General features: G+C 56.4%; 38 protein-coding genes (1 of these 38 running past the window's edge). 22 read left to right on the top strand and 16 right to left on the bottom strand.

Going from position 1 to position 57,671, the window contains the following annotated elements; all coding sequences use genetic code 11:
* The 3 genes from NB063_RS27720 to NB063_RS27710 form a co-directional block, all read left to right on the top strand.
* Window positions 1-1,687, top strand: the 3' portion of a protein-coding gene (locus tag NB063_RS27720) for a transglutaminase family protein (RefSeq protein ID WP_250932314.1). 1,655 nt of this gene lie to the left of the window's left edge; only the last 1,687 of its 3,342 coding nucleotides appear in the window; the start codon falls outside the window, past its left edge; the stop codon is at window positions 1,685-1,687.
* A 947-nt stretch (window positions 1,688-2,634) separates the two neighbouring features.
* Complete coding sequence (locus tag NB063_RS27715; protein ID WP_250932313.1) at window positions 2,635-3,012, top strand: ParD-like family protein; 378 nt, start codon at window positions 2,635-2,637, stop codon at window positions 3,010-3,012.
* Window positions 3,009-3,557, top strand: a complete 549-nt coding sequence (locus tag NB063_RS27710; protein WP_250932312.1) for a zeta toxin family protein — start codon at window positions 3,009-3,011, stop codon at window positions 3,555-3,557. The genes NB063_RS27715 and NB063_RS27710 overlap by 4 nt, the downstream gene beginning before the upstream one ends.
* A gap of 115 nt (window positions 3,558-3,672) precedes the next feature.
* Here the strand turns inward: NB063_RS27710 and NB063_RS27705 are convergent, their stop codons facing one another.
* Window positions 3,673-4,629 carry a hypothetical protein gene (locus tag NB063_RS27705; RefSeq protein ID WP_250932311.1) on the bottom strand — a complete coding sequence of 319 codons (957 nt, stop codon included), beginning with the start codon at window positions 4,627-4,629 and terminating at the stop codon, window positions 3,673-3,675.
* 544 nt (window positions 4,630-5,173) lie between these two features.
* Window positions 5,174-6,016, bottom strand: a complete 843-nt coding sequence (locus tag NB063_RS27700; RefSeq protein WP_250932310.1) for a transglutaminase family protein — start codon at window positions 6,014-6,016, stop codon at window positions 5,174-5,176.
* 82 nt (window positions 6,017-6,098) lie between these two features.
* Here NB063_RS27700 and NB063_RS27695 point away from each other — a divergent pair, with 82 nt between their 5' ends.
* From NB063_RS27695 to NB063_RS27685, 3 genes are all read left to right on the top strand, one after another.
* Window positions 6,099-8,186 carry a transglutaminase family protein gene (locus tag NB063_RS27695; RefSeq protein WP_250932309.1) on the top strand — a complete coding sequence of 696 codons (2,088 nt, stop codon included), beginning with the start codon at window positions 6,099-6,101 and terminating at the stop codon, window positions 8,184-8,186.
* Window positions 8,187-8,742: 556 nt separating this feature from the next.
* Window positions 8,743-10,467, top strand: coding sequence for an ABC transporter substrate-binding protein (locus NB063_RS27690; protein ID WP_250932308.1), 1,725 nt, complete (start codon window positions 8,743-8,745; stop codon window positions 10,465-10,467).
* Window positions 10,464-12,491, top strand: coding sequence for a methyl-accepting chemotaxis protein (locus NB063_RS27685; protein WP_250932307.1), 2,028 nt, complete (start codon window positions 10,464-10,466; stop codon window positions 12,489-12,491). The genes NB063_RS27690 and NB063_RS27685 overlap by 4 nt, the downstream gene beginning before the upstream one ends.
* Before the next feature lie 968 nt (window positions 12,492-13,459).
* Here the strand turns inward: NB063_RS27685 and NB063_RS27680 are convergent.
* A complete protein-coding gene (locus NB063_RS27680; protein WP_250932306.1) occupies window positions 13,460-13,726 on the bottom strand; it encodes a BON domain-containing protein in 267 nt (88 codons plus the stop codon).
* Between the two features lie 751 nt (window positions 13,727-14,477).
* On the opposite strand from NB063_RS27680, the gene NB063_RS27675 reads away from it, so the two are divergent.
* The gene (locus NB063_RS27675) at window positions 14,478-14,951 is read left to right on the top strand and encodes a CBS domain-containing protein (RefSeq protein WP_250932305.1); all 474 of its coding nucleotides are present in this window, start codon (window positions 14,478-14,480) and stop codon (window positions 14,949-14,951) included.
* 240 nt (window positions 14,952-15,191) lie between these two features.
* Here the strand turns inward: NB063_RS27675 and NB063_RS27670 are convergent, their stop codons facing one another.
* Window positions 15,192-16,826, bottom strand: a complete 1,635-nt coding sequence (locus tag NB063_RS27670) for a glutaredoxin family protein (RefSeq protein WP_250932304.1) — start codon at window positions 16,824-16,826, stop codon at window positions 15,192-15,194.
* A gap of 320 nt (window positions 16,827-17,146) precedes the next feature.
* On the opposite strand from NB063_RS27670, the gene NB063_RS27665 reads away from it, so the two are divergent.
* The 3 genes from NB063_RS27665 (at window position 17,147) to NB063_RS27655 (ending at window position 22,699) form a co-directional block, all read left to right on the top strand.
* Entirely contained in the window at window positions 17,147-18,766 is a 1,620-nt protein-coding gene (locus NB063_RS27665; protein ID WP_250932303.1) for a cation:proton antiporter domain-containing protein, read from the top strand.
* 254 nt (window positions 18,767-19,020) lie between these two features.
* On the top strand, window positions 19,021-21,249 hold the full coding sequence (locus NB063_RS27660) for an outer membrane protein assembly factor BamB family protein (RefSeq protein ID WP_250932302.1): 2,229 nt from the start codon (window positions 19,021-19,023) through the stop codon (window positions 21,247-21,249).
* 100 nt (window positions 21,250-21,349) lie between these two features.
* Window positions 21,350-22,699 (top strand): MFS transporter, encoded by a 1,350-nt coding sequence (locus NB063_RS27655; RefSeq protein ID WP_407652736.1) that lies wholly within the window; start codon window positions 21,350-21,352, stop codon window positions 22,697-22,699.
* Window positions 22,700-22,989: 290 nt separating this feature from the next.
* Here NB063_RS27655 and NB063_RS27650 read toward each other — a convergent pair whose 3' ends face one another.
* From NB063_RS27650 to NB063_RS27640, 3 genes are all read right to left on the bottom strand, one after another.
* The gene (locus NB063_RS27650; RefSeq protein ID WP_250932300.1) at window positions 22,990-23,856 is read right to left on the bottom strand and encodes a hypothetical protein; all 867 of its coding nucleotides are present in this window, start codon (window positions 23,854-23,856) and stop codon (window positions 22,990-22,992) included.
* A gap of 2 nt (window positions 23,857-23,858) precedes the next feature.
* Complete coding sequence (locus tag NB063_RS27645; RefSeq protein WP_250932299.1) at window positions 23,859-27,608, bottom strand: secretin N-terminal domain-containing protein; 3,750 nt, start codon at window positions 27,606-27,608, stop codon at window positions 23,859-23,861.
* Between the two features lie 536 nt (window positions 27,609-28,144).
* On the bottom strand, window positions 28,145-30,580 hold the full coding sequence (locus NB063_RS27640; protein ID WP_250932298.1) for an ATP-binding protein: 2,436 nt from the start codon (window positions 30,578-30,580) through the stop codon (window positions 28,145-28,147).
* A gap of 126 nt (window positions 30,581-30,706) precedes the next feature.
* Here NB063_RS27640 and NB063_RS27635 point away from each other — a divergent pair, with 126 nt between their 5' ends.
* Window positions 30,707-31,534, top strand: a complete 828-nt coding sequence (locus NB063_RS27635) for a purine-nucleoside phosphorylase (protein WP_250932297.1) — start codon at window positions 30,707-30,709, stop codon at window positions 31,532-31,534.
* Between the two features lie 66 nt (window positions 31,535-31,600).
* Here NB063_RS27635 and NB063_RS27630 read toward each other — a convergent pair whose 3' ends face one another.
* The 3 genes from NB063_RS27630 to NB063_RS27620 all read right to left on the bottom strand — a co-directional run bounded on the left by NB063_RS27630 (window position 31,601) and on the right by NB063_RS27620 (window position 36,490).
* Window positions 31,601-31,861 (bottom strand): membrane or secreted protein, encoded by a 261-nt coding sequence (locus tag NB063_RS27630; RefSeq protein WP_250932296.1) that lies wholly within the window; start codon window positions 31,859-31,861, stop codon window positions 31,601-31,603.
* Between the two features lie 357 nt (window positions 31,862-32,218).
* Window positions 32,219-33,226: a hypothetical protein gene (locus tag NB063_RS27625; RefSeq protein ID WP_250932295.1), complete on the bottom strand. Its 1,008-nt coding sequence runs from the start codon at window positions 33,224-33,226 to the stop codon at window positions 32,219-32,221.
* Window positions 33,227-33,493: 267 nt separating this feature from the next.
* Entirely contained in the window at window positions 33,494-36,490 is a 2,997-nt protein-coding gene (locus tag NB063_RS27620) for an FAD-binding and (Fe-S)-binding domain-containing protein (RefSeq protein WP_250932294.1), read from the bottom strand.
* Window positions 36,491-36,768: 278 nt separating this feature from the next.
* On the opposite strand from NB063_RS27620, the gene NB063_RS27615 reads away from it, so the two are divergent.
* The 3 genes from NB063_RS27615 to NB063_RS27605 all read left to right on the top strand — a co-directional run bounded on the left by NB063_RS27615 (window position 36,769) and on the right by NB063_RS27605 (window position 39,652).
* Complete coding sequence (locus tag NB063_RS27615; RefSeq protein WP_250932293.1) at window positions 36,769-37,263, top strand: DUF4870 domain-containing protein; 495 nt, start codon at window positions 36,769-36,771, stop codon at window positions 37,261-37,263.
* A 149-nt stretch (window positions 37,264-37,412) separates the two neighbouring features.
* Window positions 37,413-38,465 carry an N-acetyl-gamma-glutamyl-phosphate reductase gene (gene argC / locus NB063_RS27610; RefSeq protein WP_250932316.1) on the top strand — a complete coding sequence of 351 codons (1,053 nt, stop codon included), beginning with the start codon at window positions 37,413-37,415 and terminating at the stop codon, window positions 38,463-38,465.
* Window positions 38,462-39,652 carry a DegT/DnrJ/EryC1/StrS family aminotransferase gene (locus NB063_RS27605; RefSeq protein WP_250932292.1) on the top strand — a complete coding sequence of 397 codons (1,191 nt, stop codon included), beginning with the start codon at window positions 38,462-38,464 and terminating at the stop codon, window positions 39,650-39,652. Before argC ends, NB063_RS27605 begins: the two co-directional genes overlap by 4 nt.
* A gap of 83 nt (window positions 39,653-39,735) precedes the next feature.
* On the opposite strand, the gene NB063_RS27600 is transcribed toward NB063_RS27605, so the two are convergent.
* Together NB063_RS27600 and NB063_RS27595 are read right to left on the bottom strand one after the other, a co-directional pair.
* Window positions 39,736-40,815 carry an L-threonylcarbamoyladenylate synthase gene (locus NB063_RS27600; RefSeq protein WP_250932291.1) on the bottom strand — a complete coding sequence of 360 codons (1,080 nt, stop codon included), beginning with the start codon at window positions 40,813-40,815 and terminating at the stop codon, window positions 39,736-39,738.
* Window positions 40,816-40,821: 6 nt separating this feature from the next.
* A complete protein-coding gene (locus NB063_RS27595) occupies window positions 40,822-42,213 on the bottom strand; it encodes a sensor histidine kinase (protein ID WP_250932290.1) in 1,392 nt (463 codons plus the stop codon).
* Window positions 42,214-42,343: 130 nt separating this feature from the next.
* Between NB063_RS27595 and NB063_RS27590 the strand changes: the two genes are divergently transcribed.
* Both NB063_RS27590 and NB063_RS27585 read left to right on the top strand, forming a co-directional pair.
* Complete coding sequence (locus tag NB063_RS27590) at window positions 42,344-42,700, top strand: hypothetical protein (RefSeq protein ID WP_250932289.1); 357 nt, start codon at window positions 42,344-42,346, stop codon at window positions 42,698-42,700.
* 435 nt (window positions 42,701-43,135) lie between these two features.
* Window positions 43,136-44,161 carry a site-2 protease family protein gene (locus NB063_RS27585; protein WP_250932288.1) on the top strand — a complete coding sequence of 342 codons (1,026 nt, stop codon included), beginning with the start codon at window positions 43,136-43,138 and terminating at the stop codon, window positions 44,159-44,161.
* A gap of 29 nt (window positions 44,162-44,190) precedes the next feature.
* Here the strand turns inward: NB063_RS27585 and NB063_RS27580 are convergent, their stop codons facing one another.
* Both NB063_RS27580 and NB063_RS27575 read right to left on the bottom strand, forming a co-directional pair.
* Window positions 44,191-45,594 carry a hypothetical protein gene (locus NB063_RS27580; protein WP_250932287.1) on the bottom strand — a complete coding sequence of 468 codons (1,404 nt, stop codon included), beginning with the start codon at window positions 45,592-45,594 and terminating at the stop codon, window positions 44,191-44,193.
* Between the two features lie 18 nt (window positions 45,595-45,612).
* Window positions 45,613-46,566 carry a DUF6263 family protein gene (locus tag NB063_RS27575; RefSeq protein ID WP_250932286.1) on the bottom strand — a complete coding sequence of 318 codons (954 nt, stop codon included), beginning with the start codon at window positions 46,564-46,566 and terminating at the stop codon, window positions 45,613-45,615.
* A 346-nt stretch (window positions 46,567-46,912) separates the two neighbouring features.
* Here NB063_RS27575 and NB063_RS27570 point away from each other — a divergent pair, with 346 nt between their 5' ends.
* Genes NB063_RS27570 through NB063_RS27560 form a run of 3 tightly spaced genes read left to right on the top strand, consistent with a single transcriptional unit; the run spans window position 46,913 to window position 49,912 of the window.
* The gene (locus NB063_RS27570) at window positions 46,913-48,160 is read left to right on the top strand and encodes a PQQ-binding-like beta-propeller repeat protein (RefSeq protein ID WP_250932285.1); all 1,248 of its coding nucleotides are present in this window, start codon (window positions 46,913-46,915) and stop codon (window positions 48,158-48,160) included.
* 5 nt (window positions 48,161-48,165) lie between these two features.
* A complete protein-coding gene (locus NB063_RS27565) occupies window positions 48,166-49,218 on the top strand; it encodes a hydantoinase/oxoprolinase family protein (RefSeq protein WP_250932284.1) in 1,053 nt (350 codons plus the stop codon).
* A 46-nt stretch (window positions 49,219-49,264) separates the two neighbouring features.
* Window positions 49,265-49,912, top strand: coding sequence for an amino acid kinase family protein (locus NB063_RS27560; protein WP_250932283.1), 648 nt, complete (start codon window positions 49,265-49,267; stop codon window positions 49,910-49,912).
* Between the two features lie 27 nt (window positions 49,913-49,939).
* On the opposite strand, the gene uvrA is transcribed toward NB063_RS27560, so the two are convergent.
* Window positions 49,940-52,942: an excinuclease ABC subunit UvrA gene (gene uvrA, locus NB063_RS27555; protein WP_250932282.1), complete on the bottom strand. Its 3,003-nt coding sequence runs from the start codon at window positions 52,940-52,942 to the stop codon at window positions 49,940-49,942.
* Window positions 52,943-53,062: 120 nt separating this feature from the next.
* Between uvrA and NB063_RS27550 the strand changes: the two genes are divergently transcribed.
* Window positions 53,063-54,433 (top strand): family 16 glycoside hydrolase, encoded by a 1,371-nt coding sequence (locus tag NB063_RS27550; RefSeq protein ID WP_250932281.1) that lies wholly within the window; start codon window positions 53,063-53,065, stop codon window positions 54,431-54,433.
* Window positions 54,434-54,453: 20 nt separating this feature from the next.
* On the opposite strand, the gene NB063_RS27545 is transcribed toward NB063_RS27550, so the two are convergent.
* On the bottom strand, window positions 54,454-55,116 hold the full coding sequence (locus NB063_RS27545; RefSeq protein WP_250932280.1) for a hypothetical protein: 663 nt from the start codon (window positions 55,114-55,116) through the stop codon (window positions 54,454-54,456).
* Window positions 55,117-55,419: 303 nt separating this feature from the next.
* Between NB063_RS27545 and NB063_RS27540 the strand changes: the two genes are divergently transcribed.
* Window positions 55,420-56,961 (top strand): hypothetical protein, encoded by a 1,542-nt coding sequence (locus tag NB063_RS27540; protein WP_250932279.1) that lies wholly within the window; start codon window positions 55,420-55,422, stop codon window positions 56,959-56,961.
* 105 nt (window positions 56,962-57,066) lie between these two features.
* Window positions 57,067-57,558, top strand: coding sequence for a DinB family protein (locus NB063_RS27535; RefSeq protein WP_250932278.1), 492 nt, complete (start codon window positions 57,067-57,069; stop codon window positions 57,556-57,558).
* Window positions 57,559-57,671: the final 113 nt, after the last annotated feature.

Genomic DNA, 57,671 nt, shown 5'->3' with positions numbered 1-57,671 from the left:
ATTTGAAGAGAAACCGTTGCTCCCCGAAGTGTACGGCGAAGTGGTTGCGAGGCAGATCGAAATCGAACATTCGCCTGACCCGATCGCTTGTGTCGACCGCAACGGTCACGGTCGAGCACCGCGCACCGCGACTTGTGTCGAACCTCGTGACGGCGTTCTGCATGTCTTTTTGCCGCCGATTCATGATGCCGAACATTATGTCAGTTTGATCGCAGCGATCGAATCAGCGGCCGACTCAATCGAGCTGCCGGTCGTGTTGGAAGGCTACGAACCCCCGCACGATCCGAGATTGAAACGTTTCGCCTTTGAGCCGGACAGCGGTTTACTGCGTCTATTCCTTCCGGCAGCGTCGAGCTGGCAAGAACAGTGCGAGCTATACGAAACCGCCTACGCCGAAGCCGATGGGGTGGGTCTCGATTGTGAACACGGGGGCCGTCGCGATGACACACGTCAGCGCCCCAACAGTTACACGACGCTGACGCTCAGCGGACCGACGCCGGCGGAAAGCCCGTTCTTGAACCGACCGCAAGTATTGCGATCCTTGATCGCTTACTGGCAGAACCACCCGAGTTTGTCCTACTTTTTTTCAGGCACCCTGATCGGGCCCAGCGGAACTGCGCCGCGTCCGGATGAAGGTCGCGACGATGCGATCTACGAACTTGGCATCGCACTGGAACGCTTTCCACATGATTCGTCCTTGCCTTGGGTGCCCGATCGATTGCTGCGGCATCTCTTAGCGGACGCCGCCGGGAACATGCATCGCGCCGAAATGCGTGTCGACCGACTCTACGCCCCGGAACGACAAAGTCGACGGCTGGGACAAATCATGTTACGCAGCTTTGATATGCCGTCGCATCCGCGACTCGCCTCGCTGCAAGCGTTGCTGGTCCGCGCGTTGATCTCCCACTTCAGTCACCAACCCTACACCCAACCCTTGGTGACTTGGGAGACCGCTTTGCATGATCGATTCATGTTGCCGCACGTGCTTTGGGAAGACTTCGAAACGGTGCTCGGCGAACTTGGTAAGAGCGGAATTCCGTTGCAGCAAGATTGGTTCACGCCGCTGCTAGAAATGAATTTTCCCAAATTGGGAAGCGTTCAAATCGGTGACATCACGCTGGAACTGCGCCGAGCCCACGAGCCATGGCCGTTGTTGGCGGAAGAAATCACCGGTGGCGGAATGGCCCGTTTCATCGACGTTGCCAATGAGCGCATCCAGGTTCGCTTGGTCGGCATGCCTCCTGATCGTTACGTGTTGGCCTGCAATCAAGAATTGGTGCCGTTGAATCCCGGAGCGATTCAAGGGGACTACGTCGCCGGCGTCCGGTACAAGGTGTGCCAGCCGCCATCGACTTCGCATCCCACCGTCGCCCCCGTCACCGCTCTCATGTTTGATTTGATCGATACGTGGACTGACCGCATTGTTGGCGGTTGCACCTATTATCCCGCGCCGCCGCACACTTGGACCTTTGGTACCACTGGCACACCTCCGATTCCCGAACTCCGAGGCCAACATCCGGCCGAACCGCCACCGCCGCCACCACCGGCAACGCTTGCCGCCGTTTCCGTGGCGGGACGATTTGCTGAGGGCGGGAGTGGTTTACCGGTCGATTTGACGAAGCAATATCACGATCCACGGTTCCCGTACTCGTTGGATTTGACGAAGGCAGTGGTTCGGACAAGGTAGTCAGAACGGTCGGACGAGGCCCAGACACCTCGGCGTCATTCGGCGTGGTGCACTCTGCCACGAACGTATGGCTCTCTTAGGCTGTGAATCTATTCGCCGGGGGACGTAGATTGTATTACTGAAGGATTTCAAATATAGCGGAACGGCGCGAGCCGTCCGGTGACTCGGAACCGAACGGCTTGCGCCGTACCGCTAACAAGAGCACTAAAACAATCAACGTCCCCCGCAAACGGAGGTTAATGGCGCGCTCGTTCGCGGGAGCGAACGGCCACGTGGATAAATTCACAGCCTAGGAGCGAACGGCCACTCTAATAAATTCACAGCCTCTCCGAGCATGACGCAGCAACAGCGTCAAACAATTGCACGAGTCTCGGAGCGACTCGGCTACGTGATTGGTCATGTTGAGGTGGCCTGGGTTTTGGCGGCCACCTCAGTACATCGTCTTCAGCGTCGAGGGATTGAATCAAAGTTGCATCGGTGTGTTGACCGATGTGAGAAGTGAGATGAAGCCGAGTCGAGGAGAGAGGGTCTCTCAAACTCTCGCCACCGGCAGATGTTGTCTCGGATATCGCGCGGCCTATGAACCGGAGTGTCACTATTAACCCAGAGAGTCAGAGAGAGTGCTCTGTCTCAATCGGGGTGCCGGAATTGAGAGATCGAACAGTTTGGCGCCATCGATGCGGAAAACGCCGGAAATCCGGGGCCCCGTAACGGACGACGCAAACGCAAATCCCAGTTATCAGAAGGACGTTAACCCAGGCCGGATTTTTCGCCTCCACGAACAAATCGCGTTCTGATTAACACGTTTTTGTTAATCAGCGAGTCTGTTCTAAGGAGGGACCGAGTCCCAATTCGAGAGAACCATGCATGTCGAGAACCACCGATCTGGAGATACAATTGACTGGACTCGCGGGTAGCAAAATGCTACCATGTTAGAGAGGTGAATTATGGGCCAGCCAGTCAAACTTTCGAATGAACTTGTCGATGACGCTCGGGCGGTCGTGCCGTTCACCCAGCGAAGCATCGCCGAGCAGATTGAATTCTGGGCAGGGCTAGGTAAATCGATCGAACCGCTTTTGCGTGGCGACCGCTCGATGTTGTTGCGGAGAACGGGTTCCGAGCGGCCACTTTCGCGAGCGATAGCCGAGGTCGACACCGCCAAGGGTCGTAGACGAGTTGAGGCCTATCTCAAGAAGCGTCCCTTTCCACATTACAAGCCAGTACTTGGTAATCCGGAATTACTCCGACGCATCGAAGCAGACGGTTCAGAGGTGATTGGCCGGTTTGTCGGTCGTGACTTTGTGGAAGTCGAAGGCGAACGTTGAGTTTGCCATTTGCGTTCTTGGACCAGCTGCCAATCGTCATCGCAATCGCCGGATCGAATGGCGCTGGAAAATCGACCTTCTTCGATACTTTTCTTTCCGACTGTGGTCTGCGTTTCATCAACGCAGATGTCATTGCGGAAGGATTGGAGATGCCTGCATACGAAGCGGCCGAAGTGGCATCGGCGATTCGATCTTCGCTAGTGAGCCAGCAAGAGAGTTTTATCTTTGAAACCGTGCTCTCCGATCCCGTTGGTGACAAGGTGGATACTCTCGCCAAGTACGCCGACTCGGGGTACACGGTGGTACTTATCTTCATCCGTGTGGATCGTGTCGAAGAATCGATTCGCCGTGTCGCGATGCGTGCCAGCCAAGGAGGGCATGACGTACCTGATGAAAAGCTGAAAGCCCGATTCGAGCGGACAAAAGCAAACTTGCAGAGAGCAATAGATCGTTTGCCAGATGTCATGATCTACGACAACAGCGACTTGGACCAGCCTTATCGGTTGGTTGAGGTCTACGAATACGGGCGACGAGTTGACAATTAAACGCGACTCGAGAAACAGTTGGAACAAATTCTCCCAATCGATCTGGTATACACGTTGGATCGATCGCTCTCTGTGTATGTAATCGACTGTCCAATTCGTATTTCCTTGGCCATCGCTATGCAACGAATTGATCGTCGGCCTCGTCGTCCCAGTAAGGTGCCATGCGGATCGAAACTCTTGTCTCGCCTTTGAAGTCGATTCGCGACAGAGTTGCTTGCAAAAACGCATAAAGTTGCTTGGAATTTTGGCACGGCAAAAGCAACCGAAGCCATCCGTCTGCAATTTCCTCGCCGGCCAGACCACCAAGATACTCGTCGTCAGGATCGTCAAGTACCAGAGCATTGGCGATCTTTTCGCGGACCCTTTCGGCCGCTGTGCGTTCCCGCTTCGTTTGTTCGGATCCCGATATTTTAAGGTGAATGACCAGCGTCTGCTTCAAACTCTTTTCAGACGGTTTGCTTTTCGCTACGACCGATCGCGGTCGTTTGCCCGGTTCGCTCGTCCAGACGGCGTCAAAGTGAAAGCCAAGCAATCGATTAGCTTGCACTCGCTCTACGAATTTCTCTGTCACGAATTCTGTGGAAGGATGCTCCGGTATCCGAAAAATCGACAGGGATTTGATCTTCGATTTGAAAAACGCATATTTTTGGATGTCAAAAAAGTTTGTTTTGCTTCCGTCGAGCAAAATCCCCCTCGTCTTCGCGCGATTCAATATTCCGTTTGCGAGCGTTCGTGTTTGGTAGGCAAAGTAGTCACCAAACTTGGATCTCACCGGCAACAACTCGCCATTGGCCTCCAGATAGTCCTTTAAAACTGATACCGCTCGACGACTGAAAACAGGCACGTGCAGGCAACATGGGAAATCGTTAAACGGATTCACATTTTCCTGGAACGTGAATTCGGGATAGTCCCATTTCCGACGGAGCGATGGAATTTTGAAATTGAGTGATGTCGGATAGAAGTGCGTGAAATCGTAGGTTCGCCCGTGTTCACTGGTTAACCCCTCCAGTTCCCAGCCGAAACCTTCGAAGCGAGGATCATCCAAGATGGGCTTCAATTTGTAAAACTGCATGATCAGTCGATCTCGTCAAGAATTGGCGTGTTCAATCTCTCGTAGAATACCTTGTCTAGCAGGTGGCCAATCGTAGGAAGCTGTTCCCACGATTTCCGGTCGGGATACGGACGCAATTGCGCCCGAGTATCGAGCGTGTCCACCTAACACCGTGGCCAAAGGCGTGTCAAAACCTGCGGGCATCAAGGGCAACCGATTTGGTAATGCACCACCCGCTACATGTTGTCAGTCGGTGGACTGGACATTGCTTCGAGACGATGTGGAAGTTCGATCTGCAAGTGACCGAAGAACACCGGAAAGCCGCGCTGAAGGTCAAACCCAAGTTGCCACCGAAGACGATCGAAAATCTTTGCGCCCAACCAATGGGCGAGCCGAAGCAGAATCCCAAGCAGTGAATGCGAGACACTGCAGGAAACGAGGCGCAAGAAAAGAGCCAAACCCGGTATTGGCGGCATTCGGCTTGGATGGTCTTGGGGTTTCTGCCTCATTGATAGCGGCAATAAAACTCGGCTACGTGATGGGGCGTTTGCCCGTTCCACTCGGTTTAGGATGGATCCAATCGCTTAACTTCCACCTCGACTTCCATCTTCGACTTCGACTGGCCGTGGTAGGTACCCGAGACTGGAGGAATCCATTCGGGATGGCGTGCGACGGCGACCGCGATGTGATCGCCATAGACGCGTTGGCCCGCGGTGGAATCAAACCCGCGCCAACCGGCGCCTGTCAGATACACTTCGCACCAAGCATGGGTCGCTCCTTCGCCGGGCGATAAGTTGGGTTCGTATCGATAGCCGCTGACAAAACGCGCCGCGAAGCCGAGGTGTCGGCAGGCTTCCATGAACAACGTCGCAAAGTCGCGACAAGAACCACCACCGCGGGCAAGCGTTTCGGCGGGCCGCTGCACACCGACGGCCTCGCGTTTGCCATATTGCATTTGCTCGGGAATTGCTTGATTCATTCGTTCGAGGAGATCGAAGGTAGGCAGGGTTTGGCCCGGCTTCCAGAATTTTTCGATCCAGTCTCTCAGGGTGTCGATGTTTTGCGTAAACAACGGCTGCATAAACGGCATTAAATCGGCACGTTCTCCAACGTCGTACTGGAACGGATACTGTGCCGCCCTTGCGTCGAGACTAAAGCCGAGTGGAGTGTCCTCATAGTGCTCGATGACGACTTCGCTGTTGAACTCCAGCAAGTCAGTCTCTTCCTCGAAGGTGACCACCGCCACCGAATTCCCGTGAACATCGCGGTGCCAGAGCGTCTTGTGGTCGGGATGAATCGTTAGCCGAGAAGACACAATGCGTATGTCGTGCCCCTCACGTGGGCGCAATAAGAGCTTGTGTGGGTAAAGCTTCACCGGACGGGGATACCGGTAACGGGTTGTGTGCATTATTTTGATTTGACGCATCTCCCAAGTTTATCGGGAGACGCTTGCTCCTTGAACTCCCCATTAAAGACGACGCGAATTCGCAATGACGGCAGTTGATGACGTGATGCGCGCCCTGGACGCGCATGATGAAAGCTTGGATCGATGCGGTTTATGCATTTGGGTGGGGGCGGAGCCGACTTACACCGATCGAATGTCGGAGCAGTCGGAATGGTTGTTCGACGCATTGGGTGATGATAAGCGTCACCGCGCCGACCGAATCCTCGCGAGATTGGCAGGTCACGAAGTCGGAGCGGCCGTGATACGCAGTGTGGGCCGGCAATACGGCGGCGAAGCGTGCCCGCGTTGGAGTCTTGGATTGTACGCGCGCCGCGACGGCAAGCCGGTCTGGAATGGCCCCCCAGATCCATCACTTACCGAGCCGGCTGACTCACCGCCGCCCAAGACACTGGCGAAAGCACTGACAGCGTGTCTCCGTTCGGCGGGTCTGTCTGCGAAAACCCTGGATTCCCCGCTGGATCATCGCGTTGTTTTTCGCGCCGACGGAGAGCCCCCGCTGACTTGTGTCAAAAAGGAACCGCTGCTCGCTCGACCGTCCGTTCACGACCAACGAGTCGAGGACGCGGAAGTCTTCGACGCTCTGGCCGCAGACGGTGCGTTTTTGATTTGTTGTGATGTCGAAGAGGGCGTGCTGCGAGTTGAACTTCCGGCGATCAAAGAAGTGCCGCTTTTTTTGAAGTTGCTCGGCGTGCTGTCCACCGCCGCGATATCGATCGATGCACCGGCACTCATCCTGGCAGGCTTTCCGCCGCCTGTCGACGAACACATTTCATGGATGACGGTGACCGCGGATCCGGCTGTGATCGAGATCAACATGGCTCCCGTTTCACGGACCGCTGAGCTACTAAAACAACTGCGTCAACTCGATTCGGTTACCGTCGCCGAAGGTCTCGCCTCCTATCGTCTGCAATACAATGGCGAGGAAAGCGATTCGGGCGGAGGAGGACAAATCACACTGGGTGGTGCTAGCGCCGAGGGTAGTCCGTTCTTGACGACGCCCCATCTATTGCCCGGACTGGTTCGCTATTTCAATCGACATCCGTCGCTGTCGTACTTGCACGCATTTGAGTCCGTTGGCCCAGCAAGCCAGGCACCCCGCGCCGACGAAGGGCCGCGAGGTGCGTTGTCGGAGTTATCGCTTGCGTTGGAGCTTCTCGGGCGAACAGAGAATCCGTCGCCCGAAATCATTTGGGACACTCTGACGCCGTTTCTCGCTGACCCGTCGGGCAACTCGCATCGATCCGAAATCAACATTGAAAAGCTGTGGAATCCGTTTCTAGGCGCACGTGGGCTGCAGGGATTGGTCGAGTTCCGCGCATTGCGGATGGGCCCCTCGGCGGAAACGACCGCATCACTGGCAGCATTGCTGCGTGCCGTGGCGGCGATGTTGGCGGAGCATCCCTGTCATGATCCGCTGATCGAATGGCGAGATGAGCTTTATCAACGGTTTTCCCTGCCATACTACTTGCATCGCGACATGGAAGAAGTTCTGGCAGACCTGGATAAGGTTGGACTCGGGCTTGGCCAACCACTGGTGAAGTACCTGCTTCGTGACCAGGATCTCGTGTTGACCAAGTGCAAGATCGGGGGAACTCAGTTAGAAGTACGCCGAGCGTTAGAGTTTTGGCCACTTGTCGGCGACGTCGCTACTCAAGAGCGTGGCGGTTCGCGACTGATCGACGCGAGTACCTCACGCGTCGAAATCCGCTTGCGGGCCAACAACGCTGACAGTGCATTAGGGGACTGGAAGCTTTCTGTTGATGACTGGGCGATTCCGCTAGGCGATGCAGAGGATGCGGCTGGGCGAGTACGCATCACCGGTCTGCGTTATCGCAGATTTGTGCCCCAACGTGGCCTGCATCCGACACTTGGTGCACAGACGCCGCTTTCGTTTTGTCTCTCACACCCAACCGACGGGGCGTGGCGGATGACCATCCATCTGTGGGACCCGACGGGGGCGGCCTATCCCGGTTTGCCCAAAACGATCGATGAAGCGCGTAGCCGTCGCCAAGCGCGCTGCGTCATCGAAAAACTCGACAAGCCACCCACGTCATTGATTGCTCCTCCCGACGAGGCGATCGGAACGCATGTCGTCGACCTGCGTTGGAAATAGTTGCCAAGAAATCGCTGATTGTCGGATCCAGGGATCACGGAAACGACCGATACACTGCTTCGTCTCGGCCCGAGTGAACCTCGTGATCTCAGTCGTGCAGGCTAAACCTATAAGCGGAGCGACACCGCTCTGGCAACCGGACAAATGAACGAGACCGGCGTTGGTGACCACCAATTCCAAAAGGAAGCTGCGTTTGCAGTTTTCCCTCGAGATCAGCGACACGGAAACCGGTATTTCAAGTCTTGCTTCGATTCTTAAGCAGGTACATAGAAGTNNGTGAATGCCGGAACTCGCAAAGCCTCGGTCCGGCCTACAGTTCGCGGCAGTTTCGCCAGATGATTCCTGCAGACCTGCTTAGTCGCGGTAGCGACGGCATGCGAGAGCTCCGGACGCCAGTCCGGGGCGTTTAGTCAACTGATTCTCCTTTTACCGGCGCACACCACGATTTTCGCGGTCGCTCGTGGTTGCAGTTAGAATGCAATGGACGGCCGAGATGCACTCGGCCGCCCGTTGGCCTCTTGTCCGGGGCAATTGGTTTGTTGCGGTGAAGATCAGAATGATACTCAGCCCTACCTCGCTGGCCTGCAAATTGAGCGTTTTTACCTTGCTCGGACTGTCAATTCCAGCGTCCGCTGTGGGCCAGAAGGCACCCCGGCTGGTGAGGCCGGTTGAACTTCGTCGCGATGACGCGTCGGTCCGCGCCTCACCCCATATTGTTCCCGGTTCCCACGTCAAGATTTACATCCCCAGCTTGCCGTACCTGTATACATCGCATGCGGTCAACGGCGCCCTGATCAAACCGTCCAACAACCCGGAGGGCTGGGAATACGACATGGCGGTCGAACATCGTCAGATTGACGAGACGACTTATGAATTCGACCTTCGGCAAGACGTCAAGTTTCAGGACGGCAGTCCGTTCAACGCTGATGCCGTCATCATGAACATGGATGCGTTCAAGCTCCAGCCAACGCTTTACAGCAAGATCGATCAAGTGTTCGACTACGCTGAAAAGATCGACGACGACACCGTACGTTTTCATTTGACTGAAGAGTACGGATGTTTCATGAACGATCTGATCTGGATGCAATTTTATACGAAGGAATATTTGCAGATAAATGGAGGATGGGGTGGCAAGACGACCTGCCCGAACCTGTCCCGGCCCGGCCCGTTTGGCCTCGGACCCTATGTGCTCAAGGAAGGCTACATCGAAGGCGACCGTGCAACATCCAAAGCCGTCTTGGAAGCAAACCCACTGCACTGGGACAAGGAGTTTCCAAAAGTCGAGAAGATCACCGTGTACACCAAGTTGGATTCGGTCGAAGCCAAAGACATGGTTCTGTACCAGGAAGGTGAACTGGACATTGCTTTGATCGCGCCCGAATACAAAGTCGAAACGATTCTTTCGCCCTTTGGCAAAGTGGTCACCTCGTTGTCCAACGATAACATCGCGATCCATACGAACCTGATCAACGGCAACCCGAAATTGCGAGAGACAGCGATTCGGCGGGCACTTAACGAGGCGTTGAACCAACAGTATCTGTTGCACTTTGTGTTTGAGAACGAGGGAGTCTTATCGCCGACTCAAGCGTCTCCTTTCTTCCCGGGAGTGGGCGAGGTCGCCAAAACCCTTCGCGCGTATTCGGAGATCGAGGATCCTTATCAACCCGCCAAACAAGTCAGGCTGAGAAGGATACTCGACGGCTTACGTCTGAAAGTCTTGACTCAAGACCGCTTCCTTTCGATGTGGCGAGGGATTCAAACACAACTCGGCAAAGTTGGCGTAACGCTGGATATCGTGGTGGCTGACAGCGAAAGCGAAATCTTCGGACCGTTGCTCCAAACCAATGCCAACCAGAACGAAGTGTCCTGGGATCTCTTGGTTTGGGGTAATGACGATTGGTTCTTCAACCATCCCTTTACCGCATTCTTCGTTTATCGCACCAACAACGCGTGGAGCACGGTGTACCCTGATCCGATCATGGACGGATACATCGAGGAGATGTTCCGGGTGAGCGTCAACGATCCCGAGTTTGTCGACGTGTCGAGAAAAATCATGCAGCGGGCTTACGACGAGGCGTACATGTTGTTCGTCCCCACGCCGAATAAAGTCTTCGCGGTGAACAAGGAGGTTTACTATGAACCTTATCGCATGGCGTGTGCCCCACTATGGAAGATCCAAGTGACGGACCGACACTGGTCGATTCGAAAAGGAAGCTACCCCAAAAAATTAAGAGGTCCCGTTCATCTGACGCGGTTTCCTCGTACCGAGGAATCGAAATGATGCGTAATCGTGGTGTATCGCTCAAACTAATCGCATTGGTCACCGTTTCGGTGATCGCTTTTTGCGTGATGGGTATTTTTGGAGTTTCGACCACACGCGATACCTTTGAATCGGTTCGCGAAGTACGTCAAACAGCTGTGGAGTTTCGCAAAAGTACGCTTGAGATCACCGAGCCTCTCAATCAATTGCGGCAACTCTCGCTCAAGATGGTCATGTCGCCGGACCAAAGAATGCGGATCGAGCTAAACGATCTGCAACAACAAAAAACGCGTGAGATCGATGGGGTCCTGGCGAGCTGGGACACCGCGAATGCCGACATGGACGAACTCGCCGCGTTCAACGCACTTCGAACCAGTTGGGCCCGTTATAAAACCATCAAGGACGTAACGGTCGCGAAAGTGTTGAAATACTATCGAGAGGAAGCGTTCATCAACGCCATTCAAGCGGAGAACGAGCAGTTCGAAGATGTAAAAGATCACTTGAACAATTGGATGGCCGCCAAGCAACAGGATGCAGATGAAGCTTATGACGCCGCAGAAACGCGTTACTCCAATTCGATTCGGCTGTACCTAATCGTCATCGTGGCGTTGACACTGTTGGTTGGGACGATCGGTTATCTAACCGCAACCACGATCATCGGCCCGATCGAAAAGATGCGGCGGGTCGCGACGAAGATCGCAGACCATGCCAGCACGGGTTCGCTGGGATTGTTGGACGAGCGTATCGAGCTGAAATCCAACGACGAACTGGGCGCTCTCGCGACGGCTTTCAACCAGATGGTTGAGAACATGCAGATAAGTTTGAAACGGCTTTCCGAAGAAGAAAAAAGGACCCAGGCTATTTTGAACTCGGCTGCAGATGGAATTTTGACCGTCGACTCCGACGGTCGGGTGCGATCCATCAATGCGGCGGCGGAACGCCTCTTTGCTTGCTCTGCCGACAAAGCGATCGGTTCCGACGTGGTCGAGTTTCTACCTGCATATAGCCTCAACGGGACACTTGGAAACACGACAGAACACGGAGGAAAACTTTCCGCCGGCGGAGAGAGTGAAGTCCATGTGCATACGCGTGACGGTCGCCAGCAACCCATCGCTCTGCGAATCAGCGAAATGAGCTATGGCGGTGAAACATTGACGATCGCGACGTTGCAGGACATCACCGCCCGCAAAGCGGATGAAGAAGAGCGACGGACTTTGTTCCGAGCGATTCGCAATGCCGTCCAAAGATTGGCTGTCGCCAGCCGGCAAATTCTCGCTTCGACATCGGAACAATCAGTCGGCACCCAGATACAGGCTGCAAGCATCGCTCAGACGGTTTCGACAGTAAACGAAATCTCCCAAACCGCCCAGCAAGCCGCGCAGCGTTCAAGCGAAGTTGCCGATTCAGCACGCCAAGCCGACGATGTTGGAAATGAGGGACGTTCCGCGATCGAGGAATCGATCCACGCCATGGAGCAGGTCCAGATCCAGGTCGAATCGCTCGCAACAAGTATCTTGTCGCTCGCCGAACGCGCCCAGGCGATCGGAGAAATCACCGCAACTGTCAAAGAGATCGCCGAACAAACCAACGTACTGGCACTCAACGCCGCCGTCGAAGCCTCTCGGGCAGGTGAACATGGAAAGGGGTTCGCGGTCGTCGCATCGGAAGTGAAATCGCTCGCCCAGCAATCCAAAAATGCGACCAACCAAGTTCGAACGATCCTCACCGAGATCCAACAGGCGACGCAGGAAGCTGTCCTCTCGACTGAGAACGGCAACAAGGCGGTAGCCTCGGCCAGCCATATCGTCGGCAAGGCTGGTGATACGATCAATCAACTTGTCGCGACTCTAGCGGTCTCGGCGAAATTGGCCGCGCAAATCTCTGCATCAGCCAGTCAGCAAGCAATCGGTGTCAGCCAATTGAAGGACGGGATGACCGATATCAATGGTGTCACCCAACGCCAAGCTGAAACGATCAAGCAGATCGAACATTCGGCGCAGAACCTTAATGAACTTAGTAATGAATTGGCAGACTTGACGGCCTGAACGAGCCATACCTCAAGGAAGTGGTGAATTTTGCACACTGGGTTGCCATGTCGCGGAAGTGAGCGATCTCCTGCGGCGAATGGACGCGCTGAAAACAAGGGTCGGCGTGCTTTCCGGATTCGTACCAAATAGACCGATTCGCGAAGAGCATGCCGGCGATCGATCTGACATTGGGTTAACGCTCCTTGCGAGTGCGTTATCTGACCTGGACCGTGGGTCGCCTGATCCGGAGGCTCGCGTCCCTGCCGTCAAAAGACTTAGCGGAACGGCGCAAGCCGTCCGGTCTCACACCGAGTTTTTACGCTGATAAAGTCCCAACTCGACAGCACCGCCTTTTCGCGGTAAGGGCAGGGAAGATCTCATGATTTCGGTTCATTACCGATCCGGCTATTCGGTGATCCAACTCATTGAGATATCGATCGGCCCCCTTTTCCGCTCACAACGCAACCACTGACCGCTGCCGCGCGGGATCGTCTGCCCAGATCAGGATCTCACCTGAAAATTCCATCACTTTCACGGACGCACTTGCGATTTCTACGTGGATGGCGAAGCGGACGTTGCCGGTGGTGCTCGGTCTCGGAGAGCCCGAGCTACGTGACATGCTGCGTAGAAAGAAACGCTGTCCAGCTAACGCTTTGCCCGACAAGGATTGTCGTCGCACACGCGAAGGGCTCACGTTAGCTGGAGCCTAACTAGGGTTAGATTGAGTGATGGATGAGCAAACCGAAGTGCGACAATGCGCAACACCGAGCCCACCATTCATAAAGTTCCTCGACACGATGCCACACTCACCGGTTAGACGTGGCAATGAGTCACGGTCTTCTATCGAACGCTCAAATCGAAACCTGGCGATCGATTTGGCTTTCGCTCCACGGCAAAATCATGAGGAGCAACCGCGGGCGATCAGGAACGTCGCATCAGACATAGCAAATAGCGCAGGTAATTGATCGCAAGCAAGAGTTTTCAAGCTACCGCACGTGCAACTTGTTGCGAACAGCTGTCACCGCGGGGACGTGGCGGACAATTTCTTGAGCGAGCTGTTTGAGATAAAACGAATCAACGGTTCCAAACAGCGTAGCAACGCCTTGGTCGACGCGGCAACGTGCCTCACGCAACCCGCATCGATTCGAATCAGCGAGTGCTTGCAGGATCGCTTCCACGACCGGATCGACTCGGCGTGGCGGTGTGATCAGCAGTGACTTTGACTGTCTTGGCTGGTCAAGCGTAGTGAACATTCAGGTACCCCGTTATTTGTGTTCGTGCCCAAAAACAACAGATGCCAAACAAGCATCCTTCTTGTTTTAGAGTGACTCGTCATGCGGACCAGTCCCAAGCGCCACGATGATAAGAGGATTATATCCAAGCAACCACCTGATGATGGTTTCGACGCTCAATTTACAGCCGACGCATCATTGTTCATCTTCATGAATACACCTTCGAGTTGGACACTTCCGATTTGTCTCTACATCGTTGGGGACCCGACCCGCCTACGCAGTCGCAAGCTCCATGCCAATTCGCACCCAACATGGTTTCGACGTTGCGGCCGAGCATGACCAACAACGAACCAGCTTGGTTGATTGGCGTCCAACGCAAGAACCGTGCTTTCGCGACCCAAGTTCTCTATTGTGATGCCAACTTGGCATTCTGACAGCGGTTTGTGCCTAGCAAGACACACCACACGTGGTGAGATGCATGCAGCGACGCCGCGTCCACTTCGATGTTGCCAGCAAATGATTTCTTTTGACTCGATTTTTCTGCCCCTCGGCCTGCCGACTTGAAGTGTGCAGGGAAGTGCACCAATCGTCATAACTGTGCGAAACGTCACGCGGATCGTGCGTCCTGCGCACATTATGCGGGTTAATGGACGCTAAAACCGGGGCGATCTTAGCAAAATGGATGGGGGTACGATGTTTGCAAGTTAACGCAGTGAGCATCAACACATTGGGTGCCTGATGTCGTCCGTCTAAACTGATCCGAGGCAATACGATGAGCGCCACACAAACCGACTTGCGGACTCCTATTCATAGCTTCATGCGGCGACAGCCGATCACGGTTATGGAAACCGACACGATCCAAGATGCCGTTGAAAAGATGACGGAGGAACATCTCTCCGCCTTGCCTGTCGTTGATCAGGACGGTTGCCTGAAGGGCATTATCACGGTGAGCGACATGTTGCGTTTGATCCAGGATGCGGAACGAACGCTCGACTGCGACATGGCGATCTACGACGAAAGCTATCTGGTTGTCGATCTGATCCGAGAATGCTTGGGCAGCGACGAAGTCGCGAGCGTGATGTCGAATGCGACCGTCACGGCAGAGCAGAACGATTCACTGCAGAAAGTCGCGCAGTTGATGGTCAAACATCAAGTTCACCATGTTCCGGTCATCAACCATGACAAACGACTGCTCGGAATCGTGTCGGCGACTGACTATGTTTCGTTTGTCGCAGAGATGACCTGAGTAGTCCGATTCCCCGGTGGCGATTCGATCTCGCCACCTTGACGCAATTTGGGTCACCGCGGGTACGAGGCGGACGCTCGCGGTGGCTCTGTTTTTTTGCGCGGCGGCAGCAGGACGACGCACTCCCCTCCCAAAGTGCCTCGACGTCCTGCGGACGGGCATTCCGCTCTCATCGAATCGCGAATGCTCATCGAATCGCGAATGCTCATCGAATCGCGAATGCTCATCGAATCGGGAAACTCACGAGCCGAGTTGCAACCATTCGGGGCGGAACAGCATGCAGAGCCCGAGGGCGAGAATGACTAAGCCGCTGAGCAATTTCAGCCACTGTCCTTCTCGTTCCTGCAGCTTTCGATGCGAAAGCGTGACGACGACGATCGAAACCAGAACCATGTCGTCGAGCATGTAAGCGAGAATGTAGATCAGCAGGTACAGGTGGTTTTGCCAAAGCGGCAATTCTTGCAGCGTGAGGACTTGGGTGAAAAGCGCCGGCAGACCGGCGGTGCAGAGCAGCTCGACCATGTTCACGACGACGGCCAGCGCCACCGCACCCGCGATCGCCGCGGTCAAGTATTTCGCTTCGACGATCTTTCGTACCCGGCGATAAAGCCCGGGCTTTTGGCTCTCGGGAATCGAAAACGAGATGCCCTTTTTGAACGCAAAAAAATCCTTGACGTTCACCACACCGATAAAAAGCGCTAGCACTCCCAGGGCAATCTGCACGGGTCTGGCGATGCCGATAAACAGAAAGAGGCTCAACCAAGCGGCCATGAATGCGTAATAGGCCGCCCCGCTGACGAACACGAACGTTCCTGCAATGAGAATAATCTTGCGTCGATCTTTGACGTTCACCAGGACACTTAGCAGGAACACCAATACCCACATCGCGCACGGGTTAAATCCGTCGACCAACCCGACCAGAAAAGAGAACAGAGGCATCCCCAAATCTCGGACTCGCAGTTCGCCGAAGACAGGCACCTCGATGGACTCGACACTTTCCGCCGATGCGATCGGTTCGTCGTCGAAGGATGCTTCACCCGTATCCGCGTCGGTGGCTTCGTCGGGCAATGCGAACTCCCCCATGTCCATCACCGATTCATTCGCCGGCTCATCGCCAGCAATGTCCTCCTGCAACATTCCGGTCATCCAAAGCTGCGGCATCAGGAGCAACGGACCCGTTCCGCGTATCGGCAACCTGCTGGATTGGTCGTTGATCCCTGGCGACGGTGTGATACGAGATTTTTTCCGGATCAAATCCTCGATCTGTTTTCCGGTTACCTCATCCCCTTGATACCCGATAATGACATGCCTGCCGAAATCGATGACAGGCAGACCTGGAGCAGACCCACCGCCACGACAGAGCGCCTCCCAACGCTGGCGGGCGGCGACGTCGTTGGTGATTTCATAGATGCGGAAACGGATCGCGGGCCATCGCTTTTCGAGCACCTTGAGAAAGCGTTTGGCATCGATACAGTGCTGGCAGGTGGCCCGGGTGTAGACGTCCGCGGTAAAAAGTTCTTCGATCGCCGGTCCACTCGTCGCGGCGTTCTCAAACCCAAAATACATCCGGTCGCAGCAATAGAACGCGGGGACGACTGGTTTGTCGCGTCCCGCTTTTTGGGTCAGTTCATACAGTCGGGCCAGATGCTGGCGGTCTTTGATCACGTCTCGCGTGATGACCTCCAATCCCTGGACTCGAGCTTCGAGGTCGCGGACGTAATTCGCGACGGTCTCGGCGGAGGCCAAGTCGCCGCGAACGAAAACTTCCATCTGCACAATGTTGGGAGGTTCGTCGGCAACACACCGCGACGACGTCTCGCCTAGCAAAACAAGCAAACCACAGGAAGCAACGAGCAGGGGCAGCAGGCGGGTCATGAGGGGACTCATGGTGGGTGGGGGAACGTATCATTAGACCCGAGAGCGTGATGTGGTCGCAAAAAATATGCCGCTACGCCTTTTTGCCGCCTCAGACCTCTCCCACACGGACGTTCCGCTCGCTACAAGATCTTCCAATGGATTGCCGATCGATGCGCGCGTGCAGATGAGCGCGCAACCAAGGCACAAACTGTGTCGAATCGGCCTTACCAACAAAAGCCGAATGATCACACGAGAGCGTCGGCCGATAGCAGGACGCAGGGCGCCTGACATTCCCGATCGGCATGGCCCTGCCGAACCGTTCCGCATAAGCTCACCCCATGACCCAATCCCTTATCCACGACCTTCTGATCATCCTCAGCGCCGGATTAGTCGCTGCGTTGGTCTGTCGTTGGATGCGGTCGACGGTCCTGATCGGTTATCTGGTCGTGGGAGCGTTGCTAGGCCAGGGCGGTCTGGGATGGATCTCGAATGACGCTCATCAACTCGAACATTTCGCCGAAGTCGGTGTGTTCTTGCTGTTGTTCTCCATCGGCATCGAGTTTTCGCTGGATGACCTGAGTCGCTTGGGTAAAAACTTTTTGATCGGCGGTTTCGCTCAAATGAGTTTGGTGGGGATCCCCGTCTCGGCCACCTTGGTCGGACTCGGTTTGACGTGGCAGTCATCGGTTTTGATCGGATCGGGGGTCGCGTTCAGCAGCACGGTGTTGGTTTTCAAAGCGTTGTCGGACTGGGGGCAGTCACGCAAAACGCACGGCCGACGGGCGATCGGAATCTTGCTGTTTCAGGACGCGGCTCTGGTCCCGCTATTGTTGCTCGTTCCGCTACTGACCGGATCGGCCAAAGCCCCCGGCCTGCACGCGTACGTCACGCTGGCCGCAATCTCGATCGCTTTCATTTTTGTCATCGCGGCGCTGCGTGGATTACTTTCGCTGTGGGTGATCCCGTTCTTCGCGGGTTACCGCAGTCCCGAGCTGGTAATTTTGTTCACAATCGTTTCGCTCGGTGGCGTCACGTTGGGTGCGCACGAGGTCGGATTGCCACCCGCGGTGGGTGCCTTTGCAGCGGGATTGATTTTCAACGGCAACCGTTGGACTCACCAGATCGATGCGCTTGTGTTGCCGTTTCGCGAAACATTTGCCGCGATCTTTTTTGTCGGTCTCGGACTGATTTTTGATCCCCGTTTGTTTTGGCAAGAACCACTCGTGATGTTGTCAGCACTCGCGGGCGTCGTTGTGATTAAAACTTTGGCCGGAGCGGTGGCGCTTCGTTTGACAGGCATGCCGTTTCGCCATTCGCTCGGAATGGGCTTGGGCCTGGCGCACATCGGTGAGTTTGCATTTGTGCTGGTGTTACTCGGGCTTCAATCCGGCGTGGTCGAAGAAATCGAATATCAACGCGTTGTTGCTGTGGCGGTCGGTTCACTTGTCTTGACGCCACCGCTCATGCAGACCGGACTTCGACTCATCGGTGTAGGCTCGATGACGGACGAAGCGGAAGCGGATATGGTTACCGTTAAGATGCCCAACGAGCGTGCTACGGTCATCGGAGCGGGGCCGATCGGCGGCCGACTGACCTCCCAGCTCGAGACGATGGGGAAAGACGTCTGTCTCATTGACCTCAGCCCCATCAACCTGCAACCGTTCGCGCAGGCGGGTTTCCGGACGGTTGTGGGTGACGCCAGCGACGGGCAAGTGTTGAAATTGGCCGGTGTGATCGATTGCCCACTGTGTGTGGTTTGCGTCCCGCAAGACGTCTCGGCGGTCAAAATTGTGCGGGCGATTCGCAAGATCAATCGTTCGGGAAAACTTATTGTGCGATGTCGATATCAAGCCAGTGCGCCACGGTTAAAGCGACTCGGCGTGAATCACATTGTCGCCGAAGAGGCCGAGGCAACACTCGCCCTGATGCGGGCACTGAGCAAAATCGACTCGGCGTGATTCGCGAACCACCTTTGCCCCGCGAACGCGTGCCCTACGCGAAAGTCGATTCCCTGCCCGGTATCAAGCGGACAATCGGGTGAGTGGAACCCCGACACCGGGGCTCCCGAGGTGTTGCAAGCGCCCGGGCAGTGTTCCTGTCAACATTTTTGGGATTTTGCCCCTTCTCCGCGGTAACAGCGATTAGCAGAATATCGCGTGTTAATGATCCCCTACCCGCGCTGATGCGTGAATCCTGCCTGAAAGTGCCCCACATGCAACCTGCTCGCCTTGGTTTGAGTTTGGTTTGTTTCGTTTCTCTGTTTTGCTCCGTATCGAACGCTCAAACGCGTGACCCGATGGATTGGCCGGCGTGGAACGGCCCGAACCAAGACCGCGTGTCGCTCGAAACCGGCTTGGTCGATCGCTTTGATCCCAAGGGTGGAGATGGCAGCAACGTCATTTTCAAAAGCGAACTGGCGGCTGGTATCTCGACGCCGATCGTGATGAACGGGCGTCTCTTTACGATCGTGCGAGACCAACCCGGAACTCCTCGAGACGCCGAGAAGGTGATCTGCCTCGACGCGTCTTCAGGCGAACTGTTGTGGGAAAACATCTACAACGTCTTCCTTTCTGATCTTCCCGCCGAACGCGTTGGTTGGTCCAACGTTTGTGGTGATCCCGAATCCAATCGTGTGTATGCGTTGGGCGCGTGCTGTCTGTTCCAATGCCTGGACGCGGAAAGCGGCAAGACGCTGTGGTCGCGATCGCTCAGCGAAGAGTTCGGCATGCTCAGCACGTATGGCGGGCGAACAAACACACCTGTCGTTTTTGAAAACTTGGTCATCATCAGCGGCGTGACGACGGGTTGGGACACGTCGGCGAAACCGGCTCATCGCTTCTTCGCGTTTGACAAGATGGACGGACAACTCGTTTGGACAACCAGCACACGCCCGCTACCCGAAGACACCACGTACAGCACCCCGGTGATTCGCATGATCGACGGGCAAGCTGTGATGATCGCCGGTGCCGGTGATGGGAACGTGTACGGAATGCAGCCGCGCACCGGAAAGATTCTGTGGAGCGAAACGATCTCTCGCCGCGGGATCAACACTTCCGCTGCGGTCGACTCGAGCGGAAAAGTCTTTGCGACTCACGGCGAAGAGAATCCTGAGGGTACCGCGATGGGCGCCGTTGTCTGCATCGATTCGTTGTTTGCGTCACCCGATTCGGCGTCGGCGGAATTGTGGCGGACCGAGGAACTCACCGTTGGAAAAAGTTCGCCGTTGTTGCTCGATGGCCGGCTGTATGTCGTCGAGGACTCGTCGCGGATGCATGTCTTAGACACCGAAACGGGAGAGCTGATTGGAAAACCGCTCAAGCTCGGAACGGCGATGCGAGGCAGCTTGTTATATGCTGACGGTAAAATTTACGCGGCAACGTCAACGGGTATCTTCCACGTCATGCGGCCGACCGAAAACGGCGTCGAAACGTTGTTCAAAGTTCGCTTGCCCAAGGGACACGACGTCGGCGGTTCGCCCATTGCATCACACGGCAAGATCTACCTTCCCACGACTGCAGGTTTGTACTGTATCGGCGAGCCACAAACACGCCCCGCACTCGCGAAGAACACGTCACCTGACCCGGAAACTCCGAGTCAAAACGCGACGGAAAATTCCGTCGCGCAGTTGCAGCTAATTCCTGCCGAAGCGATCGTTCGACCGGGCGAATCGCTGCCATTGAAAGTCGGGGCATTTGACGTCAACGGTGCTCGCGTTGCCACACCGCCTTTCAATTCGATCCGTTTTAGCGTCTCCGGCGACGCAAACATTGACGCCAACGGCGTGCTCCATGTCGCCGACTCGGACTCGCACGGCGCGATTACCGTTACCGCTTCCCTTAATGACATCGACGCCCAATCTCGTTTGCGGGCTATCGGTCCGCTGCCGTGGCATTTCGACTTTGCCGCCGGCGAGGTTCCGGTCACTTGGATCGGCGCTCGATATCGCCACGAGCCTCGGGTCGTCGACGGTGACCCCGCGATCGTGAAGATCACGACGATCCCCAAAGGCACCCGTAGCCAAACTTGGTTTGGGCCCACCGAACTGCATGACTACACCATCACGGCCGATGTTAAAGCCGCCGGGGGCACCGCCAAACTGCCTGACATGGGCGTCATCGCTCAGCGATACACATTGGACTTGATGGGTGAATCGCAGCAGTTGCAAATCCGAACGTGGGCCGCCCAGTTGAGGATGGCCAAGAGCGTGCCGCTGGAGTGGAAAGCGGACCAGTGGTACACGCTGAAACTTCGCGCCTCGAACGAAGATGGACTCGCGGTACTGCGTGGCAAAGTTTGGCCGCGTTCCGAATCCGAGCCCGCGGATTGGATGATCACGGCAACGGATGAGTCGCCTAACACGATCGGCAGCCCCGGACTGTTCGGAAACGCTACCAACGCGGAGATCATTATCGACAACGTGAACGTGAGTGCGAACGAATAACCGTCGCACGCCCGCAGACCAATCGCCTCCCTATCACATCGAGGCGTAACCGTTCCGCTGGCGTCAACACCGCATCACACGTCCTGCCCTCTTCGTCGAGATCTCCCGATTGCCTTCCTCCGCCTACACGCCACCTTCCACCACGGTCAAATGGATCGTCTGTATCATTGCGGCGATCGGATTCGCGTTCGACATCTACGAATTGTTGATGTTGCCGCTGATCCTTCGTCCGGCGCTTTCCGAATTGGTCGGTGCGTTGCCCGGCACACCCGAATTTGAGTACTGGCGTGGCATCCTGTTTTTCGTACCCGCCATGGTTGGTGGCGTGTTCGGATTGCTCGGCGGATACCTCACGGACCTATGGGGGCGTCGCCGTGTGCTCGTCATCAGCATCTTCTTGTACGCCTTATCGGCAATGGCGAGTGGATTCGTAACCTCGGTCGAATGGCTGCTGTTCTTTCGCTGCACAACGTTCATTGGCGTGTGTGTTGAATTCGTTGCCGCGGTCGCGTGGCTGGCAGAATTGTTTCCCGAACCCAAACAACGCGAGGCGGTGTTGGGATACACGCAAGCGTTCTCATCGATCGGCGGGTTATTGGTCACCGGCGCCAACTACCTCTCGATTCACTACGCGGCGTCGCTACCTGAAATCGTCGGCGGCCATGAAGCGTGGCGGTACACGGTCATTTCAGGCGTGATCCCAGCGATCCCGTTGATCCTGATCCGGCCGTTCTTGCCTGAGTCGCCTCAATGGGCGCAGATGAAAGCCGAAGGCACGTTGCAGCGTCCGAGCATCGCGGAGTTGTTCGCACCGAAACTACGTCGCACGACGATCGTGACCACGTTGATGTTCGCTTGCAGTTACGGGGCGGCCTTCGGAGCGTTGCAGCAAACCCCTTCGATCGTTCCGAACTTGCCGGAAGTGCAAGAGGCGACCGCGGACATGCCCGTGCCGCAGCGGAAGCAAACCGAACAAAAGATCGCAGCCACGGTGAACGGATATCAAGAGTTCGGCGGCCTGGTCGGTCGTTTCGTACTCGCTTCGCTCGCGATGATCATCGTCAGTCGGCGTTGGCTCTTGCGAGTGTTTCAGTGGCCGGGATTGTTCCTCGTGCCGTTGCTGTACTTCTATCCCGCACGCGATAACCTCGAATTGCTCAAGTGGGGCATTTTCGTCGCCGGCATGCTGACGGTGGCCCAGTTCAGCTTTTGGGGCAACTACCTGCCGCGTGTCTTCCCACTGCATCTACGTGGGACCGGAGAGAGCTTTGCCGCGAACATCGGCGGCCGCATGATCGGGACTTCATTCGCCGCCGTGACGGCTTACGTGACCACGCTTTTGCCATCCGGCAGCACCGCGGTCGCGGCGGGCATTGTCGCATTGTTCGTCTACGCGCTTGGCAGCGTGTTGTCGTTCTATCTTCCCGAACCACCGGAAGAGATTGAATGATTGCCGTTCAAACGCATTCGGCGGAAGAGCAAAACATTGGCGTTTTTAACTCTCGCGTAGCTGAGTCTCTTCGAGGCTGGAAAAGCGGGTGATGCGCGCAGTTCTCGGTCTTGGAAAGACCGAGCTACGTGAAAAGTCACGTCGTCTAGCTAAGCCAGCGGTGCTCATGGCCGTTTGGCCGGGTGAACCAGCCCAAAACAGCATCTTCCAAACTCCCGCGTCTCGGCTCGCTCAAACGACGGTTCCGCGAAAGCGAAATCAAGAGAAGCCGAGAGATTCGTTCGCACCAATCAGCGGTTGATCTTGGCACTCGCAGGCATGGCTTGAGTTCCCTGACTGCTAGCGTTTGCATCCGTTGCCGACGGTTTCATGGCGACATCAAACGTTGAGCTCGAGTTCGCTGCGGCGATGTTCCACTGCGGGGTATTCCCCTGCATGCTTGGAACGTCCATCGTTTGGCGGCTGACCGGAGCACTGCGGTGGATCGTCGTCGTCATCAATCCGCTCGTTGGGGGCGTGTTGCCCGCATTGGCGAGTTGCCATTGACGAAACTCAGGTGAGTATCGCTGGGCGAGTGTGGCCGCTGAGCTGTCCTTGGTACCGGGCAGAAGCACCGTCGTTGGACTACCCTGAACCGGTTTGCCCTCTTTGGTCACGAAAGAGGCAACGAGCGAAACGCGGGTTTGTTTTCCGCCAACGGCATCCCACGGGATCCAAACACTGTAAGACGCACCGAGATCGGATTGGCTGAAGTGTCGGGTAAACTGCTCGGGAGTGAACTCAAAACGCTTGACCGCTTGAGAGCCATCCGGGTTCTTTGCGTTTTCATCAAAGCCGAGAACCACCAACGTTCCGTCGACGGGTACGGCGCGAGATTTCTCGTCGTAGAAAAACATTCGGGCGCCAAAACCGCGTGTGGGCACGCGGCCGGCTTGGGTGAGCGTATCGGGAGTCCACGTCGAAGCTAGCTTGACCGGATTGGGATACGGCTCGGGCTGATCACTCTTCGACTTCGCCCACGGCATCCGTTCGGCGAGACTCTTCGGTGGCTTCGGTGACACCACCGAATCGTCCTTCTTTTGAAAGGTCGAGCAACCACTCAACGTCGTACCGACGATGCCGGCCAGCAGCAGATTTTTGAAGGTATTGTTTTTCATGGTTACTTACTCGGTGAGATGAACGAACTCAGTTTTCCGTTGAAGTTCGACCAACGTCCTGGTCGTTCCTTCGGAGGCTCGAGGGAAGCCGGAGGGCCAGTCGATGCGGTTTTCATGACGTTTGTTTGGGTCGGCGACGCTGCCGATGCTCCCGAAACGGGAACGGGTGGGAGCGTTTGCTGAACCGGGGCAGGCAATATCTCCGTGGACGGAACCGGAAGTTCATTGGCTGGTGCCGGGATACTGGTTGAATCAGGTGACCACACGCCAGGTGCGTCGTTCGCTGGCAATGGTGCGTAGTATTCCGAACCCAACATGCCTTCATCGGAGATGATCGATTCACCAGGTGCGAGTTCAATTCCAGGAACAGTGGGTGAGACCGCTTCCGCAGGAACCGCTGTTCCCTGGTACATCGGGATCCCGGTGCGAACGGCCGAGTGCTTCGGCATGTCAGCGGCGGGGAACACGTCGACGGTTGGATGCACGTCGGGATAGATCGTCGGTCCGATGGCGGGTCCCCACAATCCGTAGCCGCCCGACAGTCCTTCATCGCCGTGTGCTTCGACAACGTCAGCGAGGCACCAGCTCATGCGGCTCGACTCGGCTTGTTTGACGTACTCGAGATCTTCGTTTCCGGTGACCAAAACAGGCGTCATGACCACGAGAAGTTCAGTGCGGAATTCACGCTCACGGTCGTATTTGAAAAAGGTGCCCAAGAGCGGAATGTCCGCGAGGTACGGAACACGTTTGGTCGAGTTGTCGCGGCGTTTGGTGATCAAACCACCAAAGACAACCGTTTGCCCGTCAAACGCGGTGACGGTCGCCTGAGCGGTCGTCGTATCGATCGCCGGAACAAAGATCGGGTTATTATTGTTGTCGAAACCGATGTTTTGACCCACCGTGTTATTAATCGCCGACCGTGTCGCATCGATGGCCATCAGGATCAAACCGTCGGCCCCAACGCGTGGTGTAACGCGGAGGATGATACCGATATCAACATCTTCAATCCCAATCAGGGTCTGTCCCTGGGCAGTGGTCGAAATTTCCGTTGGCCGCGGGAATTGCTGACCGACCTGGACGAAACCTTCCGTATTGTCCGCGGTCATGATCTCTGGGCGACTGAGGATTTGCAGGCGATCGGCCGTTTGCAACGTACGCAGGAACATACTGATCGATTCGCTGGCGGCCGAGAAAACAAACCCGCCGTTATTGGTCGAGTCGAGCACACTTTGAGCGACCCCAAATGTCGTCACGCCCTGAGACGCGAGGTCTTCGCGTCCTGTTGTGTTTAAGTTCGGCAACCCGGCATTGTTGAAGTTGAATCCCGGATTCGATGCGGTCCCCGCGATGCCTCGGTCGAACAAGATCGAGTCTTGCAAGCCGAACTCACCACCGAGTTCGAATCCGTCGCTCAACGCGACTTCTGCGATCAGCGTCTTGATCAGCACCATCGGCGGACGACGGTCGAGACGGTCGATCAACTGACGCACCTCTTCATACATCCGCGGTGAAACGCTGAGCAAGAGACTGTTTGTTTGCCCTTCGGCAACCACGATCAAATCACGATCTGGCAAATCGTAGGGACCGAGTCCTTGCTGCAATTGTGGAATAATGTTTTGCGATTGTTGACGCGAGCTCACATACTCTTGAATCGCGGTCGCAATGTTGATAGCGATCTGGTTCTTAAGCCAAATGACTTCGGTGATCCGTTCGGCGAATCCGGCACTGTCGAGACGCAACAAGATGCTTTCGACAACTTCGAGATCCTCCGCCGAACCACTGGCGATGATACTGTTGGTTCGAGCGTCGGTGGAGAACCGTAATGGCACAAGAGCACTCTCGGCGGCAGACAAAGACGGCAAACCGGCTTGGTTGCCCGCACCAATGCTTGTACCGGAGGTACCGGCGTCGTCGCCGAACAGGTTTTGCAGTGCCGTCGTCAATTGTGCCGCATCGCTGTTTTCGATCGTAAACACCTTCACCAATGAGTCGATGCCGGGTGCTTGGTCGAGCTGACGGATCAGTTCTGCGATCAGCGACATGCCTTCGCTCGGGGCGCGGACCACGATCGCGTTGGCGTTGCTGTCCGCCGTGATCACGGTGCCTGACAAGATCCCAGATTCCAGGATCGCATTTCCGGAGTTCCCCAGCGACACGATGGAAATTGATGCCGACTTGGTCGTCGTATCGTCAGGAACATTTTCTGGTTCGGCGGAGATCGCGTCTTCGAGAACCGGTGCAAGATCCTCGGCACGTGCGTTACGCAACGGGAAGATGCGAATTTGGCTGGTGGACGCCGATTGACGAACGTCGAGTTGTTCGACCAGACGAGTCACTTCGCTCATGTCACGCGGTGACGCGGCGATGATCAATGAGTTCGTGCGATAGTCGGCACTGATGCGGACACGGTTGCCCAATCCTGGACGCTGGTCGCTGTCTTCACCGGGTACCGCTGTAAAGAATTCGCGGATAGTGGCTTCGGCGTCGTTTGCCGAGGCGTGTTTGAGCCGGAAGACTCGCAGTCGGTCCGTTTCCGGAATCGGCTGATCGATTTTGTCAACCAGTTCCATAACCGCCTTGATCGCTTCCGCACGACCAATCAACAGCAACGCGTTGGGTGCGTCGAGCGAGGTGATGCTGACATCACCTTGCCGGGCCGACAGGACGTCTTCATAGAGCTGTGCAAGCAGCGTCGCCACTGCGTTGGAATCCGCGTGCTGCAACTGGCGCACTTCGACTTCCGGTTGGGTGATTTTGGCTTGAGCTTCGATCTCGGCGATCACTTCTTTGATGCGTTCGACATCGCGTTTGGCACCTTTGATGATGATCAAACCGGAATCGGGCACGATTTGAATTTCGGTATCACCGATTACACCACCGTCGGTGTCATCATCGCCGTCCGAAGCTGCGACATCAGCCGAGGGTGTCGGAGAATCTTCTTCGGTTGTTTCGTCTGTATTTTGGGCGAACGCGACGGTCTTGAATCCAGCCGATTGAAAGGTCGGTTTGCCGGCCGTCGAGGCGGGGCGCGTGATTCGGCGGACAGGTTGAACCGCGTTTCGTTCGTCGAGACTTCGCAGCAAACGGATCGCCCGTTGAACCGGTGCGGGTTCGGCATGAACGAGACGAAGAATTTCCGTCCGTTCATTGGTGAAGCGGGTTGGCGAATCGATTGCACTGAGCACTTGCTGCCACATGGCATGCGACTGCGGGAGCGCCGTGATGGCGACTTGGTTTGCACGGCGGTCGACATCAATATGGGAACTGCCGGAATCTCCAAGGTTGATTTGGAAAGAAGCCCGTTCACCATTACGGCTGGTCGTGACCGGCACGTTGCTGCCCGCGATCGTCCGTAACGTGTCTTCCGCTTCACGCCAACTGACGTGAATCAGGTGCACATTCATTTGCGTCGGCTGGCCAGAATTCGCCTCAGGTGCCAAACGCTGAACGAGAGCCGCGGCATCCTCTGCGATTTGCTTTTGAATCGACGGAGGTGCCATCACGAGCAACGATCCGCCACCGCGGTCATCCGCAGTAATGGTCACACCGGCTTCGCTGTGATAATGCAGATTCAATCGCGTTGCGATCGGATCGATGAGTTGACGCGGGACCGCGATTTGACGCAGCTCCGGTGCATCAGGACGGTCAGCAGCAAGGTACGCGGCATCCCAACACGTAAGTGCCAAGATCAACGTCCCGACAAGTGACCATCTCTGTTCGATTGTCGAACGAATACTTGCGTGAAACACCATGCGATTCCTGCTACCGATTGAATGCCTCTCGGCATCACCCTTGATACCGAGTCAATACGAAAATTAGAAAATTCCCGTACAATCGATTTCATCGTCACATGCAGTCCTCTCACTTGAGGGCAGAGACGGCCCGTAAACCGGTTTCTCAAGGGATTTTCACAATTTCTATACAGGCGTACGTCACTCGCTGCCGCATTTGTCCAGTTGGCTTTTGCCAACGTGCAAATTGATCAGTGAGTCGGCAAAACAGGGCGAATTCTGTTTACCCAGCCTTTTATATGACCTTTCAGCCAACCGGATTCCAGGCTTTTCGGAGGCGATCGTCTCAGTCCGAAACGGCGAAAAAAGATGGCGAGCTCAAGCCGTCGCTCATTCCATTCCCGGCCTTGCGGCCCGACTTTCACGCGTAATTTTCGCATGCAGCGGGGTGCTTTGCCTGTCGAGGGTGCCCACTCCACCGGGGTCACTGACAAATGCCTAGCCATGCCGACCGCTCTCGTAGCGGAAACATGATCGCGGCACGATCGAACGAATTCTCAGAACAAGGGTGTCGCTTCGCCTTCGTCGGTCATTTGCCACGGCGTCCACACGATTGTCGGTTCCCCGATTTTCAGGTCACCTTTGCGGGGCGGGATGACGGTGACTTCGAGTTCGCGAGCTTCGAGTTCTAAACGATGAGTGAGTTCGGCAAGCTCGGCTTCGAGCCGGTCGCTCATGTCTTGCATGTCGAGCTTGTACTGCTCCAACGTTTCTTGGGCACGTTTGACGTCACCACGTTCCTGTGCCGCCTTGGTCGCGCTGCGGGCGGCAGTCGACATTTTCGAAACATTCCGGCTGCTCGCGACTTTGCGTCCCATGAATGCGCCGAGCACAGAAGCACCGAACGACATCAGCGATGACATTTTAGCCGCGTCGTATTGATCCGATTCTCGCGCGACACGCTCTTCCGCCGTGCGAATCTTTCCCTCAATCGATTTCATCTTCTTGAGATACTTCATTCGCAATTTGTCAGTTTCGAGATCGCGATGTTCCCGCGCCGCTTGCTCGAAATGTACCCGAGCCTCGGATTCACTTAATCCCGGCGGTGCGTACTCGCCAAGCGTTGGGCTCTTGTACAGTTCCATCGGATGATGCCGGTACAAGTATTCTTTGAATGCAGTGTTGATGGACTTCACCGTGCGTGCACTGCAAAGCTCATCAGGTAGTGGCGAAAATGTGAACGACGAATCAGGCTCATCTTCCAATTTGGCGTCAGGGTCGAGCATCTCGCTGGATTCCCAAACGTCACTTGGCACGCCATTCCCGCAACGTAGCAACCTGCTGACGTCCATCCATGAATCGACACCCGCGGTGCTTTTGACGTGATGCAACGTGCCGGTGCCGAGCAGGGCTGCGCGATAGATTCGATCGCCTTCCCCACGCACATATCGATTCGGGAAAAGAAAGGATTCCTTCACTCCTTGCGGTAGCACGGGACGGGTCGGCGTCACGGATGTTTTTGCCACCGTTTCGTTTTGGCTTTTCGCGATCGCAGCAAGTTCGGCTTTCCGGTCAGCCATCAATCGTGAGATCTGATCACGTGCGAGCGGTCCGGCAAGAAACGACATCGCCCATCGAGTTTGAAAAACCGTTGGAGCATCGTCGTGCACGTTGTTCATCAGGAACACACGGCTTCCGAGCGACGCCAGCAACTGCTCCATCGCGTTGCGATCAAACGGCTTGCCCGACTGAGCGGCGGCGCCTTCGAGTCCCTCGAGCACGCGAGCTTTATCGCGTTCGGTTTGCAAACGTCCGAGAAACCACGTGCCGATGTTCGAAAGACCTTTGTAATCCAGATCGACCGGGTTTTGCGTCGCGAGCATGACACCGAGTCCAAATGCACGCGCCTGTTTGAGCAACGTCAACATCGGTGGCTTCGACGGCGGGTTCGCGACGGGCGGGAAATAGCCGGCGACTTCATCCATGTATAGCAGCGCCCGCAGCGAACTCGTCCCACTCTGCGTGCGCATCCACGAAACGACTTCATTGAGCAAAATCGTGACGAAGAACATCCGTTCATGGTCACTCAGATGCGCGATCGAGATGATCGATAGTCTTGGCTTACCGTCGGGTGTGTGCAGTAGCTTCTTGATCGATAACGCTTCCCCATCGAGCCATGTCGAGAACGCGGGCGAAGCGAGAAGATTATTGAGCGTCATTGCCAGCTTGCTTCGATCACTGGCGGACATAAACGAATCGAGGTCCAGCACACCGACACGGTTAATCGGTGGCGAGGTGATCAAACCGATCAAATTGCCGATCGAAATGTTTTGGCCCTTCCTCCAACAATGATCGAGGATCGAGCTAATCAGGATATGTTCGCGAGAGAGCAGCGGATCGGCGTCTATGCCCAGCAAGGTGAGCAATCCCGACGCGGCACCTGTGACGTGTTCACGCATCGCATCGGCATCGGCGAGCACCTCCGCCGGTGGCGTGTCAAAACTCTTGAGCACCGTGAGCGGCAAACCAATATTGCTGCCCGGCGTGTAGATCGCAACATCCGCGGCGGCTTTGAATCTCGCCACCCTTTCCGATGTCTGTCCCCAAGATTCCAAGCCGGCTTTCCATTTTTCCGCCGTCGAGGTTGCGAACTGGTCGAGCGTCTTGCCTTTGCGGCTCGCTTCACCGGGTTCCAACCAAGGTCGGAAATCAGAAGGCTCCAGATTGGGAAACGCGAGCATCAGGTTGGCGAGATCGCCCTTGGGATCAATGCAGATCGCCGGGATACCATCAATCGCAGCTTCCTCGAGCAATGACAAACACAACCCCGTCTTGCCGCTGCCGGTCATCCCCACGCACATCGCATGCGTGCATAGGTCTTTGGAATCGTACAACAACAGGTCATCGAGCAGCTTCCCGTTGGGCAAATCGTAGTACCGGCCCAAGTAGAAGGTCGCCAGCTTTTCGAAAACATCCGGTGAGGGCACGGCCATGGCAAAATCAGTTGTCGAAGGAATGCGTAAAAACGAGGAGCGTGTTAACATACAAAATCAAAACGCTCAGCGTAGGTCCGATACGACCTGGTACGTTCTCTCCCCTTCAATCTGCGCCCACACTACATGCTAGATCTTTACGACAAAATCCAAGAAACTTGCGAGTTTATTCGCCAACACACCAGCCTGACTCCTCGCGCCGGAGTCATCCTTGGAACAGGCTTGGGAGGCTTGGTCGGCGATATCGAGGTCGAGGCGACGCTGGATTACAACGACATCCCTCACTTTCTCAACTCCACCGCGACGAGCCACGCCGGACGATTGGTGATTGGCAAACTCGGTGGCGTTCCAGTGATGGCGATGGAAGGTCGTTTTCACTTCTACGAAGGTTACGCGCTTAAAGACATCACTTTGCCGGTTCGCGTTTTCAAAGAGCTCGGCGCGGAACTGCTCATTGTTAGCAACGCCTGCGGGGGACTGAACCCACATTACAACAGCGGCGACATCATGGTGATCGAGGACCAGATCAATTTGCTGGGCGGCAACCCGTTGATCGGGATCAATGACGATCGCCTCGGCCCCAGGTTCCCCGACATGTGCGAACCGTACAGCCATGAGTGGATCGAGCGGACGATGAAGGTCGCTCACCGCGAAGGGATTTTCCCGCACAAAGGCGTCTTTGTCGCAGTGGCAGGCCCTTGCCTGGAAACCCGTGCGGAATATCGGTTCCTACGCCAAATCGGGGCGGATGTCGTCGGCATGAGCACCGTGCCGGAAACCATCGTAGCGGTTCACTGTGGCTTGAAAGTCGTCGGCCTGAGTGTGATCACAGACATGTGTTTGCCTGATGCGATCAAACCCGCCGTTGTCAGCGAAATTATCGCGGTCGCCAACGAAGCCGAACCAAAACTTCGAGCGATCGTTCGCGGCGTGATCGGCGAACTGAACACTTAAGCGACGCGCATAAAAAAAGGTGCGAAAGATTACTTTCGCACCGTGGGTTTCGTTCGTGGAGATTGGTTATCGGCCGAGCCAAGGCATCGCGTCAGCACTGATCCGGTTTCTGACCGGTTCAGGCAACGGGTTCTGATAGTTCGGTGGTCGAGCGCCGAGATCATTCGGTGCGATGTCATCAAGCGGGAACGGATCGTGGACGACCGCGTTGGCTTGTTGCTGGTTCATGTTTCCGGCGGCTGGCAAAAACGATCGACCGCGACATCCTGCGGCGACAACCGCGAACAAGAGGCACGAAGCGATCCCCAGATGGAACGTGGTGCGCATGGGATCTTCTTTCCGTGAAGGTAAATGGGTTTGGAGGGATGATGAGCATCGCTTCGCAAATGGGAGGTTGCGAATGCGAGGGACACCATCCTTCGTAATTTCGGAAATCTGGGTCGCTCGTACTCAATCAAAAATTCGGCTGCCGCCGAAGAGTTTGAGGCGTGTTCGGGTCAATGGGACATTTCGGATTACAACGTGTCTCGAACAGGTCACTGGAATGAGTTCGAGTTTTCTTTCATATCGGGAATCGTCACGACGTTCGGCAAACAACCAACTTGTCGACTTGGCACCCCGACACCGAAGCGACGTAGCAGAGGCATCACGCTGCGGGATGGGGGTTGGAACATGTGGGTGTCTCTAGAAGGAAAAATACCTCAACCAGTTGCGGAAACGCTGCCCGGGTACGTAGGCCACTGGTTGCCCCCATAATCCCTGCCCGACTTGAACGGGATAAGTCTCTTGGCCGAATGTCACGAGACTTCCGACCGGCGCGGCAGTCGCGGCACTGGCGGGCGGGACGGCGTAGGTCGGCATGGCTGCCGGTGCGGCAATTTGTGCGGGTGGTGCAATGTACGGACCGGCATAACTCGTCGGCGCGACACTGCCGCAACCACAAGTGTCGCCGTACGGACTCATCGCCGAGTATGAACTCGCAGGAGTGATCAATCGGCAATCACTCATCGTCGCAAATCCCCCATTGGACAACTGGGGTGGGGCAACGGGCTGATAATCCGCGATCGGCCCACTGGGGTAAGACTGGGTTCCCGGACTTGGTAGCGAGCGAGGAGCGGTTTCAGCCCCGAGCGCCGCGTTGTTGCCAGGAACGTTGTAGCTCGGCGGTGGAGACAACTGCGGCTGAATCGTCGGTGGGGCAGGCTGCAGGTTTTGAGATGAACCAAATTGCTGCGACGATCCCGGCAACAGATTCGGAGGCGTGTTCAACGGTGGTGGCGTGTATTGGTCTGGCGCGGTCATCCCGCCGGCGTCCGACGGCAAGGCGAACCCGCCCGATTGCATCGCGACCTGACGGACGTTTCCGTATGCGTTTGCATTTCGGGGATCTGCGCGAAAACCGGTCTGGATGTAGCGGACGTTCTGAGCGTTTTGATTGTAACCGTCGTTGGGTGTGGCAGCATAGTTTTGCGTGGCACCATAGTTCTGATTGCCACGTGGGTTGGGCTCGGCGCGTGAATACTGATCCACCGCGCTGGCACTACCGATCGGTCGAAACGGAAGCGATGCCGTCTCCGCGTGAAGAGTGTGTGTCCCCGTTGCTCCCGTGTCGACAAACGTCCACAGATAGAAAAACGTCGTGAACAACAGGACTTGAAACAGTCCCAGGGAATCCTTTTTCTTACGTCTCATCGTACGCTCCATCTTCGCAGTTCCATCCTCTGCGTCTCACCACAACGATGAGCCGAATGTGCTTCCTACAGTTTCGTGTGTTTGCGAAAAGTCAAGGGAATTTCCACCGCACTTTTCCTGTGTTTTCCAACACTTCCGTGAAACACCCGCGTGAAACCGCCATCGCTGCACCACGGTGCCAAAACACATGCGATCACCTTCAGCGGTACCAAGAAATCGCCATCAAGGGCAAGGCTGAATTCGTGCCGGTTAACCGGTCTTATCCGTCTAGACCCGCAGCGCGTCGCGTAGGATTTCAGCGGGGTGCAAGGCACGCCTACCGGTGCCATCGAGAATTTGATGACGGCATGACGTTCCAGCCGCGGCAATCAACGTTGCCTCGCTCGCCGCGCGAATCGTCGGCAAAAGAACCAACTCGCCGATCTGCATCGACAGTTCGTAATGTTCGCGTTCATAGCCGAACGATCCGGCCATTCCACAACATCCACAGCGAATCAATGAAGCCGAATAGTTCTGCGGCAGCTGCAATATTTTCAAAACCGGCAGCATCGACCCGAGTGCCTTCTGATGACAGTGACCATGAATCAAGATCGAACTCGTTTCATCGGTGAACATATCGGGCGTGACATATCCCGCTTCCACTTCACTGGCCAACCATTCGTCAAACAAGAAGCAATGCTCCGCCAATCGCGTTGCAGCATCGCGTCTTACTTCTCCAACGAGTTGCGGATACTCGTCTCGAAAGGACAGCAGCGCCGACGGCTCAACCCCGATCAGCGGTTGCTCACTCCCAACGATACCGCTGAGCCTGTCGACATTTTGTCGGGCGATCTCTTGGGCGTTTCGCAGCAAGCCTTTTGACATGGAGCTACGCCCACTTTCGACATGCCGGGGGATCTCCACTTCGTAACCAATACGTTCGAGCAACTCGACCACCGCCCGTCCAATTTCGGGTTCACCGAAATGTGTGAACTCGTCGGCGAACAGGAACACTTTGCGTCCGTTGCGAGGCAATCCGCGAAAGCGCCCTTGCCGATTGCTGAACCAACTGCGGAAGTTTTGCCGTGCGGACTTCGGAATTGAACGTTCGGGATGAAAGCCGATCACGCGGTTCATCAATCGCCGGATCATCGGAATGCCGGTCAGCGCATTGAAGACCCCAGGAGCAAATCCGATGATCGATTGGGCACGAACGTAGCCTGCGATCATCCGAGTTCGTCGAGGCACTCCATTGGCATCGTAGTAGTGCTGCAAAAACTCCGCTTTCAATTTCCCCACGTCGACCGTCGACGGGCATTCCGACTTGCATCCCTTGCACGACAAACAAAGATCCATCACTTCCATGATCTCTTCGCTGTCGAACGGATTCGCTTTCGTCGATGACGTCAAGATCTGTCGCAGCGTGTTGGCTCGCGCCCTTGTCGTGTCCTTCTCGTTTCGCGTCGCCATGTAACTCGGGCACATCACGCCGCCGGCGAGGTGCGTCTTGCGACAATCACCTGAACCGTTACACATTTCGGCTGCGCGTAGAATGCCGCGGTCGGCGGAGAAATCGAAGATCGTTTCGATCTGTTCCCCAGACGTTTGCCCCGGCGTGTACCGCAGCGAGGTGTTCATCTTCGGTGTATCAACGATCTTGTTTGGATTGAAAATACAATTCGGATCCCAGACCTGTTTGATTTCGCGAATGAGCGCGTAGTTAGCTTCTCCAATCATTTGTTTCAGGAATTCGCCACGCAATCGGCCGTCCCCGTGTTCCCCTGACAGCGAACCGCGATAGCGTTTGACGATTGCCGCGACTTCCAACGCGACTTCACGAAAAAGACGCGTGCCCTCTTCGGTTTTGAGATTGATGATCGGGCGGAGGTGAATTTCACCGGAACCCGCGTGCGCGTACTTCACGCATTCGAGTCCGAAGCGGTCGCGGAGCAGCGCATTGACTTCCGCGATGTACGCGGGCAAGTCCTGCACGTCGACCGCGGTGTCCTCGATCACCGGAACGGTCTTTTCATCGCCCGGGATGTTCCCCAGCAGTCCCAACCCGGCTTTACGCAGATCCCACACGCGTTCGCCTTCGTCGCCAAACAAGATCGGAAAGTGATAGCCGAGCCCCGCGGTTTTCATCTCGCTCACGATACGATCTTGGACGCCGCGCACTTCAGCTTCAGTCTGCCCACGGACTTCCGTGACTAGAATCGCGGCAGGGTCGCCTTGAAGAAAGAAACGGTTGTGTCGATGCTCAATACTTCGCTGGGTGCAATTCAAAATCACATCATCGATTAACTCACACGCATCGATATCGTGTCGCACCGCGATCAAGGTCGCCTCCAACGCCTCGGTAACACTCAGAAAGTGGGCGCACATCAATCCGGAACACGGCGGCCTCAGCGGGAGAATGCGCAGTTTGATTTCGGTCGCAAAGAACAGCGTCCCTTCGCTGCCCGCGACCAGATTGCAGAAATTGAATGGACGTCGGTTTTCTTCTGAACGCGAGTTTTCATCCGTTGAGGTATCCGCGAGCGCATCGGACTGCATCAGAAGGTCGACCGCGTACCCGGTATTGCGTCTGCGGATGTTCGGCTTCGGAAACTCGCGTTCGATTTCGCCGCGAACCATCAGATCGCTTAACCGCTCCCGGGCGTGACGATACAGCCGCGTTTCGAGCGAATCCGCCGCTTCACACTTTTGCGAAAATTGTGTCGGCGTGAGATCACCAAAGGTCACTTCGCTACCATCGGAAAGGTAGCCGCGCAATTCGATCAGGTGATCACGCGTACTGCCGAATTTGATGCTGTTGCTGCCGCAGGAGTTGTTACCCACCATGCCGCCGATCATCGCTCGGTTTTGCGTGGACGTTTCCGGGGCAAACCAATACCCAAGCGGCGCCAAGTGCGTATTCAGTTCGTTACGGATCACGCCCGGTTGGACTCGCACCCATCCTTCGGTTTCGTTGACTTCGAAAATTTTTGTGAAATGTCTCGAAACATCAACCACGATGCCACGTCCGACCACTTGTCCGGCGAGCGATGTTCCCGCGGTTCGCGGAATCAGTCCGATCCGATGCTCCCCGGCAAACCGAATGAGCACCCGCAAATCTTGCTCGCACGTCGGGATCGCTACGGCCGCAGGCATTTCTTGGTAGGCGGACGCATCGGTGGCGTAGATCCGCCGCATCAGATCACCGGTATGCAATTCTCCAGAGAGTTCCTGGGCGAGCGTTCTCCAATCATCCGGCGAGGGTGGGTTCGGTGCGGCGTGATTCATCAATTGTCAAATTTTCAGCGGGAGCCTTTAACATACGCTCGCCCGACCAAGGGTTGGCACTGGGTGGGAGCGTTTGGTTTCGGCCGCATTGTATCGGCTCCCTCGATCCGCACCAAACGTTCGCTTAGGTGTGATTTTGCCAAAACCGCCAACAACAAGTTTTGCGCGCCCGATGAGCGGCACGACCGTGCCTTACCTGTATCAGGATTCGCAGAAACGATACGCTATCACAATGCGGGCTTTCCGCTCCGAGTACTTTCATCACGGGTGATTTCACCATGTCAGTCGCTTCCGAAATTCAACGTTTGACTGAATTACGCAATCAAGGTGCGTTGACTGAAGCTGAGTTTCAAGAGGCAAAGGCAAAAGTCCTCGCGGGCCAGCCGTATGGTTACCACCAACCAGACGGCTTCCATCAACCGTATGGCTTCAACGTCCCCTCGGCGTCCGCAAACCAGATGGCGATGATTCTGCACTTCTCGCAGTACTTGGGGTTCATCGTTCCGATGCTCGGATTCGTAGCCCCGATCTTGATCTGGCAATTGAAGAAGGACGAAATCCCGGAACTCGACATCCATGGACGAATTGTCGCGAACTGGATGCTCTCCTCGCTGCTCTATTCGCTCATCTCGGCGGTATTGATCGTCGTACTGATCGGAATTCTTGGCTTGATCATTGTCGGTTTGCTCTCACTGATCTATCCGATCATCGGCGGCATCAAAGCGAACGAAGGCGAGCCGTGGGATTACCCCGGCAGCATCCGATTTTTCTAACGAATAGCCTCGGGCTTGAGTGTATGCAGCGGCCGTTTTCTCGCGTTGCTGGTCCGGTTAACGCCTGAAGCGTGTGTTAAGTCTGCCGGATCGAAAAAAAATGGACTCTCGGCTACGATGACGCTTTCCATCACCCCGCCCCTCTCCAAATCACAAACAACATGATTCGCGTTGCTCTGATCGGTTCGACAGGTTACACGGCCCTTGAGGTCGCCCGATTGCTCCTGGCTCACGGGAAGGCGGAATTAACCGTCGCAACGAGCCGTTCGGACGAAGGAAAACCGCTGTCGGAAATCCATCCGTCACTCGCCGGACGTTGTGACATTGCTTTACAACCGTTTGATCCCGAGCAGATCGCCAAGCAGGCCGACGTCGCGATGTGCTGTCTGCCACACGGGGCTTCGGCCGAGAGTGTGCGGGACTTGGCATCGGCCGGTATCCGCGTGATCGACTTCAGCGCTGACTTCCGTCTGTCGTCTGTTCCGCTGTATGAACAGTGGTACGGCGTCACGCACCCATGGCCTGAGCGGGTCGGCAACGTCGTTTACGGAATGCCTGAATTCTTCGCCCAAGAAATTGCGACCGCCGATGTGGTCGCCAACCCGGGTTGCTATCCGACATCCGCGATCATGCCACTGGCTCCACTCGTTCGCGCCGGCCTGATCCAAACCGACGATATCATCATCGACTCCAAGAGCGGTGTCAGCGGTGCGGGCCGGTCTCCAAAGCTCGGCACGTTGTACTGCGAAGCCAACGAATCGATTTCGGCCTACTCGATCGCGTCACACCGGCACGGTCCTGAAATGCAAGATCTGATTCACCGGATTTCGGGCAAGACCGTGGACGTGTTATTCACGCCGCACCTGACGCCGATGGACCGCGGAATCTTGTCGACCATGTATGCTCGGCCGGAGCTGCAAAAAGGCGATACCGTCGAGAGCGTCAAGGCGCGTTTAATGGCCGAACTGCGAGAAACCTACCGTGACCAGCCATTCATTCATGTCGTTGACCATCTGCCAGCGACGAAGCATGTCGTGATGACCAATCATGTTCAAATGACTGTGCGTGTCGCGGGTCCGAGTGATGCACCGGGTCGAGTGATCATCGTGTGTGCGATCGACAACTTGTCCAAGGGCGCCAGTGGTGCGGCGATCCAAAACATGAATGTGATGTTCGGCGTCGATCAAATGATGGGACTGTGAGCGACAACAATCCCCTCGAACTGCCACGTGACGATGACGGATGGCCGACCTGGCCACTGCAGAGTCAAGCGATCTTTGACTCGATCCAACGTGTCTGGGCCAGCGGTGAGTGGGGGCATTACCAATCAACGATTCACGACGAGTGTGTCGCGGCTGTCACGCGAGCAATGAGCGCACAGTTCGCCGCAGAATCCCCGATTCCCTCACCGTGGATCAGTTTTGGCGAACGAGTCGGCCGCCAACCGGACGTGCGACTTTGTTCGAGCGGCTCGGTTGCGATTGAACTGGCACTGCGGGCGTGCGGTATCACGGCGGGTGATGAGGTGGTGGTTGCCGCGTACGATTATCCGGGAAACTTTCGAACGATCGAGCTGCTCGGCGCGACACCGGTCCTAGTCGATGTTCGTTCCGGCGGCGTGACCATCGATCCCGAATCGCTGAGTCGAATCTCGGGCGACTCCGTCAAGGCGGTCGTTGTTTCTCATCTGTACGGCGAGCTTGCTGACGTCATCGCGATTCGTGAGATTTGCGATCAGCGGAACTGGATGTTGATCGAAGACGCCTGTCAGGTCCCGGGGGCGGGATGGTGCAGCGGCGCCCACACGGATCATGCTCCACCCCCAACCTTCATTCCTGTCGGCGCGGTCGCGGATATTGCGACGCTGAGTTTCGGCGGCAGCAAATTGTTGTCGGCGGGAAACGGCGGTGCCGTCGTGACTCGCGACGACCGATTGTCGGCTCGCTTGCGAGCCTACGGGGATCGTCCCAGTGACGCGTGTGCATTTTCGGCTCTACAGTGCGCGGCGTTGATCCCCCAACTCGAGATGCTCGACCTGCTCAATCACCACCGCGCACACATGGCAGGTCGGCTGCGGGCGTGGGACTGGTCCTCATGCAACGCCGCCCCGATTGGCCACATCGCCGACGATCAACGTCCGGCGTTCTACAAATTTGCCCTGATCGCTGGTGATGGGCAAGAACGCAGTGAGCTGCTCAGTCGATTGCGACGGATCGGATTGCCGGTTGGGGAAGGCTTCCGCGGCATGCATGCGACGAGCGACCGGCGAAGTCGCAAGCCGGTGCCACTGGATTGTTCACGTGATCTCAGCGAACGATGTGTCGTGATCGATCATCGAGCTCTGTTGGCGGACGACTTGATCGAGCGACTGGACTCGGTTGCCGGTTGAAGGAATCAAGGATGCAGCATCAGATGACAGGTTTTGTTGCAATACTTGAGGTACGAACAGCCTAAAACTCGCGTGTCCCTTTTTCACTCCTTCCGACTGGCTCGTCGAAGTCGGTCCATGATCGCGATGCCCAGGCCCGACTCCTCACACGAGACGACTTCGATGAGGTCGTAGTCACCTGCGTCGGCTTCCCGCAGCAGCGCGTACAGTCCCGCGGCCGCAGTCTCAAGATTGCCGTCAGGAGAGAACGACCAAACGTCGACCACTCCCTTTGGCACGACGCCATTGATCGCTCCGAAGATGATTCGCAACACACGGCGATCCGAGCTGTCCCTTTGGTCGCCTCTCTCCATTGGAGATTCGTTTAATAAAATGAGCGGGGTACGTGGTGAGTAGTGCTTTGCAAATTGCCCGGGTGCCGCGACGCGGGAGGGTGCATCGCTAGCGACAGCCGAATCCGCGTTTTGGATTGGTCCAAGCACCGTTTCACCCAACGCATCGGCGAGACACTCGGCTGAAATGCCGCCACTGCGGAGCACGCGGGCGGGCGTGGACTCAGTTCCCAAAAACAGGATCGTCGACTCGAGCCCTACGCGACAAGGGCCACCGTCGAGAATCATCGCCACTTGATCGCCCAGTCCATCGGCAACGTGATCCGCCGTCGTCGGGCTCACGTAATTCGATGGGTTCGCGCTCGGCGCCGCCACCGGGATGGGCCGGCCTGCGGTAATTGCGAGTTGACGGAGCAACTCCAAGGCGACCGGGTGATCGGGGACACGAACCGCCACGGTATCACCGCCCGCGGTGACATGATCGAGGATCGAGTGGTGGCGGGGACCGATCAGGGTTAGCGGGCCCGGCCAAAACTTGCCGAGACGTTCGATGCGTTGGCGAAGAACAGGGGCGAGGTCACCGGCAAACAGTGAGATTGCGTCTTCGGCGCAGCCGACATGCAGAATCAGCGGGTTGGTTCGCGGGCGATTTTTTGCCGCAAATATTTTATCGACCGCTGACTCAACGTCCCCGCGGGCCGCCAATCCGTAGACCGTTTCAGTGGGCAGTCCGACGAGCTCACCTGCGAGCAGGCATTCAACGGCGCGAGCAATCGAGTCGCTCGACGGGGGCTGAATCTTGGAAGGGGAGAGTGGCTTGGAGAGTTTCATCGCCGCTCAGCTTACCAGGGACCCCGCCGAAATGTGAGGGATGCCTGTCGAGATCGGTTCGACAGGACCGTCGCCATGCGCCTGCACCGATGGCAATTCGACAATGAACGTTGAGCCCTTTCCTGGTTCGCTGTCGACCCGGACGCTTCCCCCCAAGGCGGTCGACAGGTTCTTGACGATCGCCAACCCGAGTCCGGTGCTCGACGTGGCCATCTCCGCACTGCGTGACCCGCGATAGAACCGCTCAAAGATCTTGGTCTGGTCCTTCTCCGCGATGCCGACGCCGGTATCGGCGACGATAAGCTGCCAACGATCGCTCGCCTGCACGAGCCTGACGTCGATCCGTCCGCCGCGAGGGGTGTAGCGGATCGCGTTTCCGATCAAGTTGTTTGCGATCGTCAACGTCGCTTCGCTGTCGGCGAGCACTTTGGCTGAGTTGCCATCGTCATGAAAGTTCAGCTCCAAACCGCTCGCTTGGGCAACCGGACTGTACGTCCGCACTGATTCCAAGACCGATTCCCGCAACGAAATACTGGCGATATTCATCTGCGCCCGTCCGGATTGGGCTCTGGCGAGTTGCATCATGTCGGCGACGAGTCGTTCCAAACGCTGACACTGGGCCGTGATCGAATTCATGAAATGGATCGCCATCGCGGGGTCGTCCGCAGCCGCTAACTGAACCGTCTCAGCGTACCCCTTGATCGCAGCCAGCGGCGTTTTTAGCTCGTGAGAAACATTGGCGATGAACTCTCGCCGCATCCCTTCGAGCTGCCTTGCCTTGGTTTCGTCTCGCAGAGAGAGCTGGACCTTAAACGACTCACCGTCGTCAATCACCTCGGCACGAATCCGCACCGGCAGAATGCTTTCGCCACGATGAAATTCGATCACGGATTCTTGTGGTTGACGCTCGTTGATTGCCAACCCGATCAGGCGGATCAGCTTCGGTTGACGTACCCAATCGGCGATCGAACGTCCCAGCAGCGAATCGCGACCTTCGAGTCCCAAGAGGCGAACCGCGGATGGATTGATCAAAAGGATCGACAACTCCGTCGACAACACGACGACGCCGTCAGTGAGTTGCACCAACGCGGAGGCACCGAGTCGTGATTGCGACTCAAGTGATTTGAGTTCACGCACAGCTTTCGCAGCGGCTTCTCGCGAGTTCGCTTCCACCGTTTTTATTTTTTGAATCGCGACCGTGTCGCGTCCTGCACCACGGCGGGCGATAAACAAGAGCGCGGCGGAGGCGACCACCACGATGATCCAGTTCGATGCCCCGAAGGCCGCCATTCCCACCAACACTGCTACACTGAGCCATGACCAAGGATCCGCCGCGACGGATGGCCGCAATGGGCTGGTCGGCCAAACTGTGTCGAGCCTTGAGATGGGTCCAGACATGAAGTCGCCGTGTGAGAGTAGGATGGGTTTAGGCGGCATTTTCGGTTACGCTCAAGAGCGTCATTGTACCCGCCTCAGGTTAGTTTGACGAACGCATCGCATCGCATTGTCCGTTAAAAACGTGTGAAGTATGAACCCCGACGAAGCCCAATCGACGCTGGAACATGGTTTTCCGCCGCATCACGAATCGGAAGAATGGATCGGCGCAAAACACATCGAGCTCACCGACTTGGCCGGCGGCTGCTTGATGACATTGAGCTCCGCCGCGATTACATGTTTCCTTCTTACCCTCAATGGCGCATTAGTGTTGGCTTTGATGTCAACAGCAGCCGCAGCGGGTGTGGAATGGGTCAATGGTGAACGGATCGGTCAATTCATCCTGTTTGCGGCGCCAATCTCGTTGGCAGTGGGCCAGTGGATGATGCTCGATACATTGCGAAGAATCCTTCGCCGGCGAAAGAAAAAGCCGATGCACGAGCTGGCCTAAGTACTGGCCTAAACCAACGACGCCCCGTTCCCGCTGGCGTCAGGTCTGCTGATTGCGATCTCCCACAGGGCCAAACGATCGCCGCGACTTGCCTTGCCACCACCTTTGCGCAGGTCTAGGCGGTCACGGGGAGGGGCGAATTTTGAGTCTACTTGGCCGCAAGGCTGGCCCCCGAGCCCGGCCATCCGCCCCTAACGAAGGCGGATTCTAGAAGGCACGCCCCCCTCAGCCGACCGGGATTACTGGCCGTTTGCGGTTAGGCCAAACGATGTCGTAGCGACCGAAATCATGCGGAATCGCATCACTTTTGGTGTTTTGACGGCCGTGACGCCCTCTGATCGCCCAAAATCAGCAAACTTCGGCTCCCGAGAGCGATCTTCTCCTCGATCACCGGCGTATCACGCAGACCCCTCACCTCTCGACGGAGATTTTCGTATGAATGGTTCCTGGCATTTGGGTCGATTCGCTGGCATCGATGTGCGTCTCCACTGGACGTTTCTGCTGTTGCCGTTGTGGATTTATTTTTCGAATCTGGCTTCTGGCAACGGTACGATCGCCGCACTCGGCGCCGTGCTAATGATCTTCGCGGTGTTCGCTTGCGTTCTCTTGCACGAATTCGGACACGCGTTGACCGCCCGTCGGTTTGGGATCTCAACCCGGGACATCACGTTGCTGCCCATCGGCGGCGTCGCGAGCCTCGAAGACATGCCTCGGGAACCTTGGAAAGAACTCGCGATCGCGATAGCCGGGCCTTTCGTCAACGTTGTGATCGCGGCCTCGCTGTTTGCGGGATTGTGGATCGCCAACCCCGTTGCGGGACCGGTGAGTTTCTTCATTAGCCAATTGGCAATCGTGAACGTCGCCCTGGTTGTCTTCAACATGCTACCCGCCTTCCCGATGGACGGCGGACGCGTACTGCGAGCAATCCTCGCGATGAAACTGCCGTACTTACGCGCAACCGTGATCGCTGCTCGAGTAGGTCAATGCACCGCTGCGGGATTCGGACTGCTCGGCTTGATCGGCGGCAATCTGCTGCTCGTCTTCATTGCCGGATTCATCGTGCTCGCTGCACAAGGCGAGTCGATCCGCGTCCGGTTGGAAGGCCTCACCTCCAAGTCGACTGCGGCATCACAGGAAGACTTCGTATGGGAATCTGAGGTCACGACACCGTACCCGAATGAGTCGAGCGAAGCTGTCAAAGCACGTTTACTCGAGCAAACTGCCGCGCAGTCTACCTCCTCGCGTTCGCTGCCTGTCATCAGCACCCAGTGGAACTCGCGCAGCGCACTCGGTTGGCTGGGGAAGGATTCACTCGATGAGTTCCTCGTCTCCAGTGGTGGTTCGGTGATCGGCATGCTCGGCAAGAGCGATCTGCGTCATGCTGTTCGAAACGGACGCGGTGCCATGACGATCGACCGGTTACTCGCATCTGGTGCGTGCCAGTTACGCCCCGTCGCCTGATCCTCGCTCGCGTTACGATCGGACGCGATCTACAAGATCAAGTTCATTCCCAACACGAGGCTATCCTGCACAACATCTCGATCGCTCACGGTCGTGATGTTGATCAACGGGGCGAATCCGCTGCTGCGAACATATTCAACTGAAGCCTGGCAGTGGTCTCCCAACCGCTTGCCATATCCGATGACGAGTTGGCTGTTGAACTCGAATTCACTGCCTGATGGGCCTTGCTCGCCGGAACTCCAACTCACGCTGGCATGAGAACCTCGCGGGCCCCGATCAAACCAATACGCCGCCTCGGCTCGATACGCAAAGACAGTCGACGCAGTCACCGGCCAATCATCGGTGGTCGTCACGTATTCCCCCGCCAAAGTGATTCGGTCGACGTCGAGCCGTCCATTGACGGACCAAGCGCTGTTGTAGTCCGCACCAAACTGGTTCGCATCGAGATGTTCGGCGGTGAACCCGTCGTAAATCGTCCCGAGCAAAAACCCGCTGCCGAGCTGCAATCGGTTGTCGATGTGATCTCCGACGGTATAAGTCACGTTCGCCGCGAGGTTATTGAGTTTCCCCCGTTCGGGAGAATCGTTCAGCCGAATGCCACGCCCGCCGTTAATTCCTGCCAGCGTCACGTCCCATGTGCCATCGTGGTACCCACCTCCGATACCTTCAGCAAGTGCGGCAAAGTAGTGCCACGTGACGCTCTGCGTGAACGGACTCAACGTACTGAAATCGCCAAACCCGACGCTCTTCTTTCCGATGTAAAGATAGAAAGGTGACACGCGCCAATCACCAATTACCGCGTACGCTTGTCGGACCTGAAGGCTGCCCTGCTTAAAATCACCAAACGAAAACACGTCCGAGAACAGCACTTCGGTGTAAACGCTCGCAAAAGGCGCTACGTGAGCAGTCGCGTGAGCATTCGCTTGCAGCATCCGTGCATCGGTGGCGGTATTGCCGCTGAAGTCCGTCGGAAAACGGCCGAGATAAGGAAACTTATCGGCGGTGTTGGTTGTCCCCGCAAGAAACGACAACCGCGACTGCCCTCCAACAATCACGACCGGACCGTGATCGCCGCGAATGGCGTGATCTTCAAGAACCATGAGTTCTTTGTCAGTTTGCCGATTCTGAAAGTCCAGCAACGCGTTGGTCAATGGAGTGTCGAGCTGCAACCAATCGTGGGGCGATGAGGAGTAAGCATAACGATCACAATCGCAACTCATCCCGACGCAGGTCATTCCATCGCAACCAAGCTCTTCAAAATCGATCCCGTCGCAACCGACCGCATCACTCGGTCGCAGCGGATCGGGATCGAGCACCGCGTAGACGGAGTCATCAGTCACCGATGCGACTTGACCAATCGCGACCGATGCCTGGCCGGCGATCAGGATCACGCACGCTACGGCAGAAGCGGCAATCGTTCGCGGAGTATGCATGACGTGTGTTCTGCTGGCCTATCGACGCGAGTTCGACGATGACGCCGCGGACTTCACGGTGTCCTCGTTAACGAGCTCTTCTGTCATGCGAGCCCGATATTCCATCATGCTTCCCGCACCTTGGAATCCGACAACGGTTTCGTCCCAGTCGAGTTCCTTACCGAGCAAGTAACCGTTGTCGACGTCGAACCGGACGCTACCGTTGCTGAGCTGCTGAACGATCTGGGCTCGCAACGATTCCTCATCAATCGGCGTCAACGTTTGGCTCTTGATCGCGATCGTGGCCACTCCGGCTTTGACTTTTTTCAGCGTATAAACTTGGCGGATTTTGATCGTCTTGACTTGCCCATCATCCAGGCGGGCTTGGATTTCTGATGGCACGGTCCAGCTTTCGCCGACCGCAACCGGTTCAGCAGGCAGCGTCAGTGTGAGCGATCCCATCCCGAGCGATGATTTCGACCCCGCATGGCTTTCGCGGTTCAGTTCGGTACCTTTGCCATCAATGGTGACAGTGGCCAACGGAGTACCGATCTGTTCGGCGACGACGCTGAACGCGGCCGGTGGTTTTTCGCCGGCCAGGCTGCTCCAGCGAATTTCGGGCTTATCGCCGTTTTGTTGGGTCATTTCGACCGAATCGATCTGATGATCAAACGTCATTTTTTCACCATCCGCGTCACGAACCTTCCAGCTCCGGACGCTGGTCGTGTGCACGTTGGCGATTTCTTCGGTACCGTTCATCCGCGTTTTGGTTTTCGCGACGTGGGTCACCTTGTAACGGATCGTCTGGTTCGGCGAGAGTTGGTGTCGCAGCGTGTATTTTTCTTCGGCCGAGGTTGTGAGCACACTCTCGCCAGTGTCCGTGCCGGTTGGTCCGGCGGCGAGTGCAACCGACGACATTCCGAGGCCGAGAATCGCGATGGAAAGACTGCGGCAAACGCGAGAAAGATGCGAAGTTCGCGATCGATAAGACATGGCGGCGTGGACTCCTGAATGGTCGAGCGGGTGTTTTACCGCCCGCATATATCAAATGCCCTGCGACGGCTGCTAGCCAAATCGCGTCAAAGGCCCAGCAAAAAGAGCGATCTTCACGCTGTTATTGGCATGTTTTTTTGACGGTTGACCCTCGGTCGGGTTGCTCGGAATCACGCTTCCGCCGGTCTTTTCGTCATCGATCCATTGCATGAGTCGGCTTGAATCGCTGTCGCGTCGATTCGTCAGACGCTAACCTGACCGTATCCGACGCCAGTTTCCGGGGCGGTTCACTTACTTATTTGTGTTTCATTTCCCCGCCGCCCCCTCTGTGAAAGCGATTGATCCGATGAATTTATTCCGAGGAGCATGCCACGCGTTTTGTTGCATTGCCACATCCGCAGTGACGTGTTTGCCCGTTCACGCGGATACGGACTGGAATCAATGGCGAGGCCCTAACCGCGATGGTGCAGCGGGCACGCGGCCGTGGCCGAATCAGTTGCAAGGTAAATGGAATCAAGTCTGGGCCCACGAACTCGCTCCCAGCTATAGCGGCCCGGTCGTACAAGATGGTTTCGTGTTCACGACCGAAACGATTGACAAGAAAATCGAACGCGTCACTGCCTACGATCTCGTCACGGGTGAAAAGGCTTGGACGCGGGAGTGGCCGGGGTCGCTCGCCGTCCCGTTCTTCGCAGCCGCCAACGGCGACTGGATCCGCTCCACCCCCGTTTCCGTACCTGGATCGCTGATCGTTCTCGGAATGCGCGACGTGTTAGTGCGGTTTGATACCAAGACGGGCGAAGAAAAATGGCGGATCGATTTTCCGCTAACCTACAAAACACCCCTGCAACCTTTTGGCGCCACATGCTCACCGATGATTCACGATGACGCCGTCTTCGTGCAGCTGGGAGGTGGTTTGACGAAGGTGGACTTGGAAACGGGCGACGTCACTTGGCAAGCCCTCGCCGGAGGCGGTGACATGTCAAGCACGGGAGCGTTCTCGAGTCCCACGATCGCGACGATCTGCGGTGTGGAACAGTTGCTCGTTCAGACCCGCGAAAAATTGTGTGGTGTCTCGCCGGATACAGGCAAGGTGCTGTGGGAAGAACCGATCGCATCGTTTCGCGGGATGAATATTTTGACACCGTTGGCGATCGGCGATGCCGTGTTCACGGCCGCCCACAGCGGCTCAAGTCAAATGTTTGACATCACTCACGATTCCGACACATGGAAGGTAAACGAACGCTGGCGTCAAAAGACGCAGGGATACATGTCATCCCCCGTGGTAATCGGCGAACATCTTTACATGCATATGAAGAACGAACGTGCGGTTTGCCTGTCGATCGCTGATGGTGAGATTCGCTGGACGAGTCCGCCGGTCGGCAAATACTGGAGCATGGCGCACAACGACAACAAGATCCTGGCTCTTGCCGACGACGGCGTCCTGCGTCTCATCGATCCGAACCCCGAACGTTTTACCGTGATCGATGAAATCAAAGTCGCAGACGACAGTTGGGCGCATATCGCGGTCCAGGGCGACCTCGTAATCGTCCGGGCTCTCGATCGTCTCGCAGCCTACCGTTGGGGCGGCTAAGAAGCGTGAACGTCCCGCATCCGAATCCGCAACCGACGATTCTCGGAATCGATATCGGTGGTGCCAATTTGAAATACGCGACCGAGGATGGTCGTTCGTTTGAGCGTTCGTTTGCATTGTGGACGCGGCACCGAGAACTCAGTGAGCAGCTAACCACCGACATCGGTCGGTTTGATGGCATACGAAAGCTGGCTGTCACCATGACGGGTGAACTCGCGGATTGTTTTGCCGGACGCGCCGACGGCGTTCGACAAATTGTGTCTTCCGTCGCCAATTGTGTTTCGGCGACTTCGGCAGAGACAGCGTTCTTTTATGGAACCGATGGGCGATTCCATGACGCCGAAAGTGCTACGGCGAATTGGGAGAACGTTGCCGCGTCGAATTGGCACGCACTGGCCAGATGCGTCGGAATGCGGCTCGCAAAAAACGCGTTGCTTGTCGACATCGGGTCAACAACGACCGACGTCATTGCGATTTGCGACGGCGAAGTGATGACCTCCGCCGCCACAGATTTCCAACGTTTGTCCGGCCAATCGCTTGTCTACGTCGGGTGTCGCCGAACGCCGGTTTGTGCGTTGGTGTCTGAATTGCAAATACGCGGCAAGCATGTTCCCGTGATGAACGAAGTCTTTAGCACGATCGATGACGCAAGGTTGCTGCTCGGTTTGCAACAAGAAGATTGCAACGATCTCGAAACGGCGGATTCTCAACCCCGCGACCGTGTCCACGCCAAAACACGCGTCGCGCGCATGATCGGACTGGATAGCGACCAAATCAGTAACGCCGAATCGGTGGAACTGGCCCAGCAAATCCACTCCGCTGCTGTAGCCAAGATCCAATCCGCCGTGCAACGATGGTGGTCCTGTCTCAACCAATCGGCGACGCAGACGCCGGTAGTTGTATTGAGCGGACACGGCCAAGATCTTATTTCGCCACCCGAGAACGTCGCCGTCATGGATCTGCGAAACGAATTATCGGGTAGTTTGTCGCGAGGTGCTCCATCGTGGGCGGTCGCGGTGTTGGCAAGGCTGGAGATGGAGGTGGGGCCCGTTCTATGATTCTGATTTCACGTGTACCAGTTACCGCACCAACACGGAATCACTGATGCTGCGAGTACTCAAAATTGGAGGCAGCTTGCTATTGCGTGAGGACCTTCTCGGCGACCTTCGCGAATGGTTCGTTCGTCAACCGCCGGCGATTCATGTTGCCATTGCCGGAGGAGGTGACATGATCAATGCGGTACGCCACTGGGATCGATTGCGACCGAGCAATTCTGCCGACATCCACTGGCGATGCGTGCACATGCTACAGTTTTCGTTCGAGTGCTTAAAAGACTCCTTTCGCAAAGATGCCCGCTGGCCCGACCTTGATTCGATCGATGACCACGCGTCATTCCAACGGTTCATCGAAAGCATCCAGACGTTTGCCGATGAGGCTAGCGATTCCAATCAAGCGAACCGCTTCATCTTGTGCAACGTCCCCGCATTCTATCGACGCGATGTTGAAGAACGCCCCGCCAACACGCGCCTCCCCGAATCGTGGGACACGACCACGGATTCCATCGCCCTTTGGCTTGCCGAACAGATCGCAGCGGACGAATGCGTTCTTTTGAAGTCATGCGAAGTCTCGGATCATGCATCGCTGGAGGATCTGGTGCAAAGCGGTGTCATCGATTCGGCGTGTTCGCTTTTCACCGACAGCCAATTTACGATTCGTGTCGAGCGATTGCCTCAGGCCGGCACGCAGGAGTGAGCTCGAAAACGAGCTTAGCGTGCAACATCACTTGCGATGTGTTACACGTTCGGAGCGGACGATCGTGCCACCTTCGTCGGCAGCACCCGGTCCAACTTCAACGATCCAATCTGCCGCCGCGACTAACATCGGATGATGCTCAATCACGATCAGTGAGTGACCATCGGCGATCAATGCGTCGAAGCATCCGATCAGCCGTTCGACGTCAGCAAAATGCAATCCCGTCGTCGGTTCATCCATCAGAAACAGCGTGCGACGGCGAGACGAACCGGCTAAGAACGCCGCGAGCTTCAAACGTTGTGCCTCACCACTGGAGAGGGTCGTCGCGGGCTGGCCGAGGTGAATGTATTCCAATCCGACATCGATTAAACGCTTGAGCCTCGACTGAACCTTCGGCATCGTGCGGAAGAACCGATAGGCTTCACCCACCGTCATCTCCAGCACGTCCGCGATCGTACGGTCACGATAACGAATCTGTAGGACTTCCTCGCGATAGCGTCTTCCGCGACATTCAGGGCAACGCATCGACACGTCGGCAAGGAACTGCATGTCGACGGTTTGCACCCCCGCGCCTTCACACGCGGTGCATTGGCCCGCCGCAGAATTGAAGCTGAAATGCCCCGGTTTGAAGTTGCGGATTTTCGCGTCCACGGTTTCGGCAAACGCTTTGCGAATCTCATCGAACGCTTTCGCGAACGTCACCGGGCAACTGCGTGGACTGCGGCTGATCGGAGACTGATCGACCAGGAGACAATCCTCGAGCCGTTCCACTCCCTCGAGACTCTTGTAAGGCAACGTTTGGGCGGCATCGGCGCTGATGGTTTCACCACGACGATGCGACAGCCTCGTTGAGACCGCACCAAACAATGTGTCATGAATCAAGGAACTCTTGCCGCTACCCGAACGCCCCGTCACCACGCATAGCGTCCCGAGCGGGAAGGAGACGTCGACGTTTTTCAAATTGTGTCCCGACGCGCCTGACAACTTGACAAACCCGCTAGGTTCTCGCGCCGATCGTCGTCCGGAGAGATCTTCCAATTCGTTGCACAGATATTCACCGGTTACCGATTCCGAATCATCCTTCAACTCCTCGGGCGTGCCCACAAACGTGATGCGTCCGCCCCCCACTCCCGCTTCGGGGCCGATCTCGATCACGTGATCCGCCGCGGCGATTAGTTGTGCGTTGTGTTCCACGGCCACGACGGTATTGCCGCGATCACGAAGTTCTATAATCGTGCGAATCAAATTGGTAACGTCATCGGGATGCAAACCCGCCGTGGGTTCGTCCAAAACGTACAGCATTCCGATCAGGGTGCTCCCCAGCGCCGATGTCAACGCGATCCGCTGAGTCTCGCCCCCCGAAAGCGTTCGGAGCGGTCGATTGAGCTGCAAGTATCCCAGTCCGACGGCGTCCATGAACCGCAACCGATCGCGGATCTGTCTCGCCGGTTCGCTCGCGATCGCATACTGTCGACGATCGTGCGACTCAGCCACCATCGCGAGCGTCCAATCCTCGGTTTCATCAACCAAACGAGATGCCGGAGTCACATCCGACTCGTCACCCAATCTCGATAGAAACGCATCGAGCTGATCGCAACGCATCGCCAGCACGTCGGCAACGTTGCGACCCTCGATCTGGTATGAGAGTGCTTCCGGTTTGAGACGTTTGCCGTGACAGGTCGGACATTTCGAGTAGCTGCGATACCGCGACGCAAAGACACGAATGTGCATTTTGTATTTTTTGCGATCCAACCACGCAAAAAATCCATCGAGCCCACCGAAGTTTCGTTCGGGGACGCCACGATGAATCTTCTTCAATTCCGATTTCTTTAGTTTCGAAAACGGCACGTCGACGCGAATCCCATAATCGTCGGCGAGAGCCAACAACTCGTCGAGCTCGTGGCTGTAGGACGGAGTGTTCCACGGGGCGATGGCACCCTCGCGAAGTGAAAGCGACGGATCTGGAACGACACGCGACATGTCGACTTCCAATACGTCCCCGAATCCTTCGCACGTCGGACAGGCGCCGAGCGGATGATTGAAATTAAAAAGTCTTGGAACGGGGTCAGGAAACTCTAAATCGCATTCGTCGCACCGCCGCCGATCACTGACAATTCGCTGCACCATCTCACGTCCGTCGATGGATACAAGCCGCGGGGCACGATCGGCGTTCGCATCGCCCGTTGTGGTCTCCGTCGCGGTTGGCTCGTAGATGACGACGGCGCGTCCGTTCCCCTCCGCCATCGCTGTCTCGAGCGACTCGGTCCATCGGGTTTGTTCGGTTTGTCCGGTCAAGCGGTCCACGACAACGATCGCGGTGGCACCACGGCTGCCGATCCTACGCGCCAACGGTCGGCGATCTTCGTCGGAGAGCTGAAAAGTTTCTCCCTTTAAGATCAACCGCAAATATCCTTCCTGTTGCAAGCCGAGCAAAATCTCACCGGCCGCGGTCCGGTCGGGTAATTCGACTTCGAACCCGACTACTGAACGTCCGACCCCCATCGACGCATCGGTCATTTCCGCCGCCACGCTTTGCGGGCTATCGATTTCAACTTTCCGGCCGCACCGGTAGCAGCTCAAATCGCCGGCTTTGGCGAACAACAACCGAATGTGCTCGGCAATCTCCGTCGCCGTTGCCACCGTACTGCGATTGTTTTTGACCGCTGCAGCTCGGGTGACTGCGATCGCCGGCGGAATCCCCGTGATCGAATCGCAATCCGGCTTTTCCAGGCGAGCGAGATACTGCCGCGTGTAAGCCGAAAAACTCTCGATGTAACAACGCTGGCCTTCGGCATAAAGCGTATCGAGCGCCAGCGATGTTTTGCCGCTGCCCGACAGCCCGCACACGACCACCAATTTTCCCCGCGGAATATCGACATCAATGTCTTGCAAATTGTTAACTCGGCACCCGCGCAGCTCGATCGGCCGCCGATCGCTCTCGGAAGCATCAAGCCGGCTCTCTGGTCCCGGAGACGCGACCGCGCATCCACCCGCTTCAGATGCCCTGCGAGTGCGAGATTTTGATTTCATAGATACTCCTGATGCCCTTTCCGCTTAACGGCGTCCGATCCGCCAATTACACTACCTGCAGGATTATTTGGCTCCGGCGAGCCTTCCCCCCACCCACACCCCGCCAACAAGCTGCCCACCATGACGAAGTGCCACTTTTTGCCGCTCGCACCCTCACGCATACGATTGACACGGTCGATGTTGATCGCGTTGATCGTTGCCGCGACGATGCTCCATTCGCTGACCGGGACAGTCGCCGTCGCTCAGGACGAGGAGACTGTCGCTCCTAAACAAACTAGAAAACAAACTCAGCAAGTCGACGCCCCCAAGGATACGGATACAAAGCCATCTAGCGAAGAGCAGGCTGACGCATCACCCGCCGACCAAAAGGCCACTGAAGACAAAACGGCAACGGACGACAAAACGCCAGCGAAAGATGAAAAGCCGGCGTCCCAGAAACCATCGGCAAAGAAGGATGAGTCGAAGGCGAAGCAACCTGCTGCCGAACCAGTTCCCGATCCGGAATGGGTTGCCAAAGGAGCGTGGCTGTTGCCCCCAACCAAAGGTCCCGCCGCAATCGATTTTTCGCTGGTCGGCGAATATGTCGGTGACGTCAAACCGGGAGAAGAAGGTGACAAGAATTCATCAAAACGTCTCGGCGTTCAAATTCGCAACCTCGGCACCGGTGAATTCGAAGCCCGTGCTTACCAAGGCGGGCTGCCCGGACAAGACTCCTACGAAGACGTTGAGCCGATGGTGCTCGTCGGTCGTCGTAGCGGATCAACGTTGGTCCTGTCGGGAGGTCCATGGGCGATGTTCGCTGGTCCCAAAGAATGCAAAATCATCGACGCATCTGGAACAACGCTCGCCAAATTGCCACGCGTGGAACGCAAGAGCCCCACGCTCGGTGCCGCACCTCCCGAAGGCGCGATCGTGTTGTTCGATGGAACCGACACCAAGGCGTTCGTCAACGGAAAAATGACCAACGAGAAATTGCTCGAGCAAGGTGCCGACATCAATTTCATGCTTAACGATTTTGACCTGCACCTCGAATTCCGAATTCCACACATGCCAGCAAAACGCGAGCAGGCACGTGGCAATAGCGGCATTTACCTCCAAAGCCGGTACGAATGCCAAGTTCTCGATTCGTTTGCCGATGCGAAAGTATTCAACGGTCTCGGTGCCTTATACCGGCACAAAACGCCGAAGCTAAACATGGCGTTTCCACCACTGACATGGCAGACCTACGACATCCACTTCACCGCTGCCCGTTTCGCAGCCGATGGCAGCAAACTGCGTAACGCCCGCGTGACTTCGTGGGTCAACGGCGTGATGGTTCAAGACGACGAGGAACTACCCGGTCCGACCGGACACGGACAACCCGAGTCGCCGACGCTGTTGCCAACCAAGATCCAAGACCACAACGACCCGGTGCGTTTCCGAAACGTTTGGGTGATCGATCGCGGTTTGGTCGGCGGTGTTGAGTTCCCGCCGATGAGTAAGTCTGAGTAATCGCTTCGGAAAGCCTGTGCTCAGTGCTTGAGCACATTGGGAAAACCGTCGCCAGACTCCTCACGCAATGAAAGCGCGGCGCGGATATGCCCGCGCATCTTTCCGGTCGTGGGCGTCAACGCAGCAATCCCGACGAGGCTGAAAAGGACAAATACAAAGTGCAACGCGTTGCCATCAATTAGCGCCAGCACGAGGTTTGCTATCGCAGCGCCTTCCAAAACGGCTTGAGCGACCAAACACGATGTTTGCATCGCTCCGAGAAATGGTCTCAGTGGCGGGGGCAGGGCCTCGTCCTGATCCCAATTCTCCCAGGCGTCTCGTGCCGATTGCGACGCCGCGGCGCCGCCCGACAACAGCTCAGCCACCTCGGGGTGGCGATGCAACTTCGTGACGGCAGCCGATCGCAACGTCATCCATAAAAAGAACGCGCTCCCCAGAGCCATTACGAAGACGCCGCCGCCTAACGCCACCAACATCACGTCGTCGTGAGGTGGCTCCTCACGTTTGAGCAGCAGCATCGCGAAAACGACCGAGATCGTGATGACTCCGGTCACCATCGCAAATGAGATGATCTGGCCAACCCGAACCAATCCACTCAGCGTGGTTGGAGTGGATTGTTGATTGCCAATACCGGCGGTTTCCGAATTGTCGACGGAATCGGAAGAAGAGGGATTGAAAGACACGCAGCAACCATTGAAAAGAGGATTCGGAATACGTTCACTCGTAATTTAACCGCTAGCCGCCTGTCCGTTGACTCCTCCGCTCAAAGATTCTCTTCGCGTGTACACCATCTCGCGAAGCAGCAGATTCGGCACATCTGCTGGCTGGCTTTAGCGGGGCCCGCGGTGCCATCTGCGGCTTCCATGCACCCGCCCCCTCGACGATTAATTGCGTTATGATCGTGCGGTTTTCAGAATTCTTGCCCATGATGCATCCGCCACGACGCGACGCTCCTCCGCGTTCGTCATTTTCAACTGCCCAAGAACATGCCCTCCGTTCATCGATCATCAGCCCTCGCCGCACTCCATCGCCTCGGTGAGATGGGGTACGGAAAGACGATGTTGATGTGGGCTGTGTTTCTATTTTTGATCTGCTGGCTGACCGGGCGTTGGGAATACCACGTCGTTTCGGACACGCCGAGCTACCAGCAGTATGTATTTTCCCCTGCCGAGGCGCTCGCGCGGGAAATCCGAACTCCGGGATACCCGTTGGTTCTTCGCGTCACCTCGTGGCTGACTTCGACCTCGGCGGTCGCGTTGCAACTCGTTGTACTCGCACAAATTCTTTTGCACGCAGCCGCCTGTACCGGGCTAATGCTTGAACTGCGTTCCTGGCGAATCCCTGCCTCGATTGCGATGATCGCGGCCGGAGCGGTGGGGATCGGATGCACATTTTGGGACAATATTTCCACGATTGCGACTGATTGTCCCGCGATGTCGCTCGGTGTGGCGACAGCGACCTGCATGATGCGCGGCTGGCGTCTCGGATTCAGCCCCCGGTTATCAACCGGCATCGCACTGCTCATCGTCGCCGCGATCTCACTGCGACCGGCCTATCTATTCCTGTTGCCCTGGGCGGCCCTGATGACGTTGGTTCGCCCTCTCAACGGACACTTGGAACCCTGGTCACGGCGTCTACGCGATGTCGTTTGGGTAACGACAATCCCGGTCGTGTTTTTGCTTGGCTGGTGCCTCTTTCGCTACACCGCCGTCAGCGATTTTGCGTTACTGCCATTTGGGCATCAAAACATGGCTGCGGTCACGACTCAGTTGCTCGACGAAGATGAACTGAAGTCGCTGCCCGGCAAGACCGGCGAACTCGCGACGAGAATTGCCGAATTACGAGTAGAAGTATCGCGTCGAGGAAGCAGCGGTCCGACGTCGAACGAAACAGCGGATGCGGCCTCCCCACTGCCAACCGTCGCTGCCGATGGGCTCGACCTAAGAACGAGCAGTGATCCCAGCAAACGCGCCGATTCGTACATGACGCTCGAAAACCGCTGGGACGCGATGACGTACCTCGTGGTCGTGCCGGCTGCCATAGACGTTGCGGGCGACGACATCGTCGATCAGCACCAATTGCTGGCTGAACTCGATAAGCAAATCGTTCGCAGCTATCCGGTCCGATACGTTCGCTGGTGGCTGCTCGCGGTCAGACGTGGCATCTGGGGTTCGGCCGCGAACATGGTCATGCATCCGATTTTCTTGGTCTTGATTTTAACCGCAACAGGCATGACGGCTTGGCGATGCCTTCGTCCAATGCCTTGCTCATCCACTGCGCAACCAAGCGGCGACGTTGTCTCGGCCGAGTCGATCGGTGGCTACCGTGCGTTTGTTTTGATGGCGATCAGTTATGCGGGTGCTAAGCTCGCATTCGTTGCGTTGACGAGCCCGCCGATCGGTCGCTTTTCGGATTCCGCTTTCGTTTTCGCGCCTAGCATCGTCGCGATTGCCTTTTTCGTCATTTCAGACGTCGATGATCGATGCAATCGTTCCTCGGGTGCCCTCGGCCCCCGCGGAGGTATATAACAGGTACTCAGTGTAACGAATTCATCAGATTGCGGACGCAATCTGAATGTCGTCTCGTGCCGTATCGGACTCTTCTTCCCCAGCCTCATCTGAGCGAATCGAACCATGAACGCAATCGAAGTCTTGAAGCAAATCTATTCGACCAGCCAAATGGTGATGTCTTCCTATGTGAGCGATCTCACGGACGAGGAACTCCTGACCCGGCCCAACGAAAACTGTAACCACATCGCGTGGCAACTGGGACATCTGATTGTCGCGGAGAACCAACTTTTGCAAAGCGTTGTTCCTGGACATAGCGTTGAGCTGCCCGACGGATTTGCTGAGCATCATGCCAAGGAAAACGCTACCAGCAACGACGCTAGCCAGTTCTTGAGCAAGGATGGCTACCTGGAACTGTTCGCAAAGATGAAGGAATCCACGTTCGCGGCACTCGATGCACTCAGCGAAGAGGATCTCGACAAACCGGGCCCGGAACATTTAGCAAGCATGTTTCCGACCGTGGGCTCGGTTCTCGGATTGGTTTCGACACACGTGATGATGCACGTCGGCCAATTCGTCCCCGTTCGCCGCGCTCTCGGCAAACCGGTCATCATCTAACCGGCAGCACGTAGGCTGGAGTTTTTCGGTATATCGGTCGTTTGATGCTAACCATGGTTGCTACGTTCAACCAAGGCTATCACCGGACTGCCAAGAATTCGTTCTGGACAAGA

The organism is Aporhodopirellula aestuarii, assembly GCF_023701485.1.
GTDB classification, from domain to species: Bacteria; Planctomycetota; Planctomycetia; order Pirellulales; family Pirellulaceae; genus Rhodopirellula; species Rhodopirellula aestuarii.
Note: the sequence above shows the minus strand (reverse complement) of the source record. Positions and strands in the feature narration are given on the sequence as shown.

What these genes read in the sequence shown, in the direction of transcription:
- NB063_RS27715 (WP_250932313.1), top strand. Translation starts at nt 2,635, where the DNA reads ATGGGCCAGCCAGTCAAACTTTCGAATGAACTTGTCGATGACGCTCGG.
- NB063_RS27705 (WP_250932311.1), bottom strand. Translation starts at nt 4,629, where the DNA reads ATGCAGTTTTACAAATTGAAGCCCATCTTGGATGATCCTCGCTTCGAA.
- NB063_RS27700 (WP_250932310.1), bottom strand. Translation starts at nt 6,016, where the DNA reads ATGCACACAACCCGTTACCGGTATCCCCGTCCGGTGAAGCTTTACCCA.
- NB063_RS27695 (WP_250932309.1), top strand. Translation starts at nt 6,099, where the DNA reads ATGACGGCAGTTGATGACGTGATGCGCGCCCTGGACGCGCATGATGAA.
- NB063_RS27690 (WP_250932308.1), top strand. Translation starts at nt 8,743, where the DNA reads ATGATACTCAGCCCTACCTCGCTGGCCTGCAAATTGAGCGTTTTTACC.
- NB063_RS27685 (WP_250932307.1), top strand. Translation starts at nt 10,464, where the DNA reads ATGATGCGTAATCGTGGTGTATCGCTCAAACTAATCGCATTGGTCACC.
- NB063_RS27680 (WP_250932306.1), bottom strand. Translation starts at nt 13,726, where the DNA reads ATGTTCACTACGCTTGACCAGCCAAGACAGTCAAAGTCACTGCTGATC.
- NB063_RS27675 (WP_250932305.1), top strand. Translation starts at nt 14,478, where the DNA reads ATGAGCGCCACACAAACCGACTTGCGGACTCCTATTCATAGCTTCATG.
- NB063_RS27670 (WP_250932304.1), bottom strand. Translation starts at nt 16,826, where the DNA reads ATGACCCGCCTGCTGCCCCTGCTCGTTGCTTCCTGTGGTTTGCTTGTT.
- NB063_RS27665 (WP_250932303.1), top strand. Translation starts at nt 17,147, where the DNA reads ATGACCCAATCCCTTATCCACGACCTTCTGATCATCCTCAGCGCCGGA.
- NB063_RS27660 (WP_250932302.1), top strand. Translation starts at nt 19,021, where the DNA reads ATGCAACCTGCTCGCCTTGGTTTGAGTTTGGTTTGTTTCGTTTCTCTG.
- NB063_RS27650 (WP_250932300.1), bottom strand. Translation starts at nt 23,856, where the DNA reads ATGAAAAACAATACCTTCAAAAATCTGCTGCTGGCCGGCATCGTCGGT.
- NB063_RS27645 (WP_250932299.1), bottom strand. Translation starts at nt 27,608, where the DNA reads ATGGTGTTTCACGCAAGTATTCGTTCGACAATCGAACAGAGATGGTCA.
- NB063_RS27640 (WP_250932298.1), bottom strand. Translation starts at nt 30,580, where the DNA reads ATGGCCGTGCCCTCACCGGATGTTTTCGAAAAGCTGGCGACCTTCTAC.
- NB063_RS27635 (WP_250932297.1), top strand. Translation starts at nt 30,707, where the DNA reads ATGCTAGATCTTTACGACAAAATCCAAGAAACTTGCGAGTTTATTCGC.
- NB063_RS27630 (WP_250932296.1), bottom strand. Translation starts at nt 31,861, where the DNA reads ATGCGCACCACGTTCCATCTGGGGATCGCTTCGTGCCTCTTGTTCGCG.
- NB063_RS27625 (WP_250932295.1), bottom strand. Translation starts at nt 33,226, where the DNA reads ATGAGACGTAAGAAAAAGGATTCCCTGGGACTGTTTCAAGTCCTGTTG.
- NB063_RS27620 (WP_250932294.1), bottom strand. Translation starts at nt 36,490, where the DNA reads ATGAATCACGCCGCACCGAACCCACCCTCGCCGGATGATTGGAGAACG.
- NB063_RS27615 (WP_250932293.1), top strand. Translation starts at nt 36,769, where the DNA reads ATGTCAGTCGCTTCCGAAATTCAACGTTTGACTGAATTACGCAATCAA.
- NB063_RS27600 (WP_250932291.1), bottom strand. Translation starts at nt 40,815, where the DNA reads ATGAAACTCTCCAAGCCACTCTCCCCTTCCAAGATTCAGCCCCCGTCG.
- NB063_RS27595 (WP_250932290.1), bottom strand. Translation starts at nt 42,213, where the DNA reads ATGTCTGGACCCATCTCAAGGCTCGACACAGTTTGGCCGACCAGCCCA.
- NB063_RS27590 (WP_250932289.1), top strand. Translation starts at nt 42,344, where the DNA reads ATGAACCCCGACGAAGCCCAATCGACGCTGGAACATGGTTTTCCGCCG.
- NB063_RS27585 (WP_250932288.1), top strand. Translation starts at nt 43,136, where the DNA reads ATGAATGGTTCCTGGCATTTGGGTCGATTCGCTGGCATCGATGTGCGT.
- NB063_RS27580 (WP_250932287.1), bottom strand. Translation starts at nt 45,594, where the DNA reads ATGCATACTCCGCGAACGATTGCCGCTTCTGCCGTAGCGTGCGTGATC.
- NB063_RS27575 (WP_250932286.1), bottom strand. Translation starts at nt 46,566, where the DNA reads ATGTCTTATCGATCGCGAACTTCGCATCTTTCTCGCGTTTGCCGCAGT.
- NB063_RS27570 (WP_250932285.1), top strand. Translation starts at nt 46,913, where the DNA reads ATGAATTTATTCCGAGGAGCATGCCACGCGTTTTGTTGCATTGCCACA.
- NB063_RS27560 (WP_250932283.1), top strand. Translation starts at nt 49,265, where the DNA reads ATGCTGCGAGTACTCAAAATTGGAGGCAGCTTGCTATTGCGTGAGGAC.
- uvrA (WP_250932282.1), bottom strand. Translation starts at nt 52,942, where the DNA reads ATGAAATCAAAATCTCGCACTCGCAGGGCATCTGAAGCGGGTGGATGC.
- NB063_RS27550 (WP_250932281.1), top strand. Translation starts at nt 53,063, where the DNA reads ATGACGAAGTGCCACTTTTTGCCGCTCGCACCCTCACGCATACGATTG.
- NB063_RS27540 (WP_250932279.1), top strand. Translation starts at nt 55,420, where the DNA reads ATGCCCTCCGTTCATCGATCATCAGCCCTCGCCGCACTCCATCGCCTC.
- NB063_RS27535 (WP_250932278.1), top strand. Translation starts at nt 57,067, where the DNA reads ATGAACGCAATCGAAGTCTTGAAGCAAATCTATTCGACCAGCCAAATG.